This is a genomic window from Streptomyces barkulensis (assembly GCF_002843305.1).
In the GTDB taxonomy this organism is placed as follows: domain Bacteria; phylum Actinomycetota; class Actinomycetes; order Streptomycetales; family Streptomycetaceae; genus Streptomyces; species Streptomyces barkulensis.
Genome location: NZ_PGSG01000111.1, coordinates 1 through 45,604, shown reverse-complemented (window position 1 = coordinate 45,604; position 45,604 = coordinate 1). Strand labels below are relative to the sequence as shown.

General features: G+C 73.8%; 42 protein-coding genes and 2 rRNA genes. 16 read left to right on the top strand and 28 right to left on the bottom strand.

Annotated elements, in window-relative coordinates; translation table 11 throughout:
• Window positions 1–125: 125 nt before the first annotated feature.
• Together CUT83_RS26095 and CUT83_RS26090 are read left to right on the top strand one after the other, a co-directional pair.
• On the top strand, window positions 126–1,502 hold the full coding sequence (locus CUT83_RS26095; RefSeq protein ID WP_101255530.1) for an IS1380 family transposase: 1,377 nt from the start codon (window positions 126–128) through the stop codon (window positions 1,500–1,502).
• Window positions 1,503–1,887: 385 nt separating this feature from the next.
• Window positions 1,888–2,913 (top strand): phosphatase PAP2 family protein, encoded by a 1,026-nt coding sequence (locus tag CUT83_RS26090; RefSeq protein ID WP_439145013.1) that lies wholly within the window; start codon window positions 1,888–1,890, stop codon window positions 2,911–2,913.
• Window positions 2,914–3,048: 135 nt separating this feature from the next.
• Here CUT83_RS26090 and CUT83_RS26085 read toward each other — a convergent pair whose 3' ends face one another.
• Window positions 3,049–3,264: a proteinase inhibitor I78 gene (locus CUT83_RS26085; RefSeq protein WP_101258292.1), complete on the bottom strand. Its 216-nt coding sequence runs from the start codon at window positions 3,262–3,264 to the stop codon at window positions 3,049–3,051.
• Window positions 3,265–3,570: 306 nt separating this feature from the next.
• Between CUT83_RS26085 and CUT83_RS26080 the strand changes: the two genes are divergently transcribed.
• Genes CUT83_RS26080 through CUT83_RS26055 form a run of 6 tightly spaced genes read left to right on the top strand, consistent with a single transcriptional unit; the run spans window position 3,571 to window position 6,728 of the window.
• Entirely contained in the window at window positions 3,571–3,894 is a 324-nt protein-coding gene (locus CUT83_RS26080; RefSeq protein WP_101258291.1) for a gas vesicle protein GvpO, read from the top strand.
• Between the two features lie 31 nt (window positions 3,895–3,925).
• On the top strand, window positions 3,926–4,351 hold the full coding sequence (locus tag CUT83_RS26075; protein WP_093851556.1) for a gas vesicle structural protein GvpA: 426 nt from the start codon (window positions 3,926–3,928) through the stop codon (window positions 4,349–4,351).
• Entirely contained in the window at window positions 4,348–5,115 is a 768-nt protein-coding gene (locus CUT83_RS26070) for a GvpL/GvpF family gas vesicle protein (protein ID WP_101258290.1), read from the top strand. Before CUT83_RS26075 ends, CUT83_RS26070 begins: the two co-directional genes overlap by 4 nt.
• 6 nt (window positions 5,116–5,121) lie before the next feature.
• Window positions 5,122–5,379, top strand: a complete 258-nt coding sequence (locus tag CUT83_RS26065) for a gas vesicle protein GvpG (protein WP_101258289.1) — start codon at window positions 5,122–5,124, stop codon at window positions 5,377–5,379.
• 1 nt (window position 5,380) lies between these two features.
• Window positions 5,381–6,073, top strand: a complete 693-nt coding sequence (locus CUT83_RS26060; protein WP_101258288.1) for a hypothetical protein — start codon at window positions 5,381–5,383, stop codon at window positions 6,071–6,073.
• Window positions 6,066–6,728 carry an SRPBCC family protein gene (locus CUT83_RS26055; RefSeq protein ID WP_101258287.1) on the top strand — a complete coding sequence of 221 codons (663 nt, stop codon included), beginning with the start codon at window positions 6,066–6,068 and terminating at the stop codon, window positions 6,726–6,728. Before CUT83_RS26060 ends, CUT83_RS26055 begins: the two co-directional genes overlap by 8 nt.
• Window positions 6,729–6,771: 43 nt before the next feature.
• Here the strand turns inward: CUT83_RS26055 and CUT83_RS26050 are convergent, their stop codons facing one another.
• The 3 genes from CUT83_RS26050 to CUT83_RS26035 all read right to left on the bottom strand — a co-directional run bounded on the left by CUT83_RS26050 (window position 6,772) and on the right by CUT83_RS26035 (window position 10,111).
• The gene (locus tag CUT83_RS26050) at window positions 6,772–7,764 is read right to left on the bottom strand and encodes a helix-turn-helix transcriptional regulator (RefSeq protein WP_173915153.1); all 993 of its coding nucleotides are present in this window, start codon (window positions 7,762–7,764) and stop codon (window positions 6,772–6,774) included.
• 152 nt (window positions 7,765–7,916) lie between these two features.
• Window positions 7,917–8,834: a hypothetical protein gene (locus CUT83_RS26040; protein WP_101258285.1), complete on the bottom strand. Its 918-nt coding sequence runs from the start codon at window positions 8,832–8,834 to the stop codon at window positions 7,917–7,919.
• A complete protein-coding gene (locus CUT83_RS26035) occupies window positions 8,831–10,111 on the bottom strand; it encodes a glycosyltransferase family 4 protein (RefSeq protein ID WP_101258284.1) in 1,281 nt (426 codons plus the stop codon). The genes CUT83_RS26040 and CUT83_RS26035 overlap by 4 nt, the downstream gene beginning before the upstream one ends.
• Window positions 10,112–10,787: 676 nt before the next feature.
• Here CUT83_RS26035 and CUT83_RS26030 point away from each other — a divergent pair.
• Together CUT83_RS26030 and CUT83_RS26025 are read left to right on the top strand one after the other, a co-directional pair.
• Window positions 10,788–11,600 (top strand): DUF8842 C-terminal domain-containing protein, encoded by an 813-nt coding sequence (locus tag CUT83_RS26030; protein WP_101258283.1) that lies wholly within the window; start codon window positions 10,788–10,790, stop codon window positions 11,598–11,600.
• Window positions 11,601–11,664: 64 nt separating this feature from the next.
• Window positions 11,665–12,003: a hypothetical protein gene (locus CUT83_RS26025; RefSeq protein WP_420882426.1), complete on the top strand. Its 339-nt coding sequence runs from the start codon at window positions 11,665–11,667 to the stop codon at window positions 12,001–12,003.
• Window positions 12,004–12,087: 84 nt separating this feature from the next.
• On the opposite strand, the gene der is transcribed toward CUT83_RS26025, so the two are convergent.
• From der to CUT83_RS26005, 4 genes are all read right to left on the bottom strand, one after another.
• Window positions 12,088–13,554 (bottom strand): ribosome biogenesis GTPase Der, encoded by a 1,467-nt coding sequence (der, locus tag CUT83_RS26020; RefSeq protein WP_093851546.1) that lies wholly within the window; start codon window positions 13,552–13,554, stop codon window positions 12,088–12,090.
• Between the two features lie 130 nt (window positions 13,555–13,684).
• A complete protein-coding gene (locus tag CUT83_RS26015) occupies window positions 13,685–14,275 on the bottom strand; it encodes a lysophospholipid acyltransferase family protein (protein ID WP_101258297.1) in 591 nt (196 codons plus the stop codon).
• 80 nt (window positions 14,276–14,355) lie between these two features.
• On the bottom strand, window positions 14,356–15,087 hold the full coding sequence (gene cmk / locus CUT83_RS26010; protein ID WP_240957970.1) for a (d)CMP kinase: 732 nt from the start codon (window positions 15,085–15,087) through the stop codon (window positions 14,356–14,358).
• Window positions 15,088–15,210: 123 nt separating this feature from the next.
• Entirely contained in the window at window positions 15,211–16,299 is a 1,089-nt protein-coding gene (locus CUT83_RS26005; RefSeq protein ID WP_101258280.1) for a prephenate dehydrogenase, read from the bottom strand.
• A gap of 430 nt (window positions 16,300–16,729) precedes the next feature.
• On the opposite strand from CUT83_RS26005, the gene CUT83_RS25995 reads away from it, so the two are divergent.
• Window positions 16,730–17,359 (top strand): nucleotidyltransferase domain-containing protein, encoded by a 630-nt coding sequence (locus tag CUT83_RS25995; protein ID WP_240957977.1) that lies wholly within the window; start codon window positions 16,730–16,732, stop codon window positions 17,357–17,359.
• Here the strand turns inward: CUT83_RS25995 and CUT83_RS25990 are convergent.
• The 10 genes from CUT83_RS25990 to pyrG form a co-directional block, all read right to left on the bottom strand.
• Window positions 17,350–18,141, bottom strand: coding sequence for a nucleotidyltransferase domain-containing protein (locus CUT83_RS25990; protein ID WP_101258277.1), 792 nt, complete (start codon window positions 18,139–18,141; stop codon window positions 17,350–17,352). The two genes, CUT83_RS25995 and CUT83_RS25990, sit on opposite strands and share 10 nt — an antisense overlap.
• A gap of 82 nt (window positions 18,142–18,223) precedes the next feature.
• On the bottom strand, window positions 18,224–19,420 hold the full coding sequence (locus CUT83_RS25985) for a pseudouridine synthase (protein ID WP_101258276.1): 1,197 nt from the start codon (window positions 19,418–19,420) through the stop codon (window positions 18,224–18,226).
• 22 nt (window positions 19,421–19,442) lie between these two features.
• Window positions 19,443–20,150, bottom strand: coding sequence for an SMC-Scp complex subunit ScpB (gene scpB, locus CUT83_RS25980; protein WP_240957971.1), 708 nt, complete (start codon window positions 20,148–20,150; stop codon window positions 19,443–19,445).
• A complete protein-coding gene (locus CUT83_RS25975; RefSeq protein WP_101258275.1) occupies window positions 20,147–21,349 on the bottom strand; it encodes a segregation and condensation protein A in 1,203 nt (400 codons plus the stop codon). Before CUT83_RS25975 ends, scpB begins: the two co-directional genes overlap by 4 nt.
• 26 nt (window positions 21,350–21,375) lie before the next feature.
• Window positions 21,376–22,020, bottom strand: a complete 645-nt coding sequence (locus CUT83_RS25970; protein WP_439145012.1) for a hypothetical protein — start codon at window positions 22,018–22,020, stop codon at window positions 21,376–21,378.
• A complete protein-coding gene (locus tag CUT83_RS25965; protein WP_093851538.1) occupies window positions 22,005–23,144 on the bottom strand; it encodes a ParA family protein in 1,140 nt (379 codons plus the stop codon). The genes CUT83_RS25970 and CUT83_RS25965 overlap by 16 nt, the downstream gene beginning before the upstream one ends.
• A gap of 522 nt (window positions 23,145–23,666) precedes the next feature.
• Complete coding sequence (gene ald / locus CUT83_RS25960; protein WP_101258296.1) at window positions 23,667–24,782, bottom strand: alanine dehydrogenase; 1,116 nt, start codon at window positions 24,780–24,782, stop codon at window positions 23,667–23,669.
• Between the two features lie 182 nt (window positions 24,783–24,964).
• A complete protein-coding gene (locus tag CUT83_RS25955; protein WP_101258273.1) occupies window positions 24,965–27,199 on the bottom strand; it encodes a tetratricopeptide repeat protein in 2,235 nt (744 codons plus the stop codon).
• Window positions 27,200–27,313: 114 nt separating this feature from the next.
• Entirely contained in the window at window positions 27,314–27,982 is a 669-nt protein-coding gene (locus tag CUT83_RS25950; protein ID WP_101258272.1) for an NUDIX domain-containing protein, read from the bottom strand.
• A gap of 3 nt (window positions 27,983–27,985) precedes the next feature.
• A complete protein-coding gene (gene pyrG, locus CUT83_RS25945; protein WP_101258271.1) occupies window positions 27,986–29,701 on the bottom strand; it encodes a CTP synthase in 1,716 nt (571 codons plus the stop codon).
• Between the two features lie 437 nt (window positions 29,702–30,138).
• On the opposite strand from pyrG, the gene CUT83_RS25940 reads away from it, so the two are divergent.
• Window positions 30,139–31,950, top strand: a complete 1,812-nt coding sequence (locus CUT83_RS25940) for a glycoside hydrolase family 15 protein (protein WP_101258270.1) — start codon at window positions 30,139–30,141, stop codon at window positions 31,948–31,950.
• Between the two features lie 191 nt (window positions 31,951–32,141).
• Complete coding sequence (locus CUT83_RS25935; RefSeq protein ID WP_101258269.1) at window positions 32,142–33,176, top strand: LacI family DNA-binding transcriptional regulator; 1,035 nt, start codon at window positions 32,142–32,144, stop codon at window positions 33,174–33,176.
• 112 nt (window positions 33,177–33,288) lie between these two features.
• Here CUT83_RS25935 and CUT83_RS25930 read toward each other — a convergent pair whose 3' ends face one another.
• The 5 genes from CUT83_RS25930 to CUT83_RS25910 form a co-directional block, all read right to left on the bottom strand.
• Window positions 33,289–34,434 (bottom strand): glycosyltransferase family 4 protein, encoded by a 1,146-nt coding sequence (locus CUT83_RS25930; RefSeq protein ID WP_240957973.1) that lies wholly within the window; start codon window positions 34,432–34,434, stop codon window positions 33,289–33,291.
• A gap of 226 nt (window positions 34,435–34,660) precedes the next feature.
• A complete protein-coding gene (gene recN / locus CUT83_RS25925; protein ID WP_101258267.1) occupies window positions 34,661–36,412 on the bottom strand; it encodes a DNA repair protein RecN in 1,752 nt (583 codons plus the stop codon).
• Window positions 36,413–36,536: 124 nt separating this feature from the next.
• Window positions 36,537–37,424 (bottom strand): NAD kinase, encoded by an 888-nt coding sequence (locus CUT83_RS25920; RefSeq protein ID WP_101258295.1) that lies wholly within the window; start codon window positions 37,422–37,424, stop codon window positions 36,537–36,539.
• Between the two features lie 104 nt (window positions 37,425–37,528).
• Window positions 37,529–38,359 carry a TlyA family RNA methyltransferase gene (locus CUT83_RS25915; protein ID WP_101258266.1) on the bottom strand — a complete coding sequence of 277 codons (831 nt, stop codon included), beginning with the start codon at window positions 38,357–38,359 and terminating at the stop codon, window positions 37,529–37,531.
• Between the two features lie 7 nt (window positions 38,360–38,366).
• Complete coding sequence (locus CUT83_RS25910; protein ID WP_101258294.1) at window positions 38,367–38,672, bottom strand: hypothetical protein; 306 nt, start codon at window positions 38,670–38,672, stop codon at window positions 38,367–38,369.
• A gap of 83 nt (window positions 38,673–38,755) precedes the next feature.
• On the opposite strand from CUT83_RS25910, the gene CUT83_RS25905 reads away from it, so the two are divergent.
• The gene (locus tag CUT83_RS25905; protein WP_101258265.1) at window positions 38,756–39,103 is read left to right on the top strand and encodes an SCP2 sterol-binding domain-containing protein; all 348 of its coding nucleotides are present in this window, start codon (window positions 38,756–38,758) and stop codon (window positions 39,101–39,103) included.
• 100 nt (window positions 39,104–39,203) lie between these two features.
• Entirely contained in the window at window positions 39,204–39,947 is a 744-nt protein-coding gene (locus CUT83_RS25900; RefSeq protein ID WP_101258264.1) for a class I SAM-dependent methyltransferase, read from the top strand.
• Window positions 39,948–40,048: 101 nt separating this feature from the next.
• Here the strand turns inward: CUT83_RS25900 and CUT83_RS25895 are convergent, their stop codons facing one another.
• Complete coding sequence (locus CUT83_RS25895; RefSeq protein ID WP_101258263.1) at window positions 40,049–41,116, bottom strand: HAD hydrolase-like protein; 1,068 nt, start codon at window positions 41,114–41,116, stop codon at window positions 40,049–40,051.
• Window positions 41,117–41,193: 77 nt separating this feature from the next.
• On the opposite strand from CUT83_RS25895, the gene CUT83_RS25890 reads away from it, so the two are divergent.
• Complete coding sequence (locus CUT83_RS25890; protein WP_101258262.1) at window positions 41,194–42,504, top strand: DUF1015 domain-containing protein; 1,311 nt, start codon at window positions 41,194–41,196, stop codon at window positions 42,502–42,504.
• Window positions 42,505–42,574: 70 nt separating this feature from the next.
• Here the strand turns inward: CUT83_RS25890 and CUT83_RS30520 are convergent, their stop codons facing one another.
• From CUT83_RS30520 to CUT83_RS25875, 4 genes are all read right to left on the bottom strand, one after another.
• Window positions 42,575–43,363: a tetratricopeptide repeat protein gene (locus tag CUT83_RS30520; protein WP_194074733.1), complete on the bottom strand. Its 789-nt coding sequence runs from the start codon at window positions 43,361–43,363 to the stop codon at window positions 42,575–42,577.
• Window positions 43,348–44,037: a hypothetical protein gene (locus CUT83_RS31455; protein ID WP_194074732.1), complete on the bottom strand. Its 690-nt coding sequence runs from the start codon at window positions 44,035–44,037 to the stop codon at window positions 43,348–43,350. The genes CUT83_RS30520 and CUT83_RS31455 overlap by 16 nt, the downstream gene beginning before the upstream one ends.
• A gap of 174 nt (window positions 44,038–44,211) precedes the next feature.
• Window positions 44,212–44,328 (bottom strand): 5S ribosomal RNA (gene rrf / locus CUT83_RS25880).
• A gap of 109 nt (window positions 44,329–44,437) precedes the next feature.
• Window positions 44,438–45,604, bottom strand: a 23S ribosomal RNA gene (locus tag CUT83_RS25875); the annotation flags it as partial.

Genomic DNA, 45,604 nt, shown 5'->3' with positions numbered 1-45,604 from the left:
TAGCCTCGCGCTTTCATGAAGTGGGCTGTCCGGCAGGCGGTCAGGAAAGCAGAAAGTGCCTCTGACCAGCAAGAATGAGGATTGTCGAGGTCCTTGTTCCTGCCATCGCCGGAGGCACTTCCCAGGTGAAGCACTCTACCGGGCCCTACCCCCGCGTCCGTGTCCAGGACGACGGCCGCCAGGTCGTCTCCCAGGCCGGGTCGGTCCTGCTCGTCGAAACGGTCCGCAAGACCGGTCTTGACCAGGCCATATCCGCAGCTCTGGCACCGTGGCGCAAACCGCGGGCCGTCCACGATCCCGGCAAGGTCCTTCTGGACGTCGCCCTGGCGGTCGCTCTGGGCGGAGACTGCCTCGCGGACGTTGCGGTGCTGCGGTGTGAGCCGGCCCTCTTCGGGCCGGTCGCCTCCGACCCGACCGTCTCCCGTCTGATCGACACCCTCGCCGCCTCCGGCGAGAAGGCCCTGACCGCCATCCGCGCCGCACGGTCCGAAGCCCGGCAGCGGGTCTGGTCGTTGGCCGGCGAGAACGCCCCGGACGCCGACGACCAGGTCACGGTCGATCTCGACGGCGTCCTCGTGGTCGCCCACTCCGACAAACAGGACGCGGCCGCGACTTGGAAGAAGACCTACGGCCACCACCCGCTGACGGCCTTCGTCGACCACGGCCCGGGCGGAACCGGAGAGCCGGTCGCCGCCCTGCTCAGGCCGGGGAACGCGGGCTCGAACACCGCTGCCGACCACATCACCACCGCCCAACTGGCCCTGGCCCAGCTGCCCAAGCAATACCGGCGAGGGCGCCGGACCCTGGTCCGCACCGACTCCGCGGGCGGCACCCACGACTTCGTGTCCTGGCTCGCCCGGCGAGGGCGGTGGCTGTCCTACTCAGTCGGCATGACGGTCACCGACGCGATCCACGAACACGTGCTGAAGGCCCCCGCCTCAGCCTGGACGGCGGCCGTCGAGACCGGCGGCGAGATCCGCGACGGGGCCTGGGTCGCCGAGCTCACCGGCAAGCTCCTGGACGGATGGCCCAAGGGCATGCGGCTGATCGTCCGCAAGGAAAGACCGCACCCCGGCGCCCAGCTGCGGCTCACCGACGCCGACGGCATGCGGATCACGTGTTTCGCGACCAACACCCCTGACCGGCCGATCGCCGAGCTCGAGCTCCGTCACCGGCTGCGGGCCCGGGCCGAGGACCGCATCCGGGCCGCCCGCACGACCGGCCTGCGCAACCTGCCCCTGCACACCACCGCCCAGAACAAGGTCTGGCTCGAGATCGTCCAGATAGCCCTCGACCTGCTGGCCTGGATGCCCATGCTCGCCCTCACCGGCACCGCCCGCCTCTGGGAACCCCGCCGCCTGCGGCTGCGCCTGTTCACCGCGGCCGGCCAGCTCGTCACCACCGGCCGCCGCCGCATCCTCCGCCTCGCCCGGCACTGGCCCTGGACCGGCCACATCACCGCCGCCCTCGAACGGCTCGCCCTCCTGCCCAACCCCGGCTGACCAGCGGATCCGCCTGTTCCTGCGAGCAGCACCACCCCGACCCGGAGCAGTGGAACCCGGCGCCCACCCGACGCGACAGCCGGGCCCTCGGCCTGCCCGGACTCAGAAACAGCACGCGTGAGGGCCCGCCGACTCCGTCGGCGGACCCTCACGAAAGATCGAGGTTAACGGCCGGTGGACCGTACCCGTCTTCCGGGAAAAAGAACATACGACGCAACTTCGATAACAGCTCTGGGGCACGCCGGTCGGAAAATCCGCCGACTTCTCCCGGACATGGGAAAACAGTCTCCCCATGTACGGATGGAAGCCCGCTGCACATCACATAGGCATTACGAAGCAGGTGGCCGGTTCGGCGCCGCCGGTCACCGCCTGTAATCTCGTTTGAGTGCGTACCGACCGGATCTTCGCCCGCCTGGAACAGGAGCCAGCGCGGCCGCTCGTCCCTCCGCCGGGGATGAGCGGCACCCGCAGGGCGCTCTTCTTCACCATGCTGGGCCTCTACGCGGCCATCGTGGCGGCGGTGCTGACCACCTCCCGGCTGGTCCGGCTGGACTGGCAGGTCATGCTCTTCCGCCCGTACAAGCAGTGGCCGGAGCTCCACGCCTTCCTCGACTACTTCGTGGTCCTGGGCCAGCGCGGCCCCACCGCGGTGCTGGTCGCCGCCTGGCTCGGCTGGCGCTCCTGGCGGCAGCGGACGCTGCGCCCGCTGCTGGCCCTGGGCGCCTCCCTGCTGTTGCTGAACGTGACGGTGGGAGCGGCGAAACTCGGCATGGGGCGCGAGGGTCCGCACTACGCGAACCGCATAGGCGCCAACGAGATGTTCCTGACCGGCGACATATTCCCCTCCGGCCACACGGCGAACGCGGTGGTCACCTGGGGAATCCTCGCCTATCTGGCCACCACGCCGCGGGCCCGGCGCCGGCTGTCGGTCGTGGCGGCGGTCTTCGCGCTCGGCGTCGGCACCACCACCGTCTACATCGGCACCCACTGGGTCAGCGATGTGCTCCTGGGCTGGGCCGCAGGACTGCTCATCCTGCTGGCGCTGCCCTGGTTCGAGCCCCTCATCGCCCGCGTCGAGGCGTATCTGCTGAGCCACTGGTACCGCTTCCGGGAGGGTGTCGCGCCCCTGTCCGCGCGTCTGCGCCCCGCCGGGGCCGGCGTCCCGCCGGTCGCCGCCCGGCTCGGCGCGGGCGGGGCGTACCCGGCCTCCGGTCCCGAGCCGGCCCTGGCCGAAGCGGTGCTGCCCGCCGACCTGCCGCCCCGGGCCGGGGAGCCGCGCACCCACCACCCCGCACACGCGCGGCAGCACGCGGCCCGCTCGGAGCGCTCCCCCGTCACCCCCGCCGGCAGCCGCCGGCCGTACGGCGAGCGCACGGTGTCGCGGACCGCACCGATGGGACCGCGCAAGTGACGGCGCCGTAGCGCCGGTCCGGCTTCTCGGGGCAGGACGGTACGCACCCTCCCTCTTCCCGCTCCGCGGAGCCGGACGCATGCGGCGGCCCTGCCCCCCTCGGCCGAGGGGGGCAGGGCCGCCGCATGCGTCCGGTCAGCCCTTCCAGCAGCGGGCCACGGCGCCGTCCTCCACCGTGAAGTTCAGCCGTCCTGACAGGTACTCCATGGTGATGACCGCGTCCGGCGGAAGGGACCTCACGGTGGTCCAGCCGCGTTCGCGGGCCTGCCGTTCGGCGGTGGCCACGTCGAGTCCGACGTAGGTCTCGGGGTCGTCGTCCGGTGTGTGCGGGTTCGTGGGTGACGGTGCCATGGCAGCACCGTACGGCGTCGGCGGCGCAGCCGGAAGTTCCGGACGGATCATGGCGGCGTCACATCTGTGTCACAACTCTCCGCAGTCCGGGCGCTGTCCGGTCGCGCCGTTCGCGAGACCCGCGCTCCCCGCTTCGAATTCCGTCCGCGCCGTTCTCCGGACACCTTGTGAGGGATTTCCCGGAAAGAAAATCCGGCTCGCCGTGCGGGACACCGGAACAGGAATTCAGAAGGGCCATCAGTTCCCCTCGAAAACAGGCATGTTTACGGAAACCCTCTCGCGGTATCCGGGGTTGAGAGGAGCCCCATGACAGAGAAGAAGACAAGCGACGACAGCAAGCGGACGGCGGAGGAAGAGGACCGTCCCATACCGCTCGGCGAGGCGATGCGCACAGCCCGGTCGGAGTTCACCGACCTCACCGGTCTGCACGCCGAGAGCGTCTCCCGGTTCGAACGGACCGGGGACGGCTGGGCCCTGGAGGTGGAGGTCATGGAACTCGAGCGGGTTCCGGACACGATGAGCCTGATGGCCTCGTACGAGGTGACGCTCGACGAGGCCGGCCACCTCACCGGTTACCGCCGCGTCCGCCGTTACGAGCGCGGCCGGGCCGATTCGTCCCGCCGCGGCTGAGAGCCGCGACACCCGAGAGGAGTGGCCGTACATGACCACGGCAGTCCCCGCACAGCGTTCCACCGGAGGTGGAGGCGGCAGCAGCGGTCTCTACGACGTCCTGGAACTCATACTGGACCGCGGACTGGTGATCGACGCGTTCGTCCGCGTCTCACTGGTCGGCATCGAGATCCTGAAGATCGACGTGCGCGTCGTGGTCGCCAGCGTCGACACGTATCTGCGTTTCGCCGAGGCGTGCAACCGCCTCGACCTGGAGTCCGGGCCCAGGAAGTCGCCCGGTCTGCCCGAGGTGCTGGAGAACGCCACCGAGAGCGGCGCCAGCAGCAAGACCAAGGGCGCCCTGGCCGGGGCCGCCGAGAGCATATCCGACGCCTTCCGCCAGGGCGATTCCGACGAGGAGGAGTCGGCACCCCGCAGGCGCCGGGCCTCCGCCCGGCGCAAGGAGGAGACGGAGTGAGCGTCTACGTCTACGGAATCGCGCGCTCGGACCATCCGGCGCTGCCCGAGAAGGCGCCCGGCGTCGGCCGGCCGCCGCGCGAGGTCCGGATCGTCCGCGAGGGGAACCTCGCCGCGATCGTCAGCGACTGCCCGGACGACCTGCGGCCCAAGCGCCGCGACCTCCTGGCGCACCAGCAGGTGCTGACCGAGGTCGGCGCCAAGGGGTCGGTCCTGCCGCTGCGGTTCGGCAGCCTCTCCGAGGACGAGGAGGCCGTGCGCCGAGTCCTCACCGACCACGCCGCCCACTACCTCCGGCAGTTGGAGGAGCTGGACGGCCGCTCCGAGTACAACGTGAAGGCCGTGCACCGCGAGGACGAGGTGCTGCGCATGGTGCTCTCGCAGGACACCGAGGCGCGGAGCCTGGCGGAGCGCAACCGCGCCGCCGGCGGCGGCTCCCACGAGGACAAGCTGCGCCTGGGCGAGCTCGTGGCGAACGCCGTGCGCGAGCGCGAGGCCCAGGACGCCCGGCTGATCGAGGAGACGCTCGCGCCCCTGGCCCAGCGGTACGTGCCGGGCCCGGAGGGCTCCGGCTGGCTGGCGAACCTCTCCTTCCTCCTCGGCCGGGACAGGTCCGAGGAGTTCACCGCCGCCGTCGAGGAGCTGGGGCGCGCCAACCCCCACCTGGACATCCGTGCCACGGGTCCGCTTCCGCCGTACAGCTTCGTGGGCCGGCCCGACGAGGCCGGGCGGACCGCCCAGGCCGCGGGCTCGCCCGCGGGGTGAGCCGGCGTGGGGCTGATCGGCGGGCTCCTGAAGCTGCCCGCGGCGCCGTTCCACGGCGCCGGATGGGTGCTGCGGCAGGTGGTCGCCGAGGCGGAACGGCAGTACTACGACCCGTCGGCGATCCAGCGTGAACTCCACGAACTGTCCGGACAGCTGGACGACGGCCTGATCGACGAGGAGGAGTTCGACCGCCGGGAGGACGAACTGCTCGACCGTCTGGAGGCCGTGCAGGAGCACAGACGGCGCAACCAAGGAGACTACTGACATGACGAACCGGTCGGCACTGGCGCTGGCCTTCGCCACGGGTTACGTGGCGGGGCTCAGCAGGACCAAAATCCCCCTCGGCGCGGGCGGGGCGCTGCTGGCCAGGCGGCTCGGGGTGGACCCCGGCCGCATCGGCGAGCAGTTCAAGGAGAGGACCCCGCAGCTCGCGGAGGCCACCGGCCGGCTGCGGAACAACGTCAGGCAGGCCGGCAGGGCCGCCACCGGCGCACTGCCGGCCGAGCGCCTGGAGTCGCTGACCGGCGGCGTACGGGGGCAGCTCGGCAGGGCGCCGTGGAAGAGCGGCGGCAGGGACGGCTCCGAGCCGGCCGGTTCCGGATCCGAGGACTCCCGCGGCCCGGAGAAGCGGGAGGAGCGGGAGAAGCGGGAGGAGAAGTCCGGGAAGGACGCGAACGGCTCGCGGAGCGACGGTGGTTCCCGCGGGGAGTCCGCGGACGCCGGGAAATCGGAGGGCAGCGGAAAGTCGGAGGGCAGCGGGCGGGGCGCCTCCCGGCGTGCCCCGGCCAAGAAGACCGCGTCGCGGACCTCCGGGAAGACGGCCTCCGCGTCCCGCAAGCCGGCCGGAGCCGCCAAGAAGGCCACGGGTTCGGCAGGCAAGCAGACCGGCAAGTCCTCCGGGAACACCCGGAGGACGACCGGCACGGCCAAGCGCACGGGAGGCTCCGAGCGTGGCTGACGCTGCCGACGGCCGCCGGCGGACCGCCGTGGCCACCGCCGTTCCGGCCGCCGGACGCCTCCTGGAGGCGTCCGGCGGCCGGGCCGCGGCGCCGGCCCGGCACCTGCTGCTCGCCGCCGCCCGCGGGCTGGGCGAGGTGAGGGAACGGGCCGGCGCAGCGGCCCGGCCGCTGACGGTCGGCGAGTGTGTCGAGGTCGGCGTACCCGTTCGCGAGGCGTACGACCGGTGGCTGGGGTTCCTGGAGGACGGAGCGGGTGACGGGGCCTCACACGGCGCGAGGGTCCTGTGGCCCGGGCGCGGCCGGACGGTGCGCGTCGCCGACCGGATCCCGGGCGACCTCGTCGTATGGGACGCCCGCGACTCCAGGGCAGCGGTCCGGGGCGTGGCCACCTTCCACCAGCCGGCCGGGAACCTGACCCGGGTGCTGGTCGTACTGGAGTACCGTCCGCGGAGCCTGCCGGAGAGGGCCGCGGGCCTCTGGCACGCCCAGGCCCGCCGCGTACGGCTGGATCTCGCGGACTTCCAGCGCTCGGTGAGCCTGGGCATCGAGGTCGACGGCGGCGGCGCGGCACTCGACGGTGACGGTGAGTCCGGAGACGCGGCGGACGAGGTGGGCGAAGTGAACGAGGCGGGCGAGGTGGAGGAGGTCAGGTGACCTAACGGCCCTCACCGCCCTCCCGGTCCTCACGGTCCCGCGCTCACCCCCTCCCCCGGCCCTCCCCGTCCGCCTTCCATGCCCGCGCCGCCCGGCCGAGGCGCTCCGCCAGCTCGGCTATCCGCTCGCCCAGCCCGGCCGGTTCGCGCACCTCGAACTCGAAGCCCAGCATCAGGACGTGGAGGGCCATCTCGTCCAAGGAGAGGGCGCCGGTGCGCAGCAGGCAGGTGCGCCCGTCCACCGGTTCCAGCACGCCGGCCGTGGGCGCGATCCGCTCCGCGACCCGGTCCGCCGGGGCGTGCAGCAGTACGGTCGCCCGCTCCGGGTACGCCGCTGTGGAGATGCCCTCGGAGACATAGGCGGCCCAGTCCTCGGCGGGTGGTTCGCGGGGGGTGAAGCGGGGACCGTGCGGCGGGGTGAGGGCGAGCCGGTCGACGCGGAACGTGCGCCAGTCGGCGCGGCCGGCGTCCCAGCCCACCAGGTACCAGCGGTGGCTGCTGCACACCAGGCGGTAGGGGTCGACGGTCCGGCGCGAGTCCGAACCGTCGTGCCCCCGGTAGGTGAAGCGCAGCCGTTGGCGGTCGCGGCAGGCGTTCACCAGCTCGGTGATGGTCTCCACCCCGACCGCCGGGCCGCGCCGTCCGCCGAGCGGGTCGGTGAAGGCGGCCAGCGCGCCCACTCTGCGGCGCAGCCGGTCCGGCAGCACCTGTTCCAGCTTGGCCAGGGCCCGCACCGAGGACTCCTCCATCCCCTGCACCGCGTTGTGCGCGGCCGTGCGCAGCCCGACCGCGACGGCCACCGCCTCGTCGTCGTCCAGGAGCAGCGGCGGCAGTTCGGCGCCCGCGCCGAGCCGGTAGCCGCCGGCGGTCCCGGTGGTGGAGTGGACGGGGTAGCCCAGTGTCCGCAGCCGTTCCACGTCGCGGCGCACCGTCCGCGAGGTCACCCGGAGACGCTCGGCCAGCTCGGCACCGGACCACTCCCGGTGGGCCTGGAGCAGGGACAGCAGACGCAGCAGTCGTGCCGATGTCTCCATCATGCGGCCGATTCTGCCACCCCTTGAGGACAGGGGCCGTCCGCGATGTCCGCCGGGTACGGCCGGCCCGTCCGGAGTTTCTCCGGACGGGCCGGGTCCTGCGGGCCTGGTCCTGCGGGTCTGGTCCTGCGGGTCTGGTCCTGCGGGCCGGATGGTCAGGAGCCGGCCGGCTCCGTGTCCTCCAGCCGCACGGACAGATCGTTGGCGCCGGTGTAGTACGGGCGGGCCGTCATCCCCCCGCTCCCGCCCGCCTCGTCCGCGGCGACCGGCCGCGCCGGGTAGCGCAGGATCTTGTGCTTGTCGACGATGTCGTCCAGGATCCGGGCCACGCGCACCGGCTCGGCGTCCTCGCCGGGGCGCAGCCACAGCTGCCAGTCGTCCGCCGCGCCCTCCTCCCGGGCCAGATCGCCGTACGCCAGCCTCGCCGTGAAGCCGTGCCCCTCGGCGGGCGCGCCGACCGGGGTGACCGGTGCGGTGACGGGCCGCATCTGCCCGCCGTCCGCGGCGGCGCGGCGGGGGCGGGCCTCCAGCCGCGCGGTGGGGGTCAGCTCGGCCCCGTACAGCGTTCCATGGACGGTCAGTCCGCCGTCGGCGGGCCAGATGTCGCCCGCCTCGGCGTGCGGCCAGCGCAGCCAGGAACGCACCGAGAGGTTGCCGTACTTGGTGGCGTACGGAATGCGCACGCCCAGCCAGGTCCGGTCGGTGCGCGGCACCCGGTCGACCAGCGGGCGCAGGTCGCTGCACCCGGGCAGCAGCCGCCGCGCCTCGCCCTCGCCGATCACCAGATAGGCGTCCCAGCGCCCTTCCTCCAGCGGAACCGTACTGGGCAGGGTGGCGCGCAGCACGGAGCCGTCGGGGGCGCCGGAGAGCGGTTCCAGCGGCAGGCGCACCGACTCCTCGGGGTCGCGGTCGCGCAGCCGCAGCAGCAGGGCGGCGTCCCACCGCTCCGCGACGCCGGGCAGCGCGATGTCGAAGCTGAGGCCGCCCGCACTGTCCGCCGTGCAGTCGGCCCGCGGTGCCGTCTCCCCGGGGACGTCGGGGGCGCCGGCGGGCCTGCGGGTGGTCGCGGTCATGCGGTCCTTCCTCTTCTCAGCGCGCCCCGGCGGGCGCGGACCAAGGCCTCCTTGGTGGCGTACGCCCCGCCGAGCAGGGCTCCCCGGCTCCGGTGCAGGGAGGAGCGCAGCCGGCCGATCCCGCCGCGCCCGCCGCGTGCGACGAGTTCCGTGCACAGCGAGGAGTACATCTCGCCGATCCGCGCGGGGTCGTAGCGGGCGGCGTCCGCGATCGCGGCGCGGCCCATCCTCCGGCGCAGCCCGTCGTCGTTGATCAGTTCCAGCAGGGCCCCGGCGATGGCGTCGACGTCGCCGGTGGGCACCAGCCGCCCGTCCACCCCGTCGGCGATGATCTCTCCCGGCCCGTGCGGGCAGGTGGTGGCCACCACCGGCAGACCGCAGCGCATCGCCTCCACGATCGTCATTCCGAAGGACTCCAGACTCGACGTCACGGCCGCGACCGAGCCCTTGACCCACTCGGCCTCGATGGGGTGGGCCGGTCCCATGAGGAACGCGTGGTTGTACAGGCCGAGTTCCTCCACCATGGCCCGCAGCTTCGCCTCCTCACGTCCGGCCCCGTAGAGCCTCAGCCGCCAGTCGGGCCGCTGCTCGACCACCTTGGCGAAGGCCCTCAGCAGCACGTCGTAGCGTTTGGCCGGAGCCAGCCGGCCGGCGGCGACCACCCACTTCCCGGTGCCGTCGGAGGGTTCCACCGCCGGCTCGGGGACTCCGTTGGGCACCGCCCTCACGTGTACCCCGGGCAGGCGCATCATGCGCCGGTAGTCGCGCGCGTCGGCCTCGGTGACGGTGGTGAGTGCGTCCAGGCGCGGGTAGGCGCCGCGCAGGGTCGCCCGCAGGGCCCGCGAGTGGGTGGAGAGGGTGAGGTGCTCCTGCCCCATGCGCACCGGACCGGGCCTGGTGTGCAGGGCGAGCATGGTGTTGAGGCCGGGGCGGGTGCCGATCACGACGTCCGCCTCGACGCCTGCCAGGTGTTCGGTGATCCGGCGGTCGGTGAGCGCGCTGTACTTGCGGTGGTTTCCGTCGGCGCGCGGGAACAGCCTGGACGGCCGGGCGTGCTCGGGGTCGCCTCCGTCGTAGTCCGGGCTGTGCTTGCGCATGTCCACCAGGTGGCGCAGGCGCACCGCGGGGTCCAGGTCGAAGACGGGACGGTCGCGGTGCCGGAAGACCGAGACGATCTCGACGTCGTGCTGCTGCGCGAGCGCGCACGCGAGGTTGAAGGTGGTCCGGATCGTCCCGCCCATGCCGTACCCGTGATGCAGCAGAAAAGAGATATGCATCCGTCTCCATGTCCCACAAAAGCGCGCGGGTAAGCATCCCGGCGCCGTGTTTTCCTGTGTCGCGCTCCTGTTGATGCCGTGTCTCTGCCGGAAGAGACCTCGGAAGGCCGCCGCGGGTTGTCCCCCTTGATCGCCTTGTACCCGAAAGGTTCGTCTGTTGTGAGCCTTTTTCAGGAACCGGACGACTCGTTCCGCCGTCCACGCGCGGCCCGGGGAGTTCCTGTCCGGTGGGCGGCGGCACGGGGGCCCCGGCGGCGTCGGACGGTACCGCGCCCGCCCGGCCCGAGACGGCCGCGCGACCGGCACGGCGCGGCGGCCGGGGCCGGTGGGGCGGCGCGGGGCGAAGCGGTGACGGGGGTGGCCCGGAGGCCGAGACACATGTGCTGCACCTCTCCACGCTAGGGCCCCGCAGGCGCGCGACCGGCGCAAACGCGCCAGTGCGGGGCCGAGGCCCCACCCGGTCGGCGCACCGCGCACCGGGCGCCGGGCGCTCCTCGCCGCCGCCTCCTCCCCCGCGCCCCCGGTCTCCGGGGGGAAGTGGAACGCCCCGGCGCGCGTCGCGCACCGCGCATCCGCCCGTGCGACCTGCGCTCCCCCCGGCGCGTTACCACGGCACTCGGTCCCCCGTTGTGCATGTGAACCAGAACCGAACGCCAGGAGTTTCCCCGTGTCCCCCATGCTCGATGTCAGCGACGACGTCCGCGCCGAGATCGGCGAGGAGGAAGCCGCCCGGCTGATCGCCGGTGACAGCGCCCCCGGCAGCTACGACTGCACCTCCTGCCGCGCCCCCGGCGACCCCGAGCAGGAGCGCACCAGCACCGTGCTCTTCCTCGGCGAGGAGACGGCCGTGCTCGCCTTCGCCCACGCGACCTGCATCCCGTCCCAGGTCGTCCCGGTCTCCGAGGAGCAGCTCAAGGACGCCGTGCGCACCATCACCGGCGGGCAGGCCGCCGACACCCCCGCACCGGCCGGCGCGCCCCCCGCCGGTCCCGGGCCCGTCCCCTCCTCCGCCCCGCGCCAGGCCGTGCTGGGCGTTACCTGCGGCCAGGTACTCATCGACGACCAGCTCCACCCCGCCCTCGTCGTCGAGCCCACCGCGCCCATCACCCGCCCAGGCTCCGACGGCCTTGGCGACGACTTCCTGCCGCTCCTCATCGAGCAGGGCTTCATGCCGGTGAACGACGTGGCCAGGGCCCCCGCGCCGGTCGGCGGCTGGTCCGTCCTGCTGGCCATGGGCCGGCTCCACGCCATCCTCCAGCCGGGCCCCGCCGGCGGACAGCCCACCTCCTGGTGGCAGGCGCACCAGCCGCTGCCCGTCACCGACGACTGGCGGACCGCGGCCAACCGGAGCCGGACGGTCCACGTCTACGCCGCACCGGTCGGCACCATCGGGCAGCAGCCGCGCGAGGACCTGCTGCGCGAGGCGCTGGAGAAGGCCGCGGCGGGTGGTCTCCTGGTGGCCGCGGCCATGCCGCTGGCGGGCACCTGAGGATCACGGCCCCTCGTCCCCCTACCGGGGTTTCCCCCTGCCGGGCCCGCATCCGCCGGGCGACGTGATCGTTGGCACTGACGTGCAGCCTTACGAACCTTCCCGCGCCCACGACGCGCATCTCAACCGCGGCCGGATCCCGGGGATGCGCGCCCCCCACGAGCCCGTGTCGGGCCACTTCCCGGCCACTCCGATCTACGACGCGCTGTACGCCGAGTACCGGCGCCTGTTCCGGGCCCTGCCCGGGGACCGGAGCGGCGAGGAGGAGCTGCGGTTCACGGGCTTCGGCACCGGGACGGCCCACTGGCACGGCGGGCGCCGGATCGCCGGCTTCCTCCCCGCCGGCCCGGCACCCGCCGTCCTGCCGCCCGCTCCGCGGGACGGCCGCCCCTACGACCGGTGAGGACCGTGACCCACCGTGGGTCACGGTCCTCACCGGTCCTTTCGAGGGGCGGGGCGGACACCGGCGTCCGCCCCGCCCCTCACCTCACTTCTTGCGCCCGCGCTTCTCGCGCACCCGCACCGAGATGTGGACGGGCGTGCCCTCGAAGCCGAACTCCTCGCGCAGCCTCCGCTCGATGAACCGGCGGTAGCCGGCCTCCAGGAAGCCGGAGGCGAACAGCACGAAGCGCGGCGGACGGGTGCCCGCCTGGGTGCCGAAGAGGATGCGGGGCTGCTTGCCGCCCCGGATCGGGTGGGGATGGGCGGCGACCAGTTCGCCGAGGAAGGCGTTGAGCCGCCCGGTCGGCACCCGGGTCTCCCAGCCGGCCAGCGCGGTCTCGATCGCCGGCACCAGCTTCTCCATGTGGCGGCCGGTGCGCGCCGAGACGTTCACCCGCGGCGCCCACTTCACCTGGCCCAGATCGGTCTCGATCTCGCGCTCCAGGTAGTAGCGGCGCTCCTCGTCCAGGGTGTCCCACTTGTTGTACGCGAGGACCAGCGCGCGCCCGGCGTCGACCGCCATGGTGATGATGCGGGTGTCCTGCACGCTGACCGGCTCGCTGACGTCGATGAGGACGACCGCGACCTCGGCCTTCTCCAGGGCGGCGGCCGTGCGCAGCGAGGCGTAGTAGTCGGCGCCCTCGGTCAGGTGCACCCGGCGCCGGATGCCGGCGGTGTCGACGAACTTCCAGGTCTTGCCGCCGAGTTCGATCAGTTCGTCGACCGGGTCGCGGGTGGTGCCCGCCAGCTGGTCCACGACCACCCGGTCCTCCCCCGCCACCTTGTTCAGCAGCGAGGACTTGCCGACGTTGGGGCGGCCGATCAGCGCCACCCGTCGCGGCCCGCCGATCCCGCCGCCGAAGGTCTGCGGCGGCGCCTCGGGCAGTGCCTTGAGCACCTCGTCCAGCATGTCGCCGGTGCCCCGGCCGTGCAGGGCGGAGACCGGGTGGGGCTCGCCGAGGCCGAGCGACCACAGCATGGCGGCGTCCGCCTCGCCGGAGGGGCCGTCGACCTTGTTGGCGCACAGCACCACGGGCTTGCCCGCCTTGCGCAGCAGCCTGACGACCGCCTCGTCGGTGTCGGTCGCGCCGACCGTGGCGTCCACCACGAAGACCACCGCGTCGGCGGCCTCGATCGCGAACTCCGCCTGGGCCGCCACCGAGGCGTCGATGCCCAGGACGTCCTGCTCCCAGCCGCCGGTGTCGACCACCTTGAAGCGGCGGCCCGCCCACTCGGCCTCGTAGGTGACCCGGTCCCGGGTGACGCCGGGGCGGTCCTCCACGACGGCCTCGCGGCGGCCGAGGATGCGGTTGACCAGGGTCGACTTGCCGACGTTCGGACGGCCGACGACGGCCAGCACCGGCAGCGGCCCGTGCCCGGCCTCGCCGAGCGCCCCCTCGACGTCCTCGGCGTCGAACCCCTCCTGCGCGGCGAGCTCCATGAACTCCGCGTACTCGGCGTCGCCGAGCTCACCGTGCCCGTGCTCGTCGCCGACGTGGGTCTGCTCGTTCATGAAGTCCTGTCCTCGTGTGTACGTGTTGTCCGTGCCCCTGCGTGCCCCTGCGGGCACCTCCCCCGTTTCGGGACCGCGGCGCCCCGCGCGGTGGGCGCGGGGTGCCACGGGTGCAGAGGTCCAGTGTCGCCTAACCGCGACCGGTGATGCGCCGGGCGTCGGCCAGGTGGGCCGTCAGCCGCTCGCCGATGCGCACCGTCGCCTCGTCCAGCGCCGACCGGGTGCGCCTGCCGCTGCCGTCGCCCGCCTCGAAGGGCTCGCCGAACACGATGTCGACGCGGGCCCGCAGCGGAGGCAGCGCGGGTATCGCACGCCCCCGCCTCCCGGCCGTCCCCAGCACCGCGACGGGTACGACGGGCGCTCCCGACCGCAGGGCGAAGTAGGCCAGGCCCGAGCGGAGCGAGGCGAAGTCGCCATCACCCCGGGTGCCCTCCGGGAAGATCCCCAGCACGCCGCCGGCGCCCAGCACTCCCAGCGCCCTGGTGATCGCGACGCGGTCGGCGGCCTTCCGGTCCACCTCGATCTGGCCGATGCCGGTCAGGAAGGGGTCGAGGGGGCCGGTGAACGCCTCCTTCTTGATCAGGAAGTGCACCGGCCGGGGCGCGGTCCCCATCAGCAGCGGGCCGTCCACGGCGTGCGTGTGGTTGACGGCGAGGATCACCGGCCCGGCCGCCGGAACCCGCCAGGCGCCGAGCACCCTGGGCCGCCACAGCCCGTACATCAGGCCGATCCCGATGCGGCGCCCGACCGCGGCGCCCCGTGCGCTGGGCAGACCCGGGTCGCCGCCCCCGTCCGCCACGCTCACCTGGCCTGCTGCTTGTCTTCGACCAGGGTGACGACGCACTCGATGACCTGCTCCAGGGTCAGTTCCGTGGTGTCCACCTCGACCGCGTCGTCCGCCTTGCGCAGCGGGGAGGTCTTGCGGCCGGCGTCGGCGGCGTCCCTCCTGAGGAGGGCCTCGCGGGTGGCGTCCAGGTCGACCGGGCGGCCGCCGCTGCCCTTCAGCTCGCCGCCGCGCCGGGCCGCGCGGGCCTCGGGCGAGGCGGTGAGGAAGATCTTCAGGTCCGCGTCGGGCAGGACGGTGGTGCCGATGTCGCGGCCCTCGACGACGATGCCGGTGGGGGCTCCCGCGGCGATGGCGCGCTGGAGTTCGGTGATCCTGGTGCGCACCGCGGGCACCGCGCTGACCGCACTGACCGCGCCGGTGACCTCCTGGGTGCGGATCGGGCCGGAGGCGTCCGCGCCGTCCACGGTGATGGTCGGCTCGGCCGGGTCGGTGCCGGAGAGGATCTCGGGGCGGTCCGCGGCGGCGGCGACGGCCTCGGTGTCCTTCACGTCGATGTCGTGGGTCAGCATCCACCAGGTGATCGCACGGTACTGCGCACCGGTGTCCAGGTAGCTCAGGCCGAGCTTGGCCGCGACGGCCCGGGAGGTGCTCGACTTGCCCGTGCCGGAGGGGCCGTCGATGGCGACGATGACGGGGGCCGGGGCGTCCGGGGACACGGAGGACGCCTGCCGGGAGGTTGCTGCCACGGTGTCGGGCACCTTTCTCGAACTGCTCGGAGCACGGGTCGGAACGCGGGCGCGGGAGCGCCGGCGAGGGGAACGCCGGCACGCCCTCCCCGTCCGGCACAAGGCTACCGCCGGCCGGGGCCCCTACTGCTGCCGGATGGCCCAGCCCCGCTCGCGCAGCGCCGCCGTCAGTACGGGGACGCTGCCCGGCTCGACCATGAGCTGGACATGGCCGGCCTGCTGGCCGGTGGCGTGCTCGATCCGGACGTCCTCGATGTTGACGCCGACCCGTCCGGCGTCGGCGAAGATGCCGGCCAGCTCGCCCGGCCGGTCGCTGATGAGCACCGCCACCGTCTCGTAGGCGGCCGGGGCCTGCCCGTGCTTGCCCGGAATCCGGGCCCGTCCGCTGTTGCCGCGGCGCAGCACGTCCTCGATGCCCACCGCCCCGCCGGTGCGCTCGGTCTCGTCGGCGGACTGCAGTGCGCGCAGTGCCCGCACCGTCTCCTCCAGATCGCCGGCCACCGCGGCCAGGACGTCGGCCACGGGGCCGGGGTTGGCGGAGAGGATGTCGATCCACATGCCCGGGTCGGAGGCGGCGATCCGCGTCACGTCGCGGATGCCCTGGCCGCACAGGCGCACGGCCGTCTCGTCGGCGCCCTCCAGACGGGCCGCGACCAGGCTGGACAGCAGCTGCGGGGTGTGCGAGACCAGGGCGACGGCCCGGTCGTGGGCGTCGGCGTCCATCACCACGGGGACGGCTCGGCAGAGCGAGATCAGCTCCAGTGCGAGGTTGAGAACCTCGGTGTCGGTCTCCGGTGTCGGGGTCAGAACCCAGGGCCGTCCCTCGAAGAGGTCTGCGGTGGCGGCCAGCGGGCCGGAGATCTCGCGTCCGGACATCGGGTGCGTGCCCAGGTAGGTGACCGGGTCGCAGCCCAGTGCCTCGGCCTCCCGGCGCGGGCCGCCCTTGACGCTGCCGACGTCCAGGTAGCCGCGTGCAGCCTTCCGTCGCTGGGCCGCGGCGAGGACGGCGGGGATGTGGGCGGGCGGCACGGCCACGACGGCGAGGTCCACCGGCCCCTCCGGCGGCCGGTCGGTCCCCGCGCCCAGGGACGCGGCGGTGCGGGCCTGGTCGGCGTCGTGGTCCTCCAGGTGCACCCGCACCCCGCGCCCGGCCAGCGCCAGGGCGATGGAGGTGCCGATCAGTCCGGTGCCGATGACGAGCGCGGTCCTCATCGCGCGATGTCCCTGCGCGGGGCGGCGGGGAAGCCGCCGCGCGGGCCGAGGGCAGCGGTGGGCCGGACGCCGGCCGGCGGCGCGCCGTGCTCCGGAACCCCGGTGAGCGGCCGCGAGGCCCGCTCGCCCGTGCGCCCGGCCCCGTGTCCGGCCACACCCCGGTCCAACCGCACGGCGCCCCGCACCGCTCGTACCGTCACCTGCTCGCTCCCCTGCGTCCGCGGCCGTCCTGCTGTCCCGACCAGCGTAGAGGCGCCGCTCCGGCCCCCGCGCCCGCGCCCGCCCTGCGAGACGGCCGCGTGCCACAATCGCGGCCATGTCCTCCGCGCCCGGCATACCCGTCCCGCACGACCAGGCCCCCCACGATCAGGTGCCGCACGGTCCGGCCCCGCGCGACCTGGTGCGCGACCACACCGTCTACTCGTGTGTGATGGGCTCGCGCGCCTTCGGTCTGGCGACCGAGGGCAGCGACACCGACCGGCGCGGCGTGTACGCCGCGCCGACCCCGCTCTTCTGGCGCCTGGACAAGCCACCGACCCATGTGGAGGGCCCGCGCCCGGAGGAGTTCTCCTGGGAGCTGGAGCGCTTCTGCGCGCTGGGGCTGGCCGCGAATCCGAACATCCTGGAGTGCCTGCACTCCCCCATCGTCGAACGCCTGGACGAGACCGGCCGGGAGCTTCTGGCCCTGCGCGGCGCGTTCCTCTCCCGGGAGGCGCACCGCACCTTCGCCGGGTACGCCGAGGGGCAGCACCGCAGACTGCGGGCAAGGCTGCAGAGCCACGGCGAGATCCGCTGGAAGCAGGCCATGCACCTGGCGCGGCTGCTGCTGTCCTGCCGCGACCTGCTGCGCACCGGGGAACTCGTCCTGGACGCCGGTCCGTACCGCGACCGTCTGCTGGCCGTACGGCGCGGCGAGATGTCCTGGCCCGAGGTGGAGTCCTGGCTGGTCCGCCTCCGCGAGGAGGTGGACAAAGCCGCCGCCGGCACCCCGCTGCCCGCCGGGCCGGACCGCGCCCGGGTGGAGGACTTCCTGGTCCGCGTCCGCCGCGCCTACGTCTGAGCCGGCCACCCGGTCTCCGTGCGGACCCGGACGACCAGATCGTGGAGGGCGTCCCGGCCCGAGGGCTCGTCCGGGAGCCGGGAGACGTCCCGGGCGCCGGCCAGTACGGCGTGCAGCGCCTCGACGTCCGCGCGTACGCGCTCGGCGTCCCCGCCGTCCAGCGGGGCCGACCCGTGCTCGGCCTCGGCCTTGGCATCGATCAGGCCGGCGAGATGACCGGGCGCCTCCCTCACCTCCTCCACGAGGGTGGGCAGATGAGCGCAGACCTCGCCGGTGCGCATCAGATGGATGCCGGTGAGCAGCGCGCGGAAGGTGTAGAGCAGCGGCTTGAGCTCACCGGTCCTGCCGTACAGCCGCCACTGGGTGCCGGCGAAACCCCGGTAGTGGTGGGCGTGGTGCCGGGTGAGCACAGTGGGCGCGAGGGCGGCCAGCTCGGCGTGCGCCTCGGTGGTGTGCACCACCAGCGGGGACAGCAGCTGCTCCAGGACATAGCCGTTGCGGCGGAGCATCAAGCGGACGAACTTCCGCAGGTCGTGGGTGACCAGGTCCAGTTCGGTCCCGTCCCGGTCCCACATCCGGCTCACGGTCTCCTCGCCCTCCCGCAGTCCGATCAGCTCCTCCACCGGCAGCAGATGGACCCCGCGCAGGTCGACGTCGGAGTCACGGGAGGGGAAGCCGTACAGGTGCGCTCCGGAGACGGTCGCGAAGACCAGGGGGTGGCGCTGCTGGGCGAGCACGGGGCGCAGGTCGGGCAGGCCGGCGGCGGCGATCGAGGTGACCATGCGCCCATCCTGGCGGGTGCGCACCGGCCCCGGCCAGGGGTTTTCCCTGGCCGGGGCCGACACTGGGCGGACGGGCGGCGGTCTAGAGGTCGACCTCCCGCATCAGCATGCCGACCTCGGTGTTGGTCAGCCGACGCAGCCAGCCGGACTTCTGGTCGCCCAGCGCGATGGGGCCGAAGCGGGTGCGCACCAGCTTGTCGACGGGGAAGCCGGCCTCGGCGAGCATGCGGCGGACGATGTGCTTGCGGCCCTCGTGGAGGGTGACCTCGACGAGGTAGTTCTTGCCGGTGTTCTCCACGACCTTGAAGTGGTCGGCGCGTGCGTAGCCGTCCTCCAGCTTGACGCCGTCCTTGAGCCGCTTGCCGAGGTCGCGCGGGATGGGCCCCTGGATCGCGGCGAGGTAGGTCTTCGCCACGCCGTAGCGGGGGTGGGTGAGGCGGTGGGCCAGCTCGCCGTGGTTGGTGAGCAGGATCAGGCCCTCGGTCTCGGTGTCGAGGCGGCCGACGTGGAACAGCCGGGTCTCCCGGTTGGTGACGTAGTCGCCCAGGCACTGGCGGCCCTCCGGGTCCTCCATGGAGGAGACGACGCCGGCGGGCTTGTTGAGCGCGAAGAACAGGTAGGACTGCGTGGCGATCGTCAGGCCGTCGACCTTGATCTCGTCCTTCTCCGGGTCCACCCGCAGCCCCTGCTCGACCACGATCTCGCCGTTGACCTCGACCCGGCGCTGGTCGATCAGCTCCTCGCAGGCCCGGCGCGAGCCCATGCCGGCGCGGGCCAGGACCTTCTGCAGCCTCTCGCCCTCCGCCTCGCCGAAGGTCTTGGGGAGCTTGAGCGCCGGCTTGGCGTGCCGTTCGCGGTTGCGCTCCTCGATCTGGGCCTCGTACTCGCGGGGGCGCGCCGGGATCGAACGCCCGCGGGCACCGCTCTTGCCGCCCTGCCTGGGGCCGGCCTTGGGCCCCTGCCTGGAGCCGGCCCCGGGGCCCTTGGGGCCTCCCGTCCCGGCGCCCGCCTTCGGCCCGCCCCGGGGGGCGCCCCCGGGGCCCTGCCCCTGCCTGCCCTCCTGGCCCTGGCCCTGCCGCCGGTCCTGGCCCTTGGCACCGCCGGGCTTGGCGGACTTGCCCGGCCCGCCCGGCCTGCCCGGCTTGTCGGGCCGGCCGCCGGAGCCGGCGTCGTAACGGCGCTCCTCCGGGCGGGGGCGGCCCGCGCGCTTCTGCCTGTCGTCGCGGCTGTTGCCCGCGCCCCGGTGGTTCCGGTTGCTGTTCCTGCCGCTGCTTCGCATCAAGGTTTCCGTCTAACTGTCTCTAAGTCTGGGAATCGCCGCTGTCGTCCACGTCGAACGACGGCACGCCCTCCTGGCTCTCGGCCTCGACCGCGTCCGCCTCGGGGAGGAAGGGCGCCAGTTCCGGAAGCTCGTCCAGACCGCGCAGGCCCATCCGCTCCAGGAAGTAGTTCGTCGTCCTGTACAGGATCGCACCTGTTTCGGGTTCGGTGCCCGCCTCCTCGATCAGCCCGCGCTGGAGGAGGGTGCGCATGACCCCGTCGCAGTTCACTCCGCGCACGGCCGAGACCCGCGAGCGGCTGACCGGTTGACGGTACGCGACCACGGCCAGGGTCTCCAGCGCGGCCTGGGTCAGCCGGGCCTGCCGGCCGTCCAGGACGAAGCTCTCGACGGCGTCGGCGTACTCGGGGCGGGTGTAGTACCGCCAGCCGCCGGCGACCAGCCGCAGGTCGAAGCCGCGGCCCTGCCGGGCGTACTCGTCGGACAGCTCGCGCAGCGCCACGGCGATCGCGCGCCGGGGGCGCTGGAGCACCTTGGCCAGGTGCTCCTCGGTGGCCGGCTCGTCGACGACCATCAGCACCGCCTCCAGGGCGGGCTTGAGGTCCAGCTCGGCGACGGCGAGGGCACCGGCCGGCGGGTGGGGCTCCCCGGCCGCTTCCGTGCCCGCTTCCGTGCCCGCTTCCGTGCCGGTAGCGCCCGGGTCCGGGTCCGTTCCCGTGTCCGTACTCATCCGAGGCCGTCCTTCCCGTCGTCGCCTGTGCCCCTGCCCGCGCCGTCACCGGCGTCGAACTCGTCGGTGACCAGCGGCCGCGTCGTCTCCCCGCCGCTCCAGCGCACGGTGAGGCCGCCGAGTGCCTCCTGCTGTTCGAGGACGACCGCGCGCTCGCGGTAGAGCTCCAGCAGCGCCAGGAAGCGGGCGACGACGGTGAGGGTGTCGGCCGCGTCCTCGGTGAGCGACGCGAAGCTCGCCTCGCCCAGCTCCCGCAGCCTGGCCACCAGGATCTCCGCCTGCTCGCGCACGCTGACCAGCGGGGCGTGGATGTGGTCCACGTAGACCTGCGGTTCCGGTCTGGGCTGCATCGCCTTGACCGCGAGCCGGGCGAAGCCCTCGGGGCCGATGCTGATGACCACCTCGGGCAGCAGCTCGGCGTGGTGCGGCTCCAGTCCCACCGTACGCGGGTGGCGGCGCGCCTCGGCGGCCAGGCGGCCGTCGAAGATCTCGGCGACCTGCTTGTACGCGCGGTACTGCAGCAGCCGGGCGAAGAGCAGGTCCCGTGCCTCCAGCAGCGCGAGGTCCGCCTCGTCCTCGACCTCGGCGGCGGGCAGCAGCCGCGCGGCCTTCAGGTCGAGCAGGGTGGCGGCGACGACCAGGAACTCGGTGGTCTGGTCGAGGTCCCAGTCGGGGCCCATGGCGCGGATGTGCGCCATGAACTCGTCGGTGACCTTCGACAGGGCGACCTCGGTGACGTCCAGCTTGTGCCGGGAGATGAGCTGGAGGAGGAGGTCGAAGGGGCCTTCGAAGTTGTCCAGGACCACTTTGAAGCGGCCGTCGCCGGGCCCGGCGCCCCCGCCCGCGCCTTCCTCGCCCTCTCCGCCCTCCTCGCCCTCTCCGCTCTCCCCGGGCTCTTCGCCCTCCCCCGGACGCGGGTCCTTCCCGGACGGCGGCTGCGGTACCCGTTCCGGCCCGGGCCCGCGTACCGGAGCCGGTTCCCGTACGGGCCCGGGCGCGGATACGTGCTCGGGCTCGGGTTCGGTGGTGGCCGGACCGGCCGGTCCCGGCTCCCCGGAGGGCCCGGAACCGGAGGGCTCGGGTCCGGAGGCCGCCGGGGGTTCCGGCGGCCGCGGAGCGGCCGGCGCCGCCCCCGGTCCCCGGCCCAGGGGGCGGCGGGAGCGCCGGGGGTTCGGCGCGGGGTCGTCGGCGGTCGGCATCGCGGGGCAGGCTACCGCCCCGCGGGTCAGCGGCCGCGCAGGCGGCGCACCAGGATGCTCGCGTCGCCGCGCGCCTCCAGGTCCGCGAGGACCACGGCGACCGCCTCGCGGACGATCCGGCCGCGGTCCACGGCCAGGCCGTGCTCGCCGCGGAGCACCAGCCGGGCGTGCTCGAGGTCCATCAGCTCCTCGGCGGAGACGTAGACCGTGATCTTCTCGTCGTGGCGCTCCCGCCCGCTGGGGCGCCGTGCCGCGGGCCTGCCGCGCCGGGGCGCCGCCGCGCCCACGGCCGTACGGCCTCTGCCCTGGCCCCGGGCCGCGCCCGCGGCGGGCTGGGCGGGGGGCTGGCCCACGCCCCGGCGGGCCTCCGCCGTGTCGTGGTCGCCGCGCCCGGCGTTCTGGCCGGGCACCGGGGTCTGCCGGGGTCCGCGGCCGCCGTGTCCGCCGGCCTCCGGGGCCCCGGCGGCGCCCGCCGCACGCTCCGGGCCGTCGCCGTCGTCCGCGGGAGCGCGCTCTCCCGCGGCGCCCTGCTCGCCCGCCGGGGCGGGGAGCCGGGTGGCGGCGGAGGCGTCGCCGCCGGTGTGCTGCTGGGGGGTCGACGGCTGGACCGGGGACCCCCCGGTGGAACGGAACAGTTCGTCAGCTGCCGGGAGACTCACTCGGCGTGGCACCGGGCGAGCACCTCCCTGGCGAGCTGGCGGTAGGCGGCGGCGCCGACGGAGTTGGAGGCGTAGGTGGTGATCGGCTCGCCGGCGACCGTGGTCTCCGGGAAGCGGACCGTGCGCCCGATGACGGTGTGGTACACGTTGTCGTCGAACGCCTCGACCACGCGCGCGAGCACCTCCCTGCTGTGCACGGTGCGCGAGTCGTACATCGTCGCCAGGATGCCGTCGAGCTCCAGTTCCGGGTTGAGCCGCTCCTGGACCTTCTCGATCGTCTCGGTCAGCAGCGCCACCCCGCGCAGCGCGAAGAACTCGCACTCCAGCGGCACGATCACCTTGTGCGCGGCGGTCAGCGCGTTGACGGTGAGCAGGCCGAGGGACGGCTGGCAGTCGATGACGATGAAGTCGTAGTCGGGCAGCAGCGGCGTCAGGGCGCGCTGGAGTGTCGACTCGCGGGCGACCTCGCTGACGAGCTGCACCTCGGCCGCGGACAGGTCGATGTTGCTGGGCAGCAGGTCCATACCCGCCACGGCCGTCTTCAGCAGCACCTCGTCCGCCGACATGCCCCGCTCCATGAGCAGGTTGTAGACGGTCAGGTCCAGTTCCATCGGGTTGACGCCGAGGCCGACGGAGAGGGCGCCCTGGGGGTCGAAGTCCACCAGCAGCACCCGGCGGCCGTACTCGGCGAGCGCGGCGCCCAGGTTGATGGTCGAGGTGGTCTTGCCCACCCCGCCCTTCTGGTTGCACATCGCGATGATCTTCGCCGGGCCGTGCTCGGCGACCGGGCCGGGGATCGGGAAGTACGGCAGCGGCCGGCCCGTGGGCCCGATGCGCTCACGGCGCTGGCGGGCGGCGTCGGGCGCGAGGGTGGCCGCGTACTCGGGATCGGGTTCGTACTCCGCGTCGGGGTCGTAGAAGTGCCCCTCGGGGAGTTCCTCGTAGTGGGGGTCCGCGTGGTCGGCCGGCCGGCCGGTCTCGCCGCCCCTGCGGTCGGCGGCCATGGCGTTCGCTCGGTGGCCGTCCATGCTCTGATGGGCTGTCATGCTCGCCTGGTTCTGGTGGGCTGCGAAAGTCTGGACAGCGACGGAGCCGACGGCTTTGAGTCCCGAGGGGGCTTCGCCCCGCGAAGGCATTCCCGGTCGAGCACCTGGGGGAGTAAATGTCGACTCATTCACAAGTCGTCCTACCTCCTTGGTGACCAGGAAACTTCTAGACAGGTCAGCGTGGCACCATGCCGATGATTGGCGACTCTATGGCGTGTCGGCCGTCCACAGCAACACAATCCGCCGCAGACGGCCGGATGTGTCGGCAACCTTGTACCCGTCTGTCAAGGGTGTAACAGCCGCGCGGACGGGGTCTTCCGGGGGCGCGAAAGGGGCGAAGTGCGACGATCGCGGCGAGTTGACGCCGCGTCGGCCCGGCGCCGGTCCCGTCTCGGGGTCAACCCCCGGCCGCACGAGGGAAACCGCCGGCCGGACCCCGGAGGGCCCGGGGTCCGGCCGACGGAACGGTGGTAACGGTGTTGACGGGTGATGTTGACGCACACCGTTGACCGTCACCGGCACTTCATATGACGACTTGTCTACTCCGTCGGCAGCCCGTCGGCAGTCCGCCGACCGACCGCCGTCGTCCGTCCGCGGCCCGCCGGCGGGCCGTCAGCCGAGCAGCGCGGCCGGCTCGCGCACCGGCAGCCCGTGCGCCTCGGCGACCGGGCCGTAGGTGACCTCTCCGTCGTGGACGTTGAGCCCCCGGGCGAGCACCGGGTCGCGGCGCAGGGCGTCGCGCCAGCCGTGGTTGGCCAGTTCGACGATGTACGGCAGCGTGGCGTTGGTCAGCGCGTACGTCGAGGTGCTCGGCACCGCGCCGGGCATGTTGGCGACGCAGTAGAAGACCGAGTCGTGGACGGTGAAGGTCGGCTCCGCGTGGGTGGTGGGGCGCGAGTCCTCGAAGCAGCCGCCCTGGTCGATCGCGATGTCCACCAGGACGCTGCCCGGCTTCATCCGCGACACCAGCTCGTTGGCGACCAGCTTCGGCGCCTTGGCCCCCGGGATCAGCACGGCGCCGACGACCAGGTCGGCGTCGAGGACGGCCTTCTCCAGCTCGTACGCGTTGGAGGTGATCGTCCGCACCCGGGTGCCGAAGATCCGGTCGGCCTCGCGCAGCTTGCGCACGTCCTTGTCGAGCAGGGTGACGTGGAAGCCCATCCCAACGGCGATCTGGGTGGCGTTCCAGCCCGAGACGCCGCCGCCTATGACCACGGCCCGGCTCGGCGCGACGCCCGGCACGCCGCCGGGCAGCACTCCGCGTCCGCCGGCCGAGCGCATCAGGTGGTACGCGCCCACCTGCGGGGCGATCCGGCCCGCGACCTCCGACATCGGCGCCAGCAGCGGCAGCGCGCGGTCGGCGCTCTCCACCGTCTCGTAGGCGATGGCGGTGGTGCCCGAGCGCAGCAGCGCGTCGGTGCACTCACGGGACGCGGCCAGGTGGAGGTAGGTGAACAGCGTCTGGTCCTTGCGCAGCCGGTGGTACTCCTCGGCGACCGGCTCCTTGACCTTCAGCAGCAGTTCGGCGGTGGCCCACACCTCGTCGGCGCTGTCCAGGATGACGGCGCCGGCCTCGGTGTACTCCCGGTCGGGGATGGAGGAGCCCTCACCGGCGCTCCGCTCCACGTGGACCTGGTGCCCGTTGCGTACGAGCTCGTGCACACCGGCCGGGGTGATGGCCACGCGGAACTCGTTGTTCTTGACTTCGCGGGGGATGCCGACCTTCACGTCGATCACGGTCCTTGTCTCATGGGGGTGTCATGGTTGCGGAATGGACCGGGGCCCACCCCACCGCACCGGTACATGGGGTAAATGTCGGATGCGGTCGAGCGGCCGCAGCTCGGCCAGTTTAATGAAGGGTTTCTCCCTGTCCAGCCTTGCAAAGGGTCAATTTTTGCGAGGATCGCTGTCTATTTCGCAGGCCGACTGCCGCTCTCGGTGGTGCGCGAGGCTTCTTCCAGCATCCACCGCGCCACCGCGGGACGCGAACGGGCGCCGTCTCCTCCGCCCCTCTTCCCGGCCGTCTCCCCGGCCGTCTCCCCTCCCCGCTCCGCGCCCCCCTCCACGCGCCCCGCTCCCGGACGCCCCCACCGCAGGGCCCGGCGGCGGGTGCGCCGCGCCTCCTCGGTGCGGCCCGCGTACTCCTGGACCCTGGCCACCTCCTCCAGCGCCCGCGCGTACGCCTCGCCGTCCCGCAGCCGCCGGCAGGCCGCGGCACAGGCCCGCCAGGCCCGCAGGGCCTCCTCCCAGCGCCCCTCCCGCAGCAGCGCGGCCCCGATCAGCCCGTGCAGCCGGGCCTCGCCGGCCGGCTCGCCGCGGGTCTGGCACAGCGCCAGCGCCCGGCCGTACCAGTCGCCGGCGCGCCGGTCGTCGCCCAGGTGCGCATAGGTGTCGCCCAGGGACTCCTGCGCCCGCGCGGCCGCCGCCGCGCTCCGGTCGCCACCACGCCCGCCGTCGGCCCGGGCGGCCTCCAGCGCGGCGCGGTAGCGCGTCAGCGCCCGGTGCGGGCGGCCGGCGTGGGCGTCGAGGTCTCCGAGATCGAGCAGGATCGCGGCGCGCTCGCCGTGCAGCCCGCACCGCTCGGTGACGGGCAGCAGCAGTTCGTGGAGCCGGTACAGCTCGGGGGCGGCCCGCCCGGGTCCCAGGTGCGCGGTCAGCGCTCCGGCGAGGGCGGCGGCCAGCCGCCGGGCCAGGGTGTCCAGTTCCCCGTCCGCCACGGCGGTGCGGGCGGCGGCGCGCAGGCCCGGCAGCCGGGGGCCGAGCCAGACGGCAGCGGCGGCACGGCTCTCGAAACGCAGGGCGCGCGGCAGTTCGGCCGCCGCCCGGCGGGCCGGTGAACCGGGCGGCTCGGCCGCGGCCCGGCAGGACCGCAGCAGCCGCACCGACCGCTCCAGCACCCTGGCCCGGGCCAGTCTCACATCCTCCGGGCGCTCCCGCTCCTCCAGCACGGCCGCCAGGACGGGGGCGAGGCAGCCCGGGACGGCGTACAGCCCCGGGGTGGCGGTGGTGCGCAGCAGGCCGAGTCCGGTGAAGGCCTCCAGCGTGGCCGCGGCCTCGTCCGCCCGGCACCCGGCGAGAGCGGCGGCGGTGTGGGCGTCGGCGAGTCCGGCCGGGGCGAGCGCCAGCAGACGCAGGAATCGCGCGGCAGAGGGCGGCAGCGAGCCGTGGACCAGGTGGAAGGCGCGGACCAGTGGCCGGGCCACCGGAGCCGGACGGGTGCGGGGGCCGGGGACGGCGGCTCGCGCTGCACCGGGCAGGCCGCCGGGAAGACGGCCGGGACGGCCGCCGGGCACACGCCCCGACGCGTCCTCGGGTGCGTGGGCGTCGTCCGCCGCACCGCCGGGAAGGTCGTCGGGGAGAGCGGCGAACCGCCGGACCGCCTCGGCCACGGACGCCATGGGGTGGGCCGCCAGCCAGCCTCCGACCAGGGCGAGCGCGGCGGGACGCCCGCCGCAGGCCTCGGCCAGGGACTCCGCCGCACGCGGGTCGACGGTGACGCGCGGGGTGTCTCCGGCCCGTCGCTCCAGCAGCGCGACGGCCGCGGCCGTGTCCAGACCCTCCAGCGGGCAGGGCCGCACATCCGGAATGCCGGTCAGCGGTCCGCGGGAGACGGCCAGCACGAGGCAGCCCCGGCTGTCGGGCAGGAGGCCGTGAAGCTGCTCGGGGGCGGCCACGTCGTCCAGCAGGAGCAGGGCGCGGCGGTCCGCCAGGGCGGCGCGCAGCGCCTCGGCGAGCTCCGCGTCCCCCGCCCCGGCGGGAGGCGCGGCCGCGGACCCCCCGGCCGCGCCGCGGGCTGCGGCGAGAGCGCGGAGCAGGTCACGGGCGGTGCGTTCGGTGGGGACGGGGGTGCCGTCCGGGTCGCTGAGCCGGGCGCGCAGGATCCCGTCGGGGTAGTCGGCGGCCGTCCGCCGCGCGAACTCCTCCGCCAGCGCGGTGCGGCCCGAACCGGGCCGGCCCACGACGAGCAGGACGCGGCAGCGGGAGGAGTCGCGGCCGGGGAGGGCGTCGAGGCCGGGGCCCGCGAGGTCGGCGCGCAACCGGTCCAGTTCGCGCCGCCGTCCGAGGAGACCGCCCGCTGCCCCGCCTCCGTCCACGGCTCCGGCGGACGGGGCCGGTCCGCCGGTGTGCACCGCCTGATCCGTCACGGCTGGAAGGGTAGTTCACCGCGGACGGTCCGCACCGGCGCCGCGCGCCCCGGGGGCGGAGCGGCCGCTCCGCCCCCGGGGCGCGTTCACACTCCGGCCGTCACGGCCGGCGCCTCATGCCTCGAAGGGCCTGGCGGGCCAGGGCGCCTCGGCCGGACGCAGTGCGTCCAGGCCGCCCTCGGTCCGTGCGGCGGTCAGTGCCATGACCGCGGTCGCCAGGCAGTTGTTGTGCAGGTCCCCCGCCAGCGCGCCGCGCACCAGCTGCGCCAGGGGCACGCGGGCCACCTCCATGTCGGCCTCCTCGTCGCTGACCTCGAAGCGCTCGCCCTCGGCGTCCGACAGACCGCGGGCCAGGAAGATGCGCACCGCCTCGTCGCTGCCGCCGGGCGAGGTGTAGATGTCGATCAGCACCCGCCAGTCCTCGGCCTCGACGTGCGCCTCCTCGTACAGCTCGCGCCTGGCGGCGCTCAGCGGGTTCTCGCCGGGGACGTCGAGCAGGCCGGCGGGGATCTCCCACAGCTTGTGCCGCACCGGGTGCCGGTACTGGCTGATCACCAGCACCCGGTCCCGCTCGTCGAGGGCGAGGACGGCCACCGAACCGGGGTGGACCTGGTAGTCGCGGGCGGCGACGGAGCCGTCCGGCATCACCACACGGTCGGTGCGCACGCTGGTCTTGGCGCCCTCGAAGGGCGTCTCGGAGGCGGTGACCCGCCACTGCCGCGGGACGTCCCGCGGCGCCTGTCCGTCCGCGGGCCCGGCGGCCCGCCCGTCCCTGTCCGCCACGGCTCAGGCCTCCCGGCCCGCCGAGGCGGGGGCGGAGGCCGAGGCGGGGGCGGCCTGGGCTGCTCCGGAATCCTGCTGCCGCTTCACGGCCGCCCCGACCAGGCCGGCGAAGAGCGGGTGCGGGCGGGTGGGCCGGGAGCGCAGCTCGGGGTGGGCCTGGGTGGCGACCAGGTAGGGATGGGTCTCGCGCGGGTACTCCACGTACTCCACCAGCTTGTTGTCCGGGGAGGTGCCGGAGAACACCAGGCCGGTCTTCTCCAGCTCGGCCCGGTAGGCGTTGTTGACCTCGTAGCGGTGGCGGTGGCGCTCCTCGACGTACGGCTCGCCGCCGTAGACCTCGCGCACGATCGAGCCCTCGGCGAGCTTGGCCGGGTACATCCCCAGCCGCATGGTGCCGCCCATGTCGCCCTCGCCGGCGACGATGTCGAGCTGCTCCTCCATGGTGGAGACCACCGGGTGGGGCGCGGCCCGGTCGAACTCGGTGGAGTTGGCGCCCTCGATGCCGGCCAGGTTGCGGGCAGCCTCGACGACGATGCACTGCAGACCCAGACACAGCCCCAGCAGCGGAATGCCGTTCTCGCGGGCGTAGGTGATCGCGGCGACCTTGCCCTCCACACCGCGCTCACCGAAGCCGCCGGGGATGCAGACCGCGTCCACGTCGCCGAGTTGCTTCCTCGCCCCGCCGGGGACGCGGCAGTCGTCGGAGGTGACCCACTTGATCTTCACCCGGGCGTTGTTGGCGAAGCCTCCGGCGCGCAGCGCCTCGGTGACCGACAGATAGGCGTCGGGCAGGTCGATGTACTTGCCGACCAGTGCGACGGTCACCTCGTGGTCGGGCTGGTGGACACGGCGCAGCAGGTCGTCCCACTGGGTCCAGTCCACGTCGCGGAAGGGCAGGCCCATCCGGCGCACCACGTAGGCGTCCAGGCCCTCGGTGTGCAGCACCTTGGGGATGTCGTAGATCGACGGGGCGTCCTTGCAGGCCACCACCGCCTCCTCGTCCACGTCGCACATCAGCGAGATCTTGCGCTTGATGGAGACGGGCACGTCGCGGTCGGCGCGCAGCACGATGGCGTCGGGCTGGATGCCGATGTTGCGCAGGGCGGCGACCGAGTGCTGGGTGGGCTTGGTCTTCAGCTCGCCGGAGGGCCCGATGTAGGGCAGCAGCGAGATGTGGACGACGAAGACGTTGTCGCGGCCGACCTCGTGCCGCACCTGGCGCACGGCCTCCAGGAACGGCAGCGACTCGATGTCGCCGACGGTGCCGCCGACCTCGGTGATCACCACGTCGACGTCGTCTGTGGCCATCCGGCGGATGCGGTGCTTGATCTCGTTGGTGATGTGCGGGATGACCTGCACGGTGTCGCCCAGGTACTCACCGCGCCGCTCCTTGGCGATGACCGTGGAGTAGATCTGGCCGGTGGTGACGTTGGCGGAGCCGTCGAGGTCGACGTCGAGGAACCGCTCGTAGTGGCCGATGTCCAGGTCGGTCTCGGCGCCGTCGTTGGTGACGAACACCTCGCCGTGCTGGAAGGGGTTCATCGTGCCGGGGTCGACGTTGAGGTACGGGTCGAGCTTCTGCATGGTGACCCGCAGTCCCCGCGCCTTGAGCAGGGCGCCCAGGCTGGAGGCGGTCAGGCCCTTGCCGAGCGAGGAGGCGACACCCCCGGTGACGAAGAGGTGCTTGGTCGTCATGGATGTCGAGGATCGAGTCGGCATGGCCAAGAGGGGGCTCCCGTGGTCGCGAGGTGACGTGCGCTGCGGCCGCCCCGGCCGGACCGGTTCGGCCGGCGGGGGTGCCGTCGCTGCGGTTCGGGGGTTGTTGTGCCCTCCGCTCCACGGGCTACCAGGGTATCAGCGGCGCGTCCGGGGTGCCGAGGCGCGGCCCGCCACCGCCCGGACCGTGGCACAGTTACCGGGGCTGCCGCACGGCCGGCCGGCCGTGCGGCAGCCCCGGCGATCGTCACCGAAGCCGTCCACCGAGGTTGTCAATCACCGAATTGTTGTCACCCGGAAGGCCCCGTCACCCCTAAGGTGACCTCGGCGCGGAACATCTGGCCGCGTCGTATCCTGCTCAGACTGTCCGCGCGGGCCCTCCCGTGCGGCAGGACGGAAAACCGCACGTCCCACGGGGCGTAGCCACTGTTCGACTGGAGATGCTCGTGGCCGGGCGCATCGAGGATTACGCACTCATCGGGGACATGCAGACCGCCGCCCTGGTATGCCGGGACGGTTCGGTGGACTGGCTGTGCCTGCCCCGGTTCGACTCGCACGCCGTCTTCGCCGGGCTCCTGGGCACCGAGGAGCACGGCTTCTGGCGCCTGGGCCCCGCGTACCCCGCCGACCAGGAGCCGCCGGTGGCCAGCCGCCGCCGCTACCGGGGCGACTCGCTGATCCTGGAGTCCGAGTGGGACACCCCGCGCGGGACGGTACGGGTCATCGACTTCATGCCGCCTCGCGAGCACCACGCGCCGCAGCTCATCCGCGTCGTGGAGGGCGTCAGCGGCCGTGTGCCGATGCGCTCGGCGCTGCGGATGCGGTTCTCCTACGGCTGGGTGGTGCCGTGGGTGCACAAGGTGGACGGCCGCACCGTCGCCGTGGCCGGCCCCGACTCCGTGTGGGTGGACTCCGAGGCCGACACCTACGGCAAGGACCTGACCACCTACGCCGACTTCACCGTCGCGCCGGGCGACCGGGTGGCGATGACCATCAGCTGGCAGCCCTCGCACAAGGAGCCCCCGGCGCCGGCGGAACCGGAGACGTCGCTGGCGGCGACCGAGGACTTCTGGCGCGACTGGGTGCGCCAGTGCACGTACCACGGCCCGTACCGCGAGGCGGTGGTCCGCTCCCTGATCACGCTCAAGGCCCTCACCTACGCCCCGACCGGCGGCATCGTCGCGGCCCCCACCACCTCACTGCCCGAGCACATCGGCGGCGTGCGCAACTGGGACTACCGCTTCACCTGGCTGCGCGACGCGGCGATCACGCTGTCGTCGCTGCTGCGCACCGGCTACCGCAGCGAGGCGCTGGCCTGGCGCGAGTGGCTGCTGCGCGCGGTCGCCGGCGACCCGGAGAACCTGCAGATCATGTACGGCATCGCCGGCGAGCGCGAGCTGGGCGAGACGGAGCTGACCTGGCTGCCCGGCTACGAGAACTCCCAGCCGGTGAGGGTCGGCAACGGCGCCGCCTCCCAGCTCCAGCTCGACGTCTACGGCGAAACCATCGAGGCCCTGCACCTGGCGCACATGACCGGCCTGGCGCGCAACGACTACGCCAGTCTCCTGCAGATCAAGCTGATCGGTTATCTGGAGGACCACTGGAACGAGCCGGACGAGGGGATATGGGAGGTGCGCGGCCCGCGCCGCCACTTCGTGCACTCCAAGGTCATGGCCTGGGTGGCGGTGGACCGCACGATCCGCCTGATCGAGTCCGGCGAGGCCGACGGCCCGCTGGAACGGTGGCGCGCGCTGCGCGACGAGATACACCGCGACGTGTGCGAGAAGGGCTACGACCCCGAGCGCAACACCTTCACCCAGTCCTACGGCTCGAAGGAGCTGGACGCCTCCCTGCTGCTGATCCCGCAGGTGGGCTTCCTGCCGCCGGACGACAAGCGGGTCATCGGCACCATCGAGGCCATCCAGCGCGAGCTGTCCACGCCGGACGGCTTCGTACTGCGCTACCCGACCTCGGGCGAGCACGCGGGCCTGGACGGACTGGAGGGCGACGAGGGCGCGTTCCTGGCCTGCTCCTTCTGGCTGGCGGACGACCTGGCGATGATCGGCCGGGTGGAGGAGGCGCGCAGGCTCTTCGAGAAGCTGCTCTCGCTCCGCAACGACCTGGGGCTGCTCGCGGAGGAGTGGGACTCCCGTCTGGGACGCCAGGTGGGCAACTTCCCGCAGGCGTTCAGCCACGTTCCGCTGATCGACACCGCCCTGCGACTGACTGCCTCGGGCGCCTACGGCGGCTGACGGCCCCGGCTCCCCGGCTCCGCCCGGCACCGCCCGGTGACGTCCGTTTCCCGGACGCGCCGGGCGGTGCCGCGCCATGGTGCTGTACAACCTACGACGGGGCCGTGAAAGCGCTCTCACCAGCAGAGTGGACCGGCCTCCCGCGTCCGGCGGTAGCGTCGGGGTTCCGCGAGAGAAGGAGTTGTTCGCCCGTGCACGGTCCCAGACCCACCCTCGAAGCGGTCGCCGCCCACGCCGGGGTCTCCCGCGCCACCGTGTCGCGCGTGGTCAACGGGGGCGCCGGTGTCCGCAAGACCCTGCGGGACCGGGTCCAGGCATCCGTGGCCGAGCTGGGCTACGTCCCCAACAGCGCGGCGCGCAGCCTGGTCACCCGCCGCACCGGAGCCGTCGCCGTGGTGATCGCCGAGCCCGAGACCCGGGTGTTCTCCGACCCCTTCTTCGCCCAGCAGTTGCGCGGCATCAGCCGCGAGCTGGCGGCGTGCGACACACAACTGCTGCTCATGCTGCTGGAGGGCCGCACGGACTACGACCGCATCGGCCGCTATCTGGCGGGCGGGCACGTGGACGGCGCGCTGATGTTCTCGCTGCACCGCGACGATCCGCTGCCGTCCATGGCGAACGCCTCCGGCCTGCCCACGGTCTTCGGCGGCCGGCCGGGCTGGCCCGGCGCCGAGGACGACCCCGAACTGCTGTACGTGGACACCGACAACCGGGGCGGCGCCCGGCAGGCGGTGGAGCACCTGCTGCGGCGGGGGCGGCGGCGGATCGCGGTGATCACCGGCCCGCTGGACCAGACCTCCGCCCTGGACCGGCTCGACGGCTACCTCGACGCCCTGGGCGTGTCCGAGCCCGACCCCGCCCTGGTCGCCCACGGCGACTTCACGGCCGAGGGCGGCGAGCGGGCCATGGCCGAGCTGCTGGACCGCTCGCCCGGCCCGGACGCGGTGTTCGCGGGCAACGACCTGACGGCCACCGGCGCACTGCGGACGCTGCGCGCCCGCGGGCTGCGGGTGCCGCAGGACGTGGCGGTGGTCGGCTACGACGATCTGGAGCAGGCCGCCTGGGCCGAGCCGGCGCTGACCACCGTGCGCCAGGACATCCAGGGAATGGGACGGATGATGGCGGAGCTGCTGCTGCGGCGGCTCGGGCTGGGCGACGCCTCCGGCGGCGAGCGGCCGGCCCCGGTCGTCACCCCCGCTCACCTGGTCGTCCGCGACTCCAGCTGACCCGGCCGGGCCCGGAGTCCGGCGCGGATTCCGGCGCGGATTCCGGCGCGGATTCCGGCGCGACGTCGGGCGCGGAGTCCGGCGCCCCCCGGCACCGAGCGGGCCCAGGCGGTCAGCCTCCCTGCGCCAGCTCGTCGTACACGCTCAGCACCTGGGTCACCGTGTCGTCCTCGCTCGGCCAGGTCGCGGCCTGGGCGCGGCCGGCCGCGGCCAGCCCGCGGCGCCGGGCGGGGTCGCCGAGCAGCCCGCCGACCGCCTCCGCCAGCGCTTCCGCGTCGCCGTAGGGCACCAGCAGCGCGGCGTCGCCGACCAGCTCGGGCAGACCGCCCACCGCACTCGCCACCAGCGGCACCCCGGCCCGCAGCGCCTCCTGCGCCATCACCGCCCGGCCCTCCCAGCGCGCGGGCAGCACGGCGATGTCGGCGGCGGCGAGCAGCTCCAGGGCGTCCTCGCGCCGCCCCAGCAGCCGTACCGGCAGTTCCTCGGCCTCGATGCGGCGCTGCAGCGCGGGGCGCGCCGGACCCTCCCCGGCGATGGCCAGCAGCGGCTGCGGTTCCAGCCGGCGCCAGGCCCGGGAGGCGGTCAGCAAGGTGGTGTGCCCCTGGCGGGGGACGAGCCGGCCGACGGCGAGGACCAGCGGGCGGCCGGTGACGCCCAGTTCGGCCCGGGTCTTCTCCCGCGCCACGTCGTCCGTCCCGTCCGGCGGGCCCGGGCGCCCCTCGTGCCCGCCGCACGGCACGGACACGGTCACCGGAGCCAGCCGGGCGTCGCGGGCGCCGTGGCGGCGGGCCCGGTCCACCAGGTCCGAGGTGGTACCGAACACCACCCGCGCGGCCCGCACCACCCGCCGCTCCAGCAGCCACATCAGCCGGGCCCGCACACCCGCCGGCTGGGCCCGGGCGTGCCAGGTGACCACCAGCGGTGTCCGGCGCCACCCGCACAGCGCCAGGGCGGCCGGCACACCGGCGCGCAGCCCGTGGGCGTGCACCACCGCGGCGTCCGCGCACACCACGCGCAGCACCGCGGCCGCCTCGGGACCGGTGCCGCAGGTCAGGGGCACGAAGTGGGCTCCGAGGCCGGTGAAGCCGTAATCCGGCTCGGTGCCCGGCGGCGCGCAGACGGTCACCCGCACCCCCCGCGCCACCAGCCCGGCGGTCAGGGAGCGCACATGTGCGCAGACGCGGGCGCTGCCGCCGCCGATCACCTGCACGACGTGCAGCGGCGTCCTGTCGCGCGGTGGAACCGGGGTGGTCTTCACAAGAGGCCGGGACTCCTGGGGTGAGGGATCGGGGGGCGGAGGGGTCGGAGGGCTCGGACTCGCGGATCCGCCCCGCCGGGGTCGCGGATCACGCACAGCAGCGTACGGCGTACAGGCGGTGCGGCGTCTCCAGGATGCCACCCCGGCCCCGGCGGGAGGCCACGCCGTACGGGTGAAACACGGGCGACCGGACCGGATGCCCGGACCGGATGCCCGAAGCCCGGGTTCAGATGCCGGAGCGGGCCGCCTCCAGCAGTTCCTCGGCATGGGCACGGGCGAGTCGCGAGTCCTCCTGCCCGGCCAGCATCCGGGACAGCTCGCGCACCCGGTCCTCGCCCCGGAGGGTCTTCACACCACTGCGCGTCACCGAGCCGTCGGAGGTCTTCTCCACCACCAGATGCCGGTCGGCGAACGCCGCGACCTGCGGAAGGTGGGTGACGACCACGACCTGCGCCGACTTCGCCAGCCGCGCCAGCCGACGCCCGACCTCCACGGCCGCCCGGCCGCCCACACCGGCGTCCACCTCGTCGAAGAGATAGGTCGGCACCGGGGCGGTGCCCGCGAAGACGACCTCGACCGCGAGCATCACCCGCGACAGCTCACCGCCCGAGGCGCCCTTGGCGATGGGGCGGGGCGGGGCGCCGGGGTGCGGGGCCAGCAGCAGCTCCACCTCGTCCACGCCGTGGGGGCCGAAGACGACCGACCGTCCGTCCACCTCGATCCCCGACTCCTCGTCGGCCGTCTCGTGCTGCCGCAGTTCCACGGTGACACGGGCGTGCGGCATGGCCAGCTCGGCCAGCTCGGCGGTGACCGCGTCGGCGAACCGCTTGGCGGCCTCCGTCCGCGCCTGGGTCAACCGCTGGGCCAGGGCGCCCAGTTCGGCGCGGAGCGCGTCGCGCTCGGCGGCCAGTTCCCCGATCCGGTCGTCGTCCCCCTCGAGTTCGGCCAGCCGGGCGGTGCTCCCCTCGGCCCAGGCCAGGACGGCGGCGGTGTCCTCGCCGTACTTGCGGGTCAGATGGGACAGGACGGCCCGTCGCTCCTCGACGGCGGCCAGCCGCGCCGGATCGGCGTCCAGGTCGTCGGCGTACCCGGCCAGTTCCCCCGCGACGTCCGTCAGCAGGATTCCCACCTCGCCCAGCCGGTCGGCCAGCGCCGCCAGCGCCGGATCGTGCGACCGCACGGCCTCCAGCGCGCGCTGGGCGCCGGCGACCAGCGCGCCCGCGTCCACCGACTCCGGGTCGGCGGGATCGCCGGCCAGCGCGCCGTGGGCGGTGGCCGCCGCCGACGCCAGGGCCTCGGCGTGGCCGAGCCGCTCGGCCTCGGCGGCCAGCTCGGCGTCCTCCCCCGCCCGGGGCTCGGCGGCGGCGATCTCCTCCAGACCGAAGCGCAGCAGATCGGCCTCCTGGGCGCGCTCACGGGCGCGCGTGGTCAGCTCGGCCAGCTCGGCAAAGACCGCGCGCAGCCGCCGGTAGGCCCGGCCGTACTCGGCCAGGGGGGCGGAGACCGCCTCGCCCGCGTACCGGTCCAGGGCCTCTCGCTGCCGGGCCGGCCTCAGCAGGCCCTGCTGATCCGTCTGACCGTGCACCGCGACCAGGTCCTCGCCCAGTTCCGACAGCAGCCCGACGGGCGCCGAGCGCCCGCCGACATGGGCGCGCGAGCGCCCCTCGGCCGAGATCGTCCGGCTGACCAGCAGAGCGCCCTCGTCCAGCTCCGCGCCCGCCTCCTCGGCGCGCCGCGCCGCGGGCGCGCCGGGCGGCAGCACGATCCGGCCCTCCACCACGGCGGCCTTGGCCCCCACCCGCACCAGGGCGGCGTCCGCCCGTCCGCCGAGCAGCAGTCCCAGACTGGTGACGACCATGGTCTTGCCCGCGCCGGTCTCGCCGGTCACCGCGGTGAAGCCGGGGGACAGCTCGACGACGGCGTCATCGATCACGCCCAGGGCCCGAATCCGCATCTCCTCCAACACGGATACGACCATACGAGGTTCCACGGCGGGATCCCCACTCACGGTCCGCACCACACGCCCCGCGCGCCCCTTCCTCCCCGCCGCGCGCACGCACGGGCGGTGCGGCCGGTGCGGCCGGCGGGCCGGCGCGGCGCGGTCAGTGCGGCGCCCCGCGCCACCCGGCCACCGGCAGGGCGAACTTCGCCACCAGGCGGTCGGTGAAGGAGGCGTGGTGCAGCCGCGCCAGCCGCACCGGCACCGCGCCGCGCCGCACCTCCACCCGGGCCCCGGCGGGCAGCTCCGCGGTGCGCCTCCCGTCGCACCACAGGACGCCCCCCTGCGTCTGCGGCTGCACCTCGACGGCCAGCACCGAATCGGGTGTGGTCACCAGGGGCTTGGCGAACAGCGCGTGGGCGCTGATGGGCACCAGCAGCAGCGCTTCGACCTCCGGCCAGACCACCGGCCCGCCCGCGGAGAAGGCGTAGGCCGTCGAACCGGTGGGCGTGGCGCACACCACACCGTCGCAGCCGAAGCGGGAGACCGGCCGGCCGTCGACCTCCGCGACGACCTCCAGCATCCGCTCACGGGCGGCCTTCTCCACCGAGGCCTCGTTCAGCGCCCAGTCGCGGTGGACGACGTCCCCGTCGTTGCGGACGAGCACATCGAGAGTCATCCGCTCCTCCACCTCGTAGGAGCGCGCGACCACCCGCCGCACGACCTTGTCCAGGTCGTCGCGCTCGGCCTCGGCGAGGAAGCCGACCCGGCCGAGGTTGACCCCCAGCATCGGCACCCCCGAGGCGCGTGCGAACTCCGCGCCGCGCAGCAGCGTCCCGTCCCCGCCGAGGACGACGATCAGCTCACAGCCCTCCACGGCCTTCTCGCAGATCTCGCCGTCCGCCACCGTCCGCACGGACGGCGGCAGCGTCAGGTCGGCCGCCTCCTGGGCCAGGACACGCGCGCCGATGCCGTTGCGCAGCAGCCCCTGGACGACGAGCTCGGCGCTGCGGACGGCGGCCGGTCGGCCGGTGTGGGCGATCAGGAACACCGTCCGCGCGGCGCCCTCCGCGCTCCCGGCGCTCCCGGCGCTCTCGGCGGCCGACGAGGCCTGTCCGGTCTGCCCGGTTGTGCTCTGCTTCGTGCTCTGCGTGGTCACTGGGGGCCCTCCGCCACGGCTCGGTCGACATCGGCCGGGTCCAGTTCGGGTGCCCCGGCACGCAGCCACAGGAAGTACTCGACGTTACCGGAGGGCCCCGGCAGAGGACTGGCGGTCACTCCGAGCACACCGAAACCCAGTTCCGCGGCCTGGCCGGCGACGGTGCGGACCGCCTCGGCCCGCAGGGCCGGGCTGCGCACCACGCCCCCGCTGCCCAGCCGCTCCCGGCCCACCTCGAACTGCGGCTTGACCATCAGGACCAGATCGGCCCCGGGCGCCGCGCAGCGTGCCAGGGCGGGCAGCACCAGGCCGAGCGGGATGAAGGACAGGTCGCCGACGACGAGATCCACCGGCTCGCCGCCGATCTGCTCCAGGGTCAGCTCGCGGACGTTGGTGCGGTCGCGCACCAGCACCCGCTCGTCGCTCTGCAGCGACCAGGCGAGCTGCCCGTAGCCGACGTCCACGGCCACCACCCGCTCGGCGCCGGCCCGCAGCAGCACGTCGGTGAAGCCACCGGTGGACGCCCCGGCGTCCAGCGCCCGCCGCCCGGCCACGGTCAGCCCGCGCGGGGCGAACGCCTCCAGGGCGCCGGCCAGCTTGTGGCCACCGCGCGAGACGTAGTCGGGGTCGGCCGTGTCCTCGGCCACGACGACGGCCGCCCCGGTCTCCACCTGGGTGGCGGGTTTGGTCGCGGTGGCGCCGCCGACGGCGACCCGTCCGGCGGCGATGAGCCGGCCGGCGTGCTCGCGCGAGCGGGCCAGGCCGCGGCGTACCAGCTCCGCGTCGAGCCGGTTGCGCCGGCCACGCTGGTTTCGTGACGCTGCCACGTGCGGTTCAGCTCCCGGTGTCGTGCGGCGCGCCCGGTGCGGGCGGCCCGGGTCGCTGGTCGAGCGCGGTCAGCGTGTCACGCAGCCCGCGGTGCACATCCTCGTACACCTCCAGATGGCCGGAGACGGCGAGGTGGTCGGCGTCCGCCAGGCGACGCAGCCGGGCGTCGACACCGGCGTTCCCGGTGGGGGTCACCCGCACCCCCGGGGGCCGCGGCCCGCCGTCCCCGGCCAGGGGCTCCTCCCCCGGCGCCGTTCCCGCGCCCACCGGGTCCTGTGCTGCTGGTTCCGTCTCCGGCGCGGTGCCGGACATCGGCTCGTCCATGGTCACGACGCTACCGTGCGCGGCGTCCTCCACGACGGCGGGCACTCCCCCTGCGGTACCGTCGTGAGGCGATGGCGACCACACAGCAGTGCCGGACCGCACTGGAGCGGCTGGCGAGGAACCTCGCGGACGCGGACGACGACGTGCGCAGCGCCGCCGCCCTGGAGCGCTCGGTCAGCTGCCATCTCACCGATCTGGACACCACCTTCACCGGCCGGCTCGTCCACGGCCGCATCGAGGACATGACCACCGTCCACGGTCCGCCCTCCGAACGCGCCCAGATCAGACTGGCCATGACCAGCGACGACCTGGTCTCGCTGGTGGACGGACGGCTGAACTTCGCCCGGGCCTGGGCCCGGGGCCGCGTCAGACTGGAGGCGGGCCTGCGGGACCTGCTGCGGCTGCGGTCGCTGCTCTGAGCGGCCTTGGGCCCCGGAAGCCCGGCGGCCGGACGCCTCACGGCCCCAAGGGCGCCGGAAACCGGGTGTGGGCGGTGCCCCGGGCGGCGACGATGGCCCTATGACCACCGCCTCCCACGCCCGCTCCTTCGACTCCGCGGCGGCCCTGTACGCCGCGGGCCGCCCCTCCTACCCGCCCGCCCTCCTGGACGCCGTCGAGGAACTCTGGGGCCGCCCCATCGCCGGCGCCCGCGCCGCCGACGCCGGAGCCGGCACCGGGATCCTCACCGCGCTCCTGGTCGCCCGCGGCGCCCGTACCGTGGCCGTCGAGCCCGGCGGCGGCATGGCGGCCGAGTTCCGCCGCGCACTCCCCGGCGTCCCCGTGGTGCGCGGCGACGGAAACCGCCTGCCGCTGGCCTCCGACCGCTTCGACCTGGTCACCTACGCCACCGCCTGGCACTGGACCGACCCCGGGCGGTCGGTGCCCGAGGCCCTGCGTGTCCTGCGCCCCGGCGGCGCCCTCGCCGTCCTGCGCAACGACTCCGACGAGTCCGTCGGCTGGATCGCCGGCCAGGCTGACCGGGCGCGCCGCTTCTTCGGCGCCGACCGGGAGACGGTGGAGGCGGCCCGGGCCCGCGCGCTGCCGTCCGGGCCCGGCTTCGCCCGCCGGCAGACGCGCTGGTCCCGGCGGGTGCCGATGGAGACCCATCTGGCCAACCTCGCCAGCCACTCCGACTTCCTCGTCATCGGTGAGAGGCGCGCCGCCGCCTTCCTCGACGAGGAACGCGAGCGGCTGGCGGCGCTCTTCCCGGACGGGACGGTCGAGGAACGCTACGTGGCCTCGGCGAGCGTCACCGTCCGCTGACCGCCCCGGGCCCGGGCCCGTGACCAACGAGCCCGCGGCCGCGCCCGGCGCCTCGTGCCCGAGCGAGAGCGGTCACGGGGCCCCGGGCGCGGGAGCCGGTGTCACATCCCGAGGACCGCGAGCGCCTCGTCCGCGCCGGCCCCGCACACGCCCTCCCCGGCCTGAGTCCACGCGGCGGCGCACAGCGCCCGCAAGCCGTCCAGCGGATCCTCCCCCCGTCCCTCCAGCCGCAGCACGCCGCCCTCCGCAGAGGCCGCCCAGCCACCGCACAGGAACCCGCCCCGCTCCCCGCCGCGCAGCTCCTCCACCTCCGGCTGCGCCCGGTGCAGCGCCCGCAGATCGGCGGCCACATACGTCGGCCGGTGCTCGGGGGGAGCGGCCAGCAACTGCGCCGCGTCCGTCACCCCCGTGAGCACCAGCAGCGAGTCCACACCCCCCGCGTACGCGCCCTCGATGTCGGTGTCCAGCCGGTCCCCGACCACCAGCGGCCGCTGCGCGCCCGTGCGCAGGATCGTCTCGCGGTGCATCGGCGGCAGGGGCTTGCCCGCCGTCCTCGGCTCCGGCGCCGGGCGCATCCAGCGCGTCGCGATCCGCACCACCTCCACGGCCGCGCCGTTGCCCGGCGCGATACCCCGGCCGCTGGGGATCGTCAGGTCCCCGTTGGAGGCGAACCACGGCAGTCCGCGCCCCACCGCGATCGCCGCCTCCGCCAGCCGCCCCCAGGGCATCTCCGGCCCGCCGTACCCCTGCACGACCGCCGCCGGGGCGTCGTCCGCCGACTCCACCGGTTCCAGGCCGCGCTCGCGCAGCGCCACCCGCAGACCCTCCGCGCCCACACACAGCACCCGCGAACCGGCCGGCAGCTCCTCGGAGATCATCCGCGCCACCGCCTGCGCCGAGGTGACCACCTCATCCGGCTCGGCGGGCACCCCCAACCGCGTCAGATGCCCGGCGACGGTCTCGGGGGTGCGCGCCGCGTTGTTCGTCACGTACGCCAGCCGCATGCCGGCCTCCCGGGCCGCCGCGAGCGACTCGACCGCATGGACGACCGCCTCGCCGCCCGCGTAGACCACACCGTCCAGGTCGAGCAGCGCGGTGTCGTACACCCGGCTCGGCGGGGCTCCGCAGCCCTCCGGCCGGGTGCGTATCGGGCGGTGGTATCCGGTCATCGTCGTCTCGCTCCTCGCGCCGGCGGTCTTCCTCCCCCGATCATCTCCCACCCGGCACACCGGCATAACATGCACCAATGCTGCGATCCCCGGGCCCCGAACACCCCTCGGGCGGCCTCCTCCTCGCCCCCTTCCGCGGCCTGCGCTACGCCCCCGACCGGGTCGGCAGCCTGGCCGCCGTGACCTCGCCCCCGTACGACGTCGTGGTACGGCCCGACGGCCTGCACCATCTGCAGACCGCGGACCCCCACAACATCGTGCGGCTGATCCTCCCGGAGGCCGCCGACCCGGCCGCCCGGCATCTGCAGGCCGCGCGGACCCTGCGCCGCTGGGAGACGCAGGGCGTCCTCGTACGGGACCCGGAGCCGGCCCTGTACGTCTACGAGCAGCGCCGGGGCGACGTACTCCAGCGCGGCCTGATCGGCGCCCTGCGGCTGACCCCGCCGGAGGAGGGCGTCGTGCTGCCCCACGAGGACGTGATGCCGGAGGTCGTCGAGGACCGCGCGGCCCTGATGCGCGAGACCGCCGCCAACCTCGAACCACTGCTGCTGTCGTACCGCGGCGACGGCACCGCGACCGGCGCGACCGCCGTCATCGAGCGCACCACCGGCAGACCCCCGCTGCTCTCCACCACCACCGAGGACGGCTTCTCGCACCGGCTGTGGGCGGTCACCGACGAACAGGAGATCGCCGAGGCCGGGCACGACCTCTCCCGCCGCCAGGCGCTCATCGCCGACGGCCACCACCGCTGGGCCACCTATCTGCGCCTGCGGTCCGAGCGCGTCGGGGGGGCCGCCGGCCCGCACGGCTTCTGGGACCACGGCCTGGTGCTGCTGGTGGACACCGCCCGCTACCCACTGCGGGTGCAGGCCATCCACCGCGTGCTGCCCCGCCTTACGGTGGCCGAGGCCCTGTCCCGGCTGGGGGGCTCCTTCCGCGTCCGGACCGTCGACGGTCCCCTCCCCCGCGCCCTGCGCACCCTGGAGACCACCCCCGGCAACGCCTTTCTGCTCACCGGCGACGGCTCCTTCCACCTGCTCCACGACCCCGACCCGGCCCTGCTCGCGCGCACCGTCCGCGACGGCCTTCCCGAGGAGTGGCGGCGGCTGGACGCCACGGTCCTGCACTCGACCCTGCTGGCCGCCGTCTGGCACGTGCCGGACAACTCCTCCGGGATCGGCTACCTCCACGACGCGGCGGCGGCCGTGGAGCAGGCCGAGCGCCTGGGCGGCTCGGCGGTCCTGATGCGCGCGGTCGCGGAGGAAACCGTGCGCGGGCTGGCCCGCCAGGGCGTGACCATGCCGCGCAAGTCCACGTCCTTCGGTCCCAAGCCCGCCACCGGCCTGGTGCTGCGCGCCCTGGACGGCCTGCCGGAAGGGCCTGCCTGACCGTACGGCGGGGGCGGGATCTGCCCGGGACGGATCCCGCCCCCGCCGTAGAACGCGCCTCAGACGCCGCTCAGCGCTCGTCCTCCGCGCCCCGGTCGCGGTCCCGCCCCCCGGCCCCGCTCTCCCGGTCCTCCCGGCCGGCCTCGGCGGCCTCGGCGGGAAGCTCCCCGCTCGACTTCTCCCGCCCGGGCGCCCCTTCCAGATCCGCCTCAGAATCCGCCTCCGGGTCGAGCGCGTCCAGGAACTCCACACCGTCCAGCTGGGCCAGCCGGTCCGACGCGTCGGTCATCCCGCCCTGGTCCGCCTCCAGCGCCCTGGCGAACCACTCACGGGCCTCCTCCTCGCGGCCCACGGCCAGCAGCGCGTCGGCGTACGCGTAACGCAGCCGGGCCGTCCACGGCTGCACGGAGTTCGAGGCCAGCTCGGAACTCTGGAGCGTGACCACGGCTGCCTCGGCCTGCCCCATGTCGCGCCGTGCTCCCGCCGCGACCAGCCGCATCTCCACCTGCCCGGCCTTGTCGAGCTTCTGCACCTCCGGCTCACCGGCCATGGCCAGTGCCTTCTCCGGCCGGCCGAGGCCGCGCTCGCAGTCGGCCATCACGGGCCACAGGTGAGAAGAACCGGTCATTCGGCGGGCGGCCCGGAACTCGGCCAGCGCCTCGGCGTACTTCCCCACCCCATAGGCGGCGAAGCCCGCGGCCTCGCGCACCGCGGCGACACGGGAGGCCAGCCGCAGAGCGACCTTGGCGTAGCCGTACGCCTGCTCCGCGTCCTCGTCCAGCAGCTTCGCCACCATCACCAAGTTCCTGGCGACGTCCTCGGCGAGTGTCTTGGGCAGGCTCATCAGCTCCTGCCGCACGTCCTTGTCCAGTTCCTGCCCGGTGACATCCTCCGGGATCGGCAACCTCCTGATGGGCTCCCTGTCCTGGCCGCGGTCACGCGGACGCTCCTCACGCCGGTAACCGGCGCCTCCGCCCTCCCGCCGCCCGCGGAAACCACCCCGCTCGTCGCGGCCCCGGCCGCCGCCCTGACCGTACGGGCGCCTCCCCCGGTCGTCGTCCCTGCGCGGGCCACGAGGCCGCTCATCGCGCCGGTCATCGCGCCGGAACGACGGCCGGTCATCACGGCTGAAGCCACGCCCCTGCTCCCGGTCATCCCGACGGAACGACGGCCGGTCATCACGGCGGTCATCCCGACGGAAACCACCACGGTCGTCCCGACGGTCATCCCTGCGCGGACCACGAGGCCGCTCACCCCGGTCGTCCCGACGGAACGACGGACGATCATCACGGCGGTCATCACGACGGAAACCACCACGGTCGTCCCGACGGTCATCCCTGCGCGGACCACGAGGCCGCTCACCCCGGTCATCCCGACGGAACGACGGACGATCATCACGGCGGTCATCACGACGGAAACCACCACGGTCGTCCCGACGGTCATCCCTGCGCGGACCACGAGGCCGCTCACCCCGGTCATCCCGACGGAACGACGGACGATCATCACGACGGAAACCACTACGCCTTTCGTCACCGCTCTGGCGACGCGGCCTGTCCGAGCGCTCGGGCCGGCCCGAGCGCTCCTCCGAGGAATTGGACATTGGTGTGGCTCCTGTCTTGGGGTGATACACGTTCGGTCTTGCTCACAAACAGAAAAAGGACCCTTGGTCCCAGCATGCACGCTGGGACCAAGGGTCCTTCAAATATTGTTCGGCGGCGTCCTACTCTCCCACACGGTCCCCCATGCAGTACCATCGGCGCTGAAAGGCTTAGCTTCCGGGTTCGGAATGTAACCGGGCGTTTCCCTCTCGCTCTGACCACCGAAACACCACTCGAGTGTTCCAAGCGAACAAGCACACTGTTCAATTAGAAACCCGAAAAACCTGCCGAGGCCGTTCGTGGTCTCAGAACCCACACAGTGGACGCGAACATCTACGGTCAAGCCCTCGGCCTATTAGTACCGGTCAACTCCACCCCTCACAGGGCTTCCATCTCCGGCCTATCAACCCGGTCGTCTCCCGGGAGCCTTACCCCCTCCAGGGGGTGGGAGCCCTCATCTCGAAGCAGGCTTCCCGCTTAGATGCTTTCAGCGGTTATCCCTCCCGAACGTAGCCAACCAGCCATGCCCTTGGCAGAACAACTGGCACACCAGAGGTTCGTCCGTCCCGGTCCTCTCGTACTAGGGACAGCCCTTCTCAAGACTCCTACGCGCACAGCGGATAGGGACCGAACTGTCTCACGACGTTCTAAACCCAGCTCGCGTACCGCTTTAATGGGCGAACAGCCCAACCCTTGGGACCGACTCCAGCCCCAGGATGCGACGAGCCGACATCGAGGTGCCAAACCATCCCGTCGATATGGACTCTTGGGGAAGATCAGCCTGTTATCCCCGGGGTACCTTTTATCCGTTGAGCGACGGCGCTTCCACCAGCCACCGCCGGATCACTAGTCCCGACTTTCGTCCCTGCTCGACCCGTCAGTCTCACAGTCAAGCTCCCTTGTGCACTTACACTCACCACCTGATGACCAACCAGGCTGAGGGAACCTTTGGGCGCCTCCGTTACCCTTTGGGAGGCAACCGCCCCAGTTAAACTACCCACCAGACACTGTCCCCGATCCGGATCACGGACCCGGGTTAGACATCCAGCACGACCAGAGTGGTATTTCAACAACGCCTCCACACACACTGGCGTGCATGCTTCACCGGCTCCCACCTATCCTACACAAGCCGAACCGAACACCAATATCAAGCTGTAGTAAAGGTCCCGGGGTCTTTCCGTCCTGCTGCGCGAAACGAGCATCTTTACTCGTAGTGCAATTTCACCGGGCCTATGGTTGAGACAGTCGAGAAGTCGTTACGCCATTCGTGCAGGTCGGAACTTACCCGACAAGGAATTTCGCTACCTTAGGATGGTTATAGTTACCACCGCCGTTTACTGGCGCTTAAGTTCTCAGCTTCGCCACCCCGAAAGATGACTGACCGGTCCCCTTAACGTTCCAGCACCGGGCAGGCGTCAGTCCGTATACCTCGCCTTACGGCTTCGCACGGACCTGTGTTTTTAGTAAACAGTCGCTTCTCGCTGGTCTCTGCGGCCACCCCC

What these genes read in the sequence shown, in the direction of transcription:
- CUT83_RS26085 (WP_101258292.1), bottom strand. Translation starts at nt 3,264, where the DNA reads ATGGCACCGTCACCCACGAACCCGCACACACCGGACGACGACCCCGAG.
- CUT83_RS26080 (WP_101258291.1), top strand. Translation starts at nt 3,571, where the DNA reads ATGACAGAGAAGAAGACAAGCGACGACAGCAAGCGGACGGCGGAGGAA.
- CUT83_RS26075 (WP_093851556.1), top strand. Translation starts at nt 3,926, where the DNA reads ATGACCACGGCAGTCCCCGCACAGCGTTCCACCGGAGGTGGAGGCGGC.
- CUT83_RS26060 (WP_101258288.1), top strand. Translation starts at nt 5,381, where the DNA reads ATGACGAACCGGTCGGCACTGGCGCTGGCCTTCGCCACGGGTTACGTG.
- CUT83_RS26050 (WP_173915153.1), bottom strand. Translation starts at nt 7,764, where the DNA reads ATGATGGAGACATCGGCACGACTGCTGCGTCTGCTGTCCCTGCTCCAG.
- CUT83_RS26040 (WP_101258285.1), bottom strand. Translation starts at nt 8,834, where the DNA reads ATGACCGCGACCACCCGCAGGCCCGCCGGCGCCCCCGACGTCCCCGGG.
- CUT83_RS26035 (WP_101258284.1), bottom strand. Translation starts at nt 10,111, where the DNA reads ATGCATATCTCTTTTCTGCTGCATCACGGGTACGGCATGGGCGGGACG.
- CUT83_RS26030 (WP_101258283.1), top strand. Translation starts at nt 10,788, where the DNA reads ATGCTCGATGTCAGCGACGACGTCCGCGCCGAGATCGGCGAGGAGGAA.
- der (WP_093851546.1), bottom strand. Translation starts at nt 13,554, where the DNA reads ATGAACGAGCAGACCCACGTCGGCGACGAGCACGGGCACGGTGAGCTC.
- CUT83_RS26015 (WP_101258297.1), bottom strand. Translation starts at nt 14,275, where the DNA reads ATGTACGGGCTGTGGCGGCCCAGGGTGCTCGGCGCCTGGCGGGTTCCG.
- CUT83_RS26005 (WP_101258280.1), bottom strand. Translation starts at nt 16,299, where the DNA reads ATGAGGACCGCGCTCGTCATCGGCACCGGACTGATCGGCACCTCCATC.
- CUT83_RS25995 (WP_240957977.1), top strand. Translation starts at nt 16,730, where the DNA reads ATGGGCTCGCGCGCCTTCGGTCTGGCGACCGAGGGCAGCGACACCGAC.
- CUT83_RS25990 (WP_101258277.1), bottom strand. Translation starts at nt 18,141, where the DNA reads ATGGTCACCTCGATCGCCGCCGCCGGCCTGCCCGACCTGCGCCCCGTG.
- CUT83_RS25985 (WP_101258276.1), bottom strand. Translation starts at nt 19,420, where the DNA reads ATGCGAAGCAGCGGCAGGAACAGCAACCGGAACCACCGGGGCGCGGGC.
- scpB (WP_240957971.1), bottom strand. Translation starts at nt 20,150, where the DNA reads ATGAGTACGGACACGGGAACGGACCCGGACCCGGGCGCTACCGGCACG.
- CUT83_RS25975 (WP_101258275.1), bottom strand. Translation starts at nt 21,349, where the DNA reads ATGCCGACCGCCGACGACCCCGCGCCGAACCCCCGGCGCTCCCGCCGC.
- CUT83_RS25965 (WP_093851538.1), bottom strand. Translation starts at nt 23,144, where the DNA reads ATGCCTTCGCGGGGCGAAGCCCCCTCGGGACTCAAAGCCGTCGGCTCC.
- pyrG (WP_101258271.1), bottom strand. Translation starts at nt 29,701, where the DNA reads ATGCCGACTCGATCCTCGACATCCATGACGACCAAGCACCTCTTCGTC.
- CUT83_RS25940 (WP_101258270.1), top strand. Translation starts at nt 30,139, where the DNA reads ATGCTCGTGGCCGGGCGCATCGAGGATTACGCACTCATCGGGGACATG.
- recN (WP_101258267.1), bottom strand. Translation starts at nt 36,412, where the DNA reads ATGGTCGTATCCGTGTTGGAGGAGATGCGGATTCGGGCCCTGGGCGTG.
- CUT83_RS25910 (WP_101258294.1), bottom strand. Translation starts at nt 38,672, where the DNA reads ATGTCCGGCACCGCGCCGGAGACGGAACCAGCAGCACAGGACCCGGTG.
- CUT83_RS25905 (WP_101258265.1), top strand. Translation starts at nt 38,756, where the DNA reads ATGGCGACCACACAGCAGTGCCGGACCGCACTGGAGCGGCTGGCGAGG.
- CUT83_RS25900 (WP_101258264.1), top strand. Translation starts at nt 39,204, where the DNA reads ATGACCACCGCCTCCCACGCCCGCTCCTTCGACTCCGCGGCGGCCCTG.
- CUT83_RS25895 (WP_101258263.1), bottom strand. Translation starts at nt 41,116, where the DNA reads ATGACCGGATACCACCGCCCGATACGCACCCGGCCGGAGGGCTGCGGA.
- CUT83_RS25890 (WP_101258262.1), top strand. Translation starts at nt 41,194, where the DNA reads ATGCTGCGATCCCCGGGCCCCGAACACCCCTCGGGCGGCCTCCTCCTC.